The 54686-nt window shown below is 72.1% G+C and carries 54 protein-coding genes, 1 pseudogene and 1 riboswitch (2 of these 56 running past the window's edge); of the genes and pseudogenes, 26 read left to right on the top strand and 29 right to left on the bottom strand.

Annotated elements, in window-relative coordinates; genetic code table 11:
- Both gltX and ACIBST_RS16645 read right to left on the bottom strand, forming a co-directional pair.
- Window positions 1-276 carry the 5' end (the start) of a glutamate--tRNA ligase gene (gene gltX, locus ACIBST_RS16640; RefSeq protein ID WP_397172588.1) on the bottom strand. The gene continues 1056 nt to the left of window position 1, outside the view, so the window shows 276 of its 1332 coding nt (coding positions 1-276); the start codon lies at window positions 274-276; its stop codon lies off the left edge, out of view.
- Window positions 277-310: 34 nt separating this feature from the next.
- Window positions 311-1087 (bottom strand): fumarylacetoacetate hydrolase family protein, encoded by a 777-nt coding sequence (locus tag ACIBST_RS16645; RefSeq protein ID WP_352319059.1) that lies wholly within the window; start codon window positions 1085-1087, stop codon window positions 311-313.
- 165 nt (window positions 1088-1252) lie between these two features.
- On the opposite strand from ACIBST_RS16645, the gene ACIBST_RS16650 reads away from it, so the two are divergent.
- From ACIBST_RS16650 to ACIBST_RS16680, 7 genes are read left to right on the top strand one after another with little or no spacing between them, the layout of a single operon-like run.
- Window positions 1253-1738 carry an Asp23/Gls24 family envelope stress response protein gene (locus ACIBST_RS16650; protein ID WP_397172590.1) on the top strand — a complete coding sequence of 162 codons (486 nt, stop codon included), beginning with the start codon at window positions 1253-1255 and terminating at the stop codon, window positions 1736-1738.
- On the top strand, window positions 1735-2070 hold the full coding sequence (locus tag ACIBST_RS16655) for a hypothetical protein (protein ID WP_397172468.1): 336 nt from the start codon (window positions 1735-1737) through the stop codon (window positions 2068-2070). The genes ACIBST_RS16650 and ACIBST_RS16655 overlap by 4 nt, the downstream gene beginning before the upstream one ends.
- Window positions 2067-2255 carry a hypothetical protein gene (locus ACIBST_RS16660; protein ID WP_352352177.1) on the top strand — a complete coding sequence of 63 codons (189 nt, stop codon included), beginning with the start codon at window positions 2067-2069 and terminating at the stop codon, window positions 2253-2255. Before ACIBST_RS16655 ends, ACIBST_RS16660 begins: the two co-directional genes overlap by 4 nt.
- Entirely contained in the window at window positions 2252-2620 is a 369-nt protein-coding gene (locus ACIBST_RS16665) for an Asp23/Gls24 family envelope stress response protein (protein ID WP_397172470.1), read from the top strand. Before ACIBST_RS16660 ends, ACIBST_RS16665 begins: the two co-directional genes overlap by 4 nt.
- On the top strand, window positions 2617-3279 hold the full coding sequence (locus ACIBST_RS16670; RefSeq protein ID WP_397172472.1) for a DUF6286 domain-containing protein: 663 nt from the start codon (window positions 2617-2619) through the stop codon (window positions 3277-3279). The genes ACIBST_RS16665 and ACIBST_RS16670 overlap by 4 nt, the downstream gene beginning before the upstream one ends.
- Entirely contained in the window at window positions 3276-3842 is a 567-nt protein-coding gene (locus ACIBST_RS16675; RefSeq protein WP_397172474.1) for an alkaline shock response membrane anchor protein AmaP, read from the top strand. Before ACIBST_RS16670 ends, ACIBST_RS16675 begins: the two co-directional genes overlap by 4 nt.
- A gap of 24 nt (window positions 3843-3866) precedes the next feature.
- A complete protein-coding gene (locus tag ACIBST_RS16680; RefSeq protein ID WP_397172475.1) occupies window positions 3867-4208 on the top strand; it encodes an antibiotic biosynthesis monooxygenase family protein in 342 nt (113 codons plus the stop codon).
- Here the strand turns inward: ACIBST_RS16680 and ACIBST_RS16685 are convergent.
- On the bottom strand, window positions 4205-4801 hold the full coding sequence (locus tag ACIBST_RS16685) for an HD domain-containing protein (protein ID WP_397172477.1): 597 nt from the start codon (window positions 4799-4801) through the stop codon (window positions 4205-4207). The two genes, ACIBST_RS16680 and ACIBST_RS16685, sit on opposite strands and share 4 nt — an antisense overlap.
- A 139-nt stretch (window positions 4802-4940) precedes the next feature.
- On the opposite strand from ACIBST_RS16685, the gene ACIBST_RS16690 reads away from it, so the two are divergent.
- The gene (locus ACIBST_RS16690; protein ID WP_397172479.1) at window positions 4941-6572 is read left to right on the top strand and encodes a heparinase II/III family protein; all 1632 of its coding nucleotides are present in this window, start codon (window positions 4941-4943) and stop codon (window positions 6570-6572) included.
- A 5-nt stretch (window positions 6573-6577) separates the two neighbouring features.
- Here the strand turns inward: ACIBST_RS16690 and ACIBST_RS16695 are convergent, their stop codons facing one another.
- On the bottom strand, window positions 6578-7309 hold the full coding sequence (locus tag ACIBST_RS16695) for a PIG-L family deacetylase (RefSeq protein ID WP_397172481.1): 732 nt from the start codon (window positions 7307-7309) through the stop codon (window positions 6578-6580).
- 86 nt (window positions 7310-7395) lie between these two features.
- On the opposite strand from ACIBST_RS16695, the gene ACIBST_RS16700 reads away from it, so the two are divergent.
- Window positions 7396-8253, top strand: a complete 858-nt coding sequence (locus tag ACIBST_RS16700) for a phosphotransferase (protein ID WP_397172483.1) — start codon at window positions 7396-7398, stop codon at window positions 8251-8253.
- On the opposite strand, the gene ACIBST_RS16705 is transcribed toward ACIBST_RS16700, so the two are convergent.
- Window positions 8250-8891 (bottom strand): hypothetical protein, encoded by a 642-nt coding sequence (locus ACIBST_RS16705; protein ID WP_397172484.1) that lies wholly within the window; start codon window positions 8889-8891, stop codon window positions 8250-8252. The two genes, ACIBST_RS16700 and ACIBST_RS16705, sit on opposite strands and share 4 nt — an antisense overlap.
- Window positions 8892-9010: 119 nt before the next feature.
- Between ACIBST_RS16705 and ACIBST_RS16710 the strand changes: the two genes are divergently transcribed.
- Window positions 9011-10141, top strand: a complete 1131-nt coding sequence (locus tag ACIBST_RS16710) for a sensor histidine kinase (RefSeq protein ID WP_397172486.1) — start codon at window positions 9011-9013, stop codon at window positions 10139-10141.
- Window positions 10138-10866 carry a response regulator gene (locus ACIBST_RS16715; protein ID WP_397172488.1) on the top strand — a complete coding sequence of 243 codons (729 nt, stop codon included), beginning with the start codon at window positions 10138-10140 and terminating at the stop codon, window positions 10864-10866. Before ACIBST_RS16710 ends, ACIBST_RS16715 begins: the two co-directional genes overlap by 4 nt.
- A 141-nt stretch (window positions 10867-11007) precedes the next feature.
- Here the strand turns inward: ACIBST_RS16715 and cimA are convergent, their stop codons facing one another.
- Both cimA and ACIBST_RS16725 read right to left on the bottom strand, forming a co-directional pair.
- Entirely contained in the window at window positions 11008-12585 is a 1578-nt protein-coding gene (gene cimA, locus ACIBST_RS16720; protein WP_397172490.1) for a citramalate synthase, read from the bottom strand.
- Window positions 12586-12781: 196 nt separating this feature from the next.
- Window positions 12782-13426 carry a DsbA family protein gene (locus ACIBST_RS16725; protein ID WP_397172491.1) on the bottom strand — a complete coding sequence of 215 codons (645 nt, stop codon included), beginning with the start codon at window positions 13424-13426 and terminating at the stop codon, window positions 12782-12784.
- A 144-nt stretch (window positions 13427-13570) separates the two neighbouring features.
- Between ACIBST_RS16725 and ACIBST_RS16730 the strand changes: the two are divergent.
- Together ACIBST_RS16730 and ACIBST_RS16735 are read left to right on the top strand one after the other, a co-directional pair.
- Window positions 13571-14237, top strand: a pseudogene (locus ACIBST_RS16730) (O-methyltransferase).
- 72 nt (window positions 14238-14309) lie between these two features.
- Window positions 14310-14861, top strand: a complete 552-nt coding sequence (locus ACIBST_RS16735) for a Uma2 family endonuclease (RefSeq protein WP_397172492.1) — start codon at window positions 14310-14312, stop codon at window positions 14859-14861.
- A 21-nt stretch (window positions 14862-14882) separates the two neighbouring features.
- Here the strand turns inward: ACIBST_RS16735 and ACIBST_RS16740 are convergent, their stop codons facing one another.
- Together ACIBST_RS16740 and ACIBST_RS16745 are read right to left on the bottom strand one after the other, a co-directional pair.
- The gene (locus ACIBST_RS16740; RefSeq protein ID WP_397172493.1) at window positions 14883-15980 is read right to left on the bottom strand and encodes a branched-chain amino acid aminotransferase; all 1098 of its coding nucleotides are present in this window, start codon (window positions 15978-15980) and stop codon (window positions 14883-14885) included.
- Window positions 15981-16226: 246 nt separating this feature from the next.
- Entirely contained in the window at window positions 16227-17273 is a 1047-nt protein-coding gene (locus ACIBST_RS16745) for a 3-isopropylmalate dehydrogenase (RefSeq protein ID WP_397172495.1), read from the bottom strand.
- Window positions 17274-17372: 99 nt separating this feature from the next.
- Window positions 17373-17533, top strand: a riboswitch (cyclic di-AMP (ydaO/yuaA leader).
- 30 nt (window positions 17534-17563) lie between these two features.
- Between ACIBST_RS16745 and ACIBST_RS16750 the strand changes: the two genes are divergently transcribed.
- Window positions 17564-18154: a C40 family peptidase gene (locus ACIBST_RS16750; RefSeq protein ID WP_397172497.1), complete on the top strand. Its 591-nt coding sequence runs from the start codon at window positions 17564-17566 to the stop codon at window positions 18152-18154.
- Here ACIBST_RS16750 and ACIBST_RS16755 read toward each other — a convergent pair.
- Entirely contained in the window at window positions 18138-19130 is a 993-nt protein-coding gene (locus ACIBST_RS16755; protein ID WP_397172499.1) for an NAD(P)-dependent alcohol dehydrogenase, read from the bottom strand. The genes ACIBST_RS16750 and ACIBST_RS16755 overlap by 17 nt on opposite strands.
- A 185-nt stretch (window positions 19131-19315) precedes the next feature.
- Between ACIBST_RS16755 and ACIBST_RS16760 the strand changes: the two genes are divergently transcribed.
- A complete protein-coding gene (locus ACIBST_RS16760) occupies window positions 19316-20050 on the top strand; it encodes a DUF2306 domain-containing protein (RefSeq protein WP_397172500.1) in 735 nt (244 codons plus the stop codon).
- Here ACIBST_RS16760 and ACIBST_RS16765 read toward each other — a convergent pair.
- The 3 genes from ACIBST_RS16765 to ACIBST_RS16775 all read right to left on the bottom strand — a co-directional run bounded on the left by ACIBST_RS16765 (window position 20023) and on the right by ACIBST_RS16775 (window position 23116).
- Window positions 20023-20724: a response regulator gene (locus ACIBST_RS16765; protein WP_397172501.1), complete on the bottom strand. Its 702-nt coding sequence runs from the start codon at window positions 20722-20724 to the stop codon at window positions 20023-20025. The genes ACIBST_RS16760 and ACIBST_RS16765 overlap by 28 nt on opposite strands.
- Window positions 20721-21848 carry a sensor histidine kinase gene (locus tag ACIBST_RS16770; protein WP_397172503.1) on the bottom strand — a complete coding sequence of 376 codons (1128 nt, stop codon included), beginning with the start codon at window positions 21846-21848 and terminating at the stop codon, window positions 20721-20723. The genes ACIBST_RS16765 and ACIBST_RS16770 overlap by 4 nt, the downstream gene beginning before the upstream one ends.
- 86 nt (window positions 21849-21934) lie before the next feature.
- Entirely contained in the window at window positions 21935-23116 is a 1182-nt protein-coding gene (locus tag ACIBST_RS16775; RefSeq protein WP_397172505.1) for an ROK family protein, read from the bottom strand.
- A gap of 100 nt (window positions 23117-23216) precedes the next feature.
- On the opposite strand from ACIBST_RS16775, the gene ACIBST_RS16780 reads away from it, so the two are divergent.
- From ACIBST_RS16780 to ACIBST_RS16795, 4 genes are read left to right on the top strand one after another with little or no spacing between them, the layout of a single operon-like run.
- Window positions 23217-24311 (top strand): sugar ABC transporter substrate-binding protein, encoded by a 1095-nt coding sequence (locus ACIBST_RS16780; RefSeq protein ID WP_397172506.1) that lies wholly within the window; start codon window positions 23217-23219, stop codon window positions 24309-24311.
- Entirely contained in the window at window positions 24312-25031 is a 720-nt protein-coding gene (locus ACIBST_RS16785; protein WP_397172508.1) for an ATP-binding cassette domain-containing protein, read from the top strand.
- The gene (locus tag ACIBST_RS16790; protein ID WP_397172509.1) at window positions 25028-26191 is read left to right on the top strand and encodes a sugar ABC transporter permease; all 1164 of its coding nucleotides are present in this window, start codon (window positions 25028-25030) and stop codon (window positions 26189-26191) included. The genes ACIBST_RS16785 and ACIBST_RS16790 overlap by 4 nt, the downstream gene beginning before the upstream one ends.
- Window positions 26188-27048, top strand: coding sequence for an ROK family protein (locus ACIBST_RS16795; RefSeq protein ID WP_397172511.1), 861 nt, complete (start codon window positions 26188-26190; stop codon window positions 27046-27048). The genes ACIBST_RS16790 and ACIBST_RS16795 overlap by 4 nt, the downstream gene beginning before the upstream one ends.
- Before the next feature lie 8 nt (window positions 27049-27056).
- Here ACIBST_RS16795 and ACIBST_RS16800 read toward each other — a convergent pair whose 3' ends face one another.
- Both ACIBST_RS16800 and serA read right to left on the bottom strand, forming a co-directional pair.
- Window positions 27057-27185 carry a hypothetical protein gene (locus ACIBST_RS16800; protein ID WP_397172513.1) on the bottom strand — a complete coding sequence of 43 codons (129 nt, stop codon included), beginning with the start codon at window positions 27183-27185 and terminating at the stop codon, window positions 27057-27059.
- Between the two features lie 351 nt (window positions 27186-27536).
- Window positions 27537-29126, bottom strand: coding sequence for a phosphoglycerate dehydrogenase (gene serA / locus ACIBST_RS16805; RefSeq protein WP_397172515.1), 1590 nt, complete (start codon window positions 29124-29126; stop codon window positions 27537-27539).
- 295 nt (window positions 29127-29421) lie between these two features.
- Between serA and ACIBST_RS16810 the strand changes: the two genes are divergently transcribed.
- Window positions 29422-30246, top strand: a complete 825-nt coding sequence (locus ACIBST_RS16810) for a hypothetical protein (protein WP_397172516.1) — start codon at window positions 29422-29424, stop codon at window positions 30244-30246.
- A 79-nt stretch (window positions 30247-30325) separates the two neighbouring features.
- Complete coding sequence (locus tag ACIBST_RS16815; RefSeq protein ID WP_397172517.1) at window positions 30326-31687, top strand: MFS transporter; 1362 nt, start codon at window positions 30326-30328, stop codon at window positions 31685-31687.
- On the opposite strand, the gene ACIBST_RS16820 is transcribed toward ACIBST_RS16815, so the two are convergent.
- Genes ACIBST_RS16820 through ACIBST_RS16830 form a run of 3 tightly spaced genes read right to left on the bottom strand, consistent with a single transcriptional unit; the run spans window position 31647 to window position 35388 of the window.
- Window positions 31647-34202, bottom strand: coding sequence for an FtsX-like permease family protein (locus tag ACIBST_RS16820; RefSeq protein ID WP_397172519.1), 2556 nt, complete (start codon window positions 34200-34202; stop codon window positions 31647-31649). The two genes, ACIBST_RS16815 and ACIBST_RS16820, sit on opposite strands and share 41 nt — an antisense overlap.
- On the bottom strand, window positions 34199-34879 hold the full coding sequence (locus ACIBST_RS16825; RefSeq protein WP_397172521.1) for an ABC transporter ATP-binding protein: 681 nt from the start codon (window positions 34877-34879) through the stop codon (window positions 34199-34201). Before ACIBST_RS16825 ends, ACIBST_RS16820 begins: the two co-directional genes overlap by 4 nt.
- A complete protein-coding gene (locus ACIBST_RS16830) occupies window positions 34876-35388 on the bottom strand; it encodes a PadR family transcriptional regulator (RefSeq protein WP_397172523.1) in 513 nt (170 codons plus the stop codon). Before ACIBST_RS16830 ends, ACIBST_RS16825 begins: the two co-directional genes overlap by 4 nt.
- Window positions 35389-35476: 88 nt before the next feature.
- Here ACIBST_RS16830 and ACIBST_RS16835 point away from each other — a divergent pair, with 88 nt between their 5' ends.
- Together ACIBST_RS16835 and dacB are read left to right on the top strand one after the other, a co-directional pair.
- Window positions 35477-36028: an FHA domain-containing protein gene (locus ACIBST_RS16835; RefSeq protein WP_397172525.1), complete on the top strand. Its 552-nt coding sequence runs from the start codon at window positions 35477-35479 to the stop codon at window positions 36026-36028.
- Window positions 36029-36147: 119 nt separating this feature from the next.
- Window positions 36148-37692: a D-alanyl-D-alanine carboxypeptidase/D-alanyl-D-alanine-endopeptidase gene (gene dacB / locus ACIBST_RS16840; RefSeq protein ID WP_397172526.1), complete on the top strand. Its 1545-nt coding sequence runs from the start codon at window positions 36148-36150 to the stop codon at window positions 37690-37692.
- 449 nt (window positions 37693-38141) lie between these two features.
- On the opposite strand, the gene ACIBST_RS16845 is transcribed toward dacB, so the two are convergent.
- The gene (locus ACIBST_RS16845) at window positions 38142-38411 is read right to left on the bottom strand and encodes a hypothetical protein (RefSeq protein WP_352318980.1); all 270 of its coding nucleotides are present in this window, start codon (window positions 38409-38411) and stop codon (window positions 38142-38144) included.
- 214 nt (window positions 38412-38625) lie between these two features.
- Entirely contained in the window at window positions 38626-39393 is a 768-nt protein-coding gene (map, locus tag ACIBST_RS16850) for a type I methionyl aminopeptidase (RefSeq protein ID WP_397172528.1), read from the bottom strand.
- Window positions 39394-39517: 124 nt separating this feature from the next.
- On the opposite strand from map, the gene ACIBST_RS16855 reads away from it, so the two are divergent.
- Window positions 39518-40483, top strand: a complete 966-nt coding sequence (locus tag ACIBST_RS16855) for a DUF1275 family protein (protein ID WP_397172530.1) — start codon at window positions 39518-39520, stop codon at window positions 40481-40483.
- 163 nt (window positions 40484-40646) lie between these two features.
- Here ACIBST_RS16855 and ACIBST_RS16860 read toward each other — a convergent pair whose 3' ends face one another.
- The 6 genes from ACIBST_RS16860 to ACIBST_RS16885 form a co-directional block, all read right to left on the bottom strand.
- Window positions 40647-41264: a class I SAM-dependent methyltransferase gene (locus tag ACIBST_RS16860; RefSeq protein WP_397172532.1), complete on the bottom strand. Its 618-nt coding sequence runs from the start codon at window positions 41262-41264 to the stop codon at window positions 40647-40649.
- A gap of 103 nt (window positions 41265-41367) precedes the next feature.
- On the bottom strand, window positions 41368-42351 hold the full coding sequence (gene ilvC / locus ACIBST_RS16865) for a ketol-acid reductoisomerase (RefSeq protein WP_397172592.1): 984 nt from the start codon (window positions 42349-42351) through the stop codon (window positions 41368-41370).
- A gap of 23 nt (window positions 42352-42374) precedes the next feature.
- Window positions 42375-42899 (bottom strand): acetolactate synthase small subunit, encoded by a 525-nt coding sequence (gene ilvN, locus ACIBST_RS16870; protein WP_397172534.1) that lies wholly within the window; start codon window positions 42897-42899, stop codon window positions 42375-42377.
- Complete coding sequence (locus ACIBST_RS16875; protein WP_397172536.1) at window positions 42892-44631, bottom strand: acetolactate synthase large subunit; 1740 nt, start codon at window positions 44629-44631, stop codon at window positions 42892-42894. The genes ilvN and ACIBST_RS16875 overlap by 8 nt, the downstream gene beginning before the upstream one ends.
- 207 nt (window positions 44632-44838) lie before the next feature.
- Window positions 44839-47454, bottom strand: coding sequence for a putative bifunctional diguanylate cyclase/phosphodiesterase (locus ACIBST_RS16880; RefSeq protein WP_397172537.1), 2616 nt, complete (start codon window positions 47452-47454; stop codon window positions 44839-44841).
- A 235-nt stretch (window positions 47455-47689) separates the two neighbouring features.
- Window positions 47690-48508, bottom strand: coding sequence for a 2-hydroxyacid dehydrogenase (locus ACIBST_RS16885; RefSeq protein WP_397172538.1), 819 nt, complete (start codon window positions 48506-48508; stop codon window positions 47690-47692).
- Between the two features lie 116 nt (window positions 48509-48624).
- On the opposite strand from ACIBST_RS16885, the gene ACIBST_RS16890 reads away from it, so the two are divergent.
- A complete protein-coding gene (locus ACIBST_RS16890; RefSeq protein WP_397172540.1) occupies window positions 48625-49740 on the top strand; it encodes a PQQ-dependent sugar dehydrogenase in 1116 nt (371 codons plus the stop codon).
- 108 nt (window positions 49741-49848) lie between these two features.
- On the opposite strand, the gene ACIBST_RS16895 is transcribed toward ACIBST_RS16890, so the two are convergent.
- From ACIBST_RS16895 to ACIBST_RS16905, 3 genes are all read right to left on the bottom strand, one after another.
- The gene (locus tag ACIBST_RS16895) at window positions 49849-51735 is read right to left on the bottom strand and encodes a VanW family protein (protein ID WP_397172542.1); all 1887 of its coding nucleotides are present in this window, start codon (window positions 51733-51735) and stop codon (window positions 49849-49851) included.
- A 200-nt stretch (window positions 51736-51935) separates the two neighbouring features.
- Complete coding sequence (locus tag ACIBST_RS16900) at window positions 51936-52598, bottom strand: response regulator (RefSeq protein WP_397172544.1); 663 nt, start codon at window positions 52596-52598, stop codon at window positions 51936-51938.
- Window positions 52595-54160 carry an ATP-binding protein gene (locus ACIBST_RS16905; protein ID WP_397172546.1) on the bottom strand — a complete coding sequence of 522 codons (1566 nt, stop codon included), beginning with the start codon at window positions 54158-54160 and terminating at the stop codon, window positions 52595-52597. Before ACIBST_RS16905 ends, ACIBST_RS16900 begins: the two co-directional genes overlap by 4 nt.
- Window positions 54161-54305: 145 nt before the next feature.
- Between ACIBST_RS16905 and ACIBST_RS16910 the strand changes: the two genes are divergently transcribed.
- Window positions 54306-54686, top strand: partial view of a tripartite tricarboxylate transporter substrate binding protein gene (locus tag ACIBST_RS16910; RefSeq protein ID WP_397172548.1) — the 5' portion only. It continues 591 nt past the right edge of the window; only the first 381 of its 972 coding nucleotides appear in the window; it begins with the start codon at window positions 54306-54308; its stop codon lies beyond the right edge, outside the window.

The raw sequence follows: 54686 nt of genomic DNA on the forward strand, positions 1-54686 counted from the left end.
GGTGCAGTCGCAGTGGTACGCCTTGCCGTCGGCCAGCAGCTTGGCCACGGCCTCGCGGTGCTGCGGCTCGTAGGCCGACTGGAAGTAGGGGCCCTCGAACACCGGGTTGGTGCCGTTGATGCCGATCCAGTCGAGGGCCGAGATGATGCCCTCGGTCCACTCCGGACGGTTGCGCGTGGCGTCGGTGTCCTCGACGCGCAGGACGAAGCGGCCGCCGGACTGTTCGGCGAGGGCCCAGTTGAACAGCGCCGTGCGGGCGCCGCCGACGTGGAACATGCCGGTCGGGGACGGGGCGAAACGCACCCGTAGATCAGTCACGGGAGACCACCTTGTTCGTGAGAGTGCCGATGCCTTCGATGCCGACGCTGACCTCGTCGCCGATCTCCAGCGGGCCGATGCCCGCCGGGGTGCCGGTCAGGATGACGTCGCCGGGGATCAGCGTCATGACCGCGCTGACGTAGGCGACCAGCGCGGGGATGTCGTTGATGAGCTGGCTGGTGCGGCCGCTCTGCCGGATCTCGCCGTTGACCGTGGTGGTCAGCGCGAGGTCGCTCGCGTCGAGATCGGTCTGGATCCAGGGCCCGAGCGGGCAGAACGTGTCGAAACTCTTGGCCCGGGTGAACTGCACGTCCTTCTTCTGCAGGTCGCGGGCGGTGACGTCGTTGGCGCAGGTGTAGCCGAAGATGACGTCCTTGACCCGGTCGACGGGCACGTCGCGGCAGAGCCTGCCGATCACCACGGCCAGCTCGCCCTCGTAGTCGACCCGGTCGGACAGCGAGGTCGGGTAGGCGATGGCCTCGCCGTGGCCGATCACCGACGTGGACGGCTTCATGAAGATGAGCGGCTCGTCGGGCACCTCGTTGCCCATCTCGCGGGCGTGCTCGGCGTAGTTCCTGCCGATGGCGACGACCTTGCTCGGCAGCATCGGGGCCAGCAGCTTCACCTGGGACAGCGGGAAGCGCTCGCCGGTGAACTGCACCTGGCCGAACGGATGGCCGGAGACCGTGGAGACGAACTCCTCTCCAGGGCCGCCTTCGACCACGCCGAACGACACGCCTTCGCCTGTGGAGAACCTCGCTATACGCACCTGACAAGGCTATCGCCGCCGCCGGAGGGGTCCGCCCACCGCCAAAAAAGTCAGGAACTCTCCATAAATGCCCCCAGAGTCCGTTTTGTGGGGCATCGGTGGTGGTTAAGGGGATATCTCTGCTTATCAGAGACTTCTAGGGGGTGACGGAACGTGCCGGACACGATGGTCAACCAGACTTCTGCCGTACCGCGGGCCAGAACGCAGGAGGGCGGGCCGGCGACATCGCTGGTCACCGACAAGGGCACGACGAGCATCGACGACGTCGTCGTCGCCAAGATCGCCGGACTGGCCGCACGCGAGGTATCCGGCGTGCACGCCATGGGCGGCGGCGCGGCCAGGGCGCTCGGCAACGTGCGCGGGATGGTCGGCGGGGAGCGCAGCGTCGCCCAGGGCGTCTCGGTCGAGGTCGGCGAGCGCCAGGCGGCCGTGGACATGGACCTGGTCGCCGAATACGGCACCGCCATCCCCGACCTGGCCGCGGCCGTGCGCAGGAACGTCATCGCGGCGGTCGAGCGCATGTGCGGCCTGGAGGTGACCGAGGTCAACATCAGGGTCGACGACGTGCACCTGCCCGGCCAGGACCGCGACAAGGACAGGGGCGACGGTCGCCGCGACGTCATCGAGCAGCCGGAGCCACGGGTCCAATGACCGGGCCCGGCGCCACCGCCTACACGCGGGCCGACGCCGACGCGGACGCCAAGGCGGAGGCCGAGACGCTGGCCGAGCTCGTCCGGGCCTGCCCGGGGGTGGCGGGGCTCTCCGGCGGCCCGTTCGGGACGGTGGCGACGTACCTGCCCGGGACGCGGGTCATGGGCGTCTCGGCCGACGGGGACACGGTGGAGATCGCCATCGTGGCGACCCTGGAACGGCCGCTGCCCGAGACCGCCGAGGACGTCCGCCAGGCGGTGTGGCAGCCGGGCGGCGGGCGTCCCGTCAACGTACGCATCGACGACGTGATCGACGTGGTGGAGGAATCATGAGCAACGTCCCTTGGCTGCCGGTCATCGGCATGGCGGTCGGCATCATCCTCGGACTCGCGGGGGCCTTCGGCGGCCTCGGCGCGTTCCTGCTCGTCCTCGTGCTCGGCGCGGTCGGCTTCCTGGTCGGCAAGGTCGCCGAGACCGGCGAGCTGAACCTGTCGGGGCTGACCGCGAGGCGGCGATGACCACCACTGCCCACGTCACGGTTCCCCGGCAGCGGCTCGCGCCGTCGGCCGAACCCGAGCGGCGGGGCCGTACCGAGATCTCCGACCGGGTGGTCGCCAAGATCGCCTGCTGCGCGGCGCGGGAGGTGCCCGAGGTGCTCGACGTGCGGCTGGGCGGGGCGCCGTGGACCCACTCGTCCAGCGCCGAGGTGCGCGGCGAGCGGGCCACCCTGAAGCTGGACGTGACCGTCGCCTACCCGGCCCCGCTGCACGCCGTGGCCGCGCGGCTGCGGGAGCACGTGCGCAACCGGGTGGCCATGCAGACCGGCCTGGACGTCACCCGCCTCGACGTGATCATGACCGATCTGGCGGGAGGACCGGCATGACCCGCCCGCTCCCGTCCGAGGAGCCAGAGGAGAGGCGGGAGGCCGTCCCGCCGGGCGCGGCGGGGGCGCATCGGGGCGAGCCGGGGGCGGCGCCGCCGCGGGACAAGGACGCCGACCGGGCCGCGGTGCGCGCGTTCCGGCCGCAGCGCCGGGTGCCCGCCATCGTGGTCGCCGTCCTGCTCACGCTGCTGGGGCTGCTGGTGGCCGCCGAGACGGTGTCCGCGCTGCTCGGCAGCCCGTTGCGGTGGCTGCCCCACGACCGGATGCTGGCGTGGGCGGCCACGACGCCGTGGTCGGACCCGCTGGTCCTGACCGGGGCCGCGATCGTGGCGCTGGCCGGGCTGGCGCTGCTGGTCACCGCCCTGGTGCCGGGACGGCCGCGGATGGTCCCCGTGCGGACCGGCGACCCCGACCTGATCATCGGCGTGCGTCCCAAGAGCTTCACCAGGGCCCTGGAGCACGCCGCCGAGGAGGTGCCCGGGGTGCGCTCGGCGCACGCCAGCCTGCGCGGCCGTACGGTCGCCGTCACCCCGGCCACGTCCGGCTGGGACGACGAGGGCTTCGGCCGGGCCGTGCGCGACGCCGTCCTCACCAGGCTCGCCGGGCTGGACCCGGTGGAGCCGTACCGGGTGGCGGTCAACGTCAAGGAGCGCCGATGAACAGGAAGACCGGCCGCGGCAACCGGTGGGGGCTGGCCCTGGTCGGGCTGGTGCTGGCCGGGCTCGGCGGGCTGACGCTGGCCCGCGGGCTGCTGGGGCCGTCCACGCCGATCGTGGACGCGGGCGTCCGCGGGTTCTTCACCCGTAACAGCCCGGCCGTGTGGTGGGCCGTGGCCGCCGTGTCGGTCCTGGTCGCGCTGCTGGCCCTGCGCTGGCTGGTCGCCCAGGGCCGCAGGGACGCCCGTACCCGGCTGCGCCTGGAGGCCGGGCCGGACGGCGTCACCGAGATCGCGGCGGGCGGCATGGCCCACGCGGTCGCCGCCGACGTCGAGGCCAGCCCCGCCGTCCTGAACGCCGACGCCGACCTGGTCGGCCCGCGCGGCCACCCGGAGGTGCGGCTGCGCGTGGCCGCCGACGAGGCGGCCCCGATGAGCGAGCTGAGCGAGCACCTGTCCCGGGTCACCCTGCCGAACCTGCGGGACGCGCTGGACAGGGATCACGTACCGGCGGTGGCCCGCGTTAGCCTGGAGCCCTCACCTGCGACGCAGCGGGTCGTGCGCTAAGGCTTCGCCGAGAGGGGTCCTCCGTTGTCCATCGTGAAGATCAACGTCCTGACCGTGCCCGCCGAGATGCGGGAGGAGCTGGAGCGGCGGTTCTCCGGCCGGGCCGGGATGGTGGAGTCGGCCGACGGGTTCGAGTGGTTCGAGCTGCTGCGGCCGGTCGAGGGCACCGACCAGTACCTCGTCTACACGCGCTGGCGCAGCGAGGAGGACTTCCGGACCTGGCAGCAGGGCCAGGCGTTCCAGCGCGGCCACGCCCAGGCCGCCGCGGGTCAGGGCCAGGGCCACGGTCACGGGCAGGGCCCGGCGGCGACGGACTCCCAGGTGTGGAGCTTCGACGTCGTGCAGAGCGCCGGGCCCAAGGGCTAGGCGTCGAGGGGGTTGGCGGCGATGCGGTCGGCGATCCCGCCGCGCACGAACCGGCCGGCGTAGCTCGACGGCTTGCGCGCGCCCTGGTCGGCGATGCAGGCGGCGAACTCCTTGGCGATCTCCAGCCGCGGGTAGCGCTCCAGCACCTCGTGCCGCACGCCGTCGGGGATGTCCTCGGTGCGCCGGCCGGAGATGTCCATGCCGGTGGAGAGCTCCAGCAGGTGGCCCTCCGGGTCCTCCTCCACCGGCACCTCCTCCCACATGTGCCGGATGATCACCTCGGAGGCGCGCAGCCGGCGCTCGGGCGACCAGCCGGCACCCGCGCAGAAGGCCCAGGCCACGTGCCCGCCGGCCTCCTCGAACGGCACCGTCTGGCTGTCGAACTCGGCGACCAGGCCGATGTCGTGCAGCATGGACGACACGTAGAGCAGCTCGGCGTCGAAGTCGATCGCCCTGTTCTGCGCGTACGCGGCGGCCCAGAGGTACGCGCGGATCGAGTGGTTGAGCAGCGAGGGTGACTGGTAGCGGGTGGCCACCTCCAGCGCACCGCGGCAGGCGGGCGTGTCGGGCAGCACGATGTCGTCGAATCTCACGGCTCCAGCATGACATCCGGTGCGTCGCAGGCACCGGCGGGCATCGGGCCGTTAACGATCCGGTACGCGACTTGACCGGTTGATCGTGATTCCGAAAGCATGTCCCGCCCTCACTTTCTTGTCCGGAAGGAACCCTGGCGTGCGCCGGCTCGCGATACCTCTTGCCCTCACGCTCGCGCTCGGCGGGCTGACGAGCCCGGCGATGGCCGCCGACAAGGTGACCCGTACCGCACAGTGCCAAGGCGACTGGCTGCCGGGCACGCCGACGGCCGAGGACGTCATGAAGGGCGAGATCTCGCTGGTCGGGCTGCCGGCGTACAAGCTGGGCAAGGACATCGACTGGGGGGCGAGCCCGTACCGGAACCGGTCGTGGGAGTTCGTCTTCCAGTCGTTGCGCTGGATGGGCACGCTGGTCGTGGCCTACGAGAACACCGGCGAGCGGCGTTACCTGGATCGTGCCACCGAGATCACCAAGGACTGGGTGGCGAGCAACCGGCGCGGGGCCGCCGCCACCAAGCCGTACGTGTGGAAGGACCACCCGGTCTCGCTGCGCACGCAGCCGCTGCTGTGCCTGAGCATGCACGTCAAGGAGAGCTGGCTGAAGGACAGCCTGGCCGACCACGCCAGGCTGCTGTCGGACGCGCGGCTGTACAAGAAGGGCCACAACCACGGCATCGACCAGGACATCGCCCTCATGGGCATCGGCTGCCGGTACGGCCGCTCCGACTGGTCGAACCTGGCCTCCAGGCGGCTCACCGGCACGGTCAAGCTCGACGTCGACTCCCAGGGCGCGCTCATGGAGCAGGCCCCCCGCTACGCCGTCTACGTGTACGGCCGCCTCCAGGTCGCCATCACCAACATGAAGGCGTGCGACCGCAAGGTGCCGGCCGAGATCAGCCGGCGGGCCGAGGCGCTGAAGGACTTCATCGCCCACTCCACGATGCCCAACGGCTACATGGTCCCCATCGGCGACGGCAGCGCCGAGACCGAGCCGAAGATGGAGACCGGCACCCCGAAGCAGAAGGTCAAGGTCTACAAGGCCGGTTACGTCTACGGCCGGACGGCCTGGGGCAAGCCGGACTCGTCGTACTACTCGATCAGGTTCGGGCCCGGCATGAAGTTCCACGGGCACGAGGACCACCTGGGCGTGACGTACTACGCGCAGGGCCGCGACATCCTCATGGACGGCGGCTTCCACTCCTACGAGAAGAGCGCCTACCGCTACTGGACGCTCTCCCCCGAGGCACACAACGTGCCGGCGGTCGAGGGGGCCCGGTTCCGGCCGCGCACCTCGTCCCGGCTGACCAAGACCTCCTACGGCAAGGACCGGCAGGCCTTCCGCCTCACGGACAAGGCCTACGGCGTGAGCCGGACGCGTTCGGTGCTGGTGAACCACGGCCAGGACCTGATGGCGGTGCTCGACACGGCCTCCGGGGGCAAGAAGGTCAGCAACCTGTGGCGGTTCGCGCCCTCGTACAAGGTCGTCTCGAACAGCGGCGGCAAGGTGGTGCTGGCCGACGGCGCCTTCAAGGTGACGCTGATGCAGTTCTCCGCGTGCGAGCGGGTCGGCGGCCAGAAGGTGGAGCGCGGCGGCAGGCTGGGCTGGGTGTCGCCCACCTACCTGGCCAAGGACGCGACGAACGTGGTGGTGTCGCCGGCGGCGAAGTCGCTGCTGACGGTGATCGTGCCGGGCACCGACTCGCCCAAGGTGTCGTGCTCGGGCGGCAAGCTCAAGGTCGAGGGCGAGACCCTGTCGGCGGGCCTGCTCTAGCCGGTCTAGAAGGCGATCCGGCGGTACCACTCGTTGGCGAGCATCTGGGCGCGGGCCCGCTCCGGCAGCCCGGTCAGCATGGTCATCGACGCGCCGCGCTCCACCTCGGACTCGTGGGCGAGCATGGCCGCCCACTTGCGCTCCGACCAGCGCGACACGTCGATCGCGGCCGAGACCTGGTGGTCGGGGACCCCGGGCAGCGCCTGGCCGGGCTCCGGATCGGCGCCGAAGACCGCCCGCCAGTGGGCCGTCACGACCGAGCGCGGGACGGTCGCCAGGTAGAGCGCGTGCGGCCGCCAGGGGTCGCCCGTGCCGGGGTAGAGCTGGTCGTAGCCGGCCGCCTCGACCGCGGCCAGGGTGACCCGGTGCACGTGCACGTGGTCGGGGTGGCCGTAGCCGCCGAAGCCGTCGAAGGTGAGCACGACGTCGGGCCGGACGGCTCTGATGTGCTCGACCAGCAGGCCCACCGCCTCGTCGAAGGGCACGTCGAGGAAGCGCGGGCGGCCGGGGGCGGACTCGGGCTTGCCCGCGTCGGCGAGGCCGAGCAGCCGGGGCTTGCCCGCGCCGAGGATGTCGAGGGCGCGTTCCAGCTCCTGCGCCCGCTGGGTGCCCTCGGCCCAGGTGCAGGTGACGACGGCGGTCGTGGCGCCCTCGTCGGCGTATTTGGCGAGGGTGCCGCCGGTCCAGATCGCCTCGTCGTCCGGGTGGGCGTGCACGCCGAGCACACTGAAGCTCATGGGTCACCATCGTATGGAGGCCGGGCGCCGGTCGGGACCCGCGTAGGCTCTACGCGAACACCCGTCCCCCCGGAAGAGATGAGCCGATGAGCGAGCCTGTGCCCCCTGACCTGCTGGAGATCGCCGACGCGCTCGTGCCCGGCGCTCCCCTCGGCAGCGCGCGGCTCGCCCCCGGCGGGATGCACGACGTCGTGCTGCTTCCCGGGGTGGCGGCCGTGCGGGTCGGGCGGCGGCCGAGCGTGAGCGCGGCGCTGCCGCGGCGGACCGAGCTGCTGCGCGCGATCGCGGCCGCCGGGCTGCCGTTCGCGGTGCCCGAGCCGCTGACGCCGGTGACGACGTTCGGGGAGCGCGCCGCCGTGGCCGTCTCCTGGCTGGACGGCGCCGGGCTCGGCGCGGGGCAGGGCGACCCGGCCCTGATCGGCGAGCTGCTGGGCGCCCTCCGCGAGCTGCCCGTCACCCCGGAGCTGCGCGCCCTGCTGCCCGCCCCGCGCTCGTACGCCGGGCCCGCGAGCTGGAGCACGATCCTCGCCGAAGAGGTCGTCCCGCGCTTCCCGGCCAGGTGGCGGGAGGAGGGACGCAGGCGCCTCGACGACGCCCTGGCCCTGGAGCAGGTCCCCGACTCGCTGGTCCACGGCGACCTCGTCGGCGACAACGTCCACTGGGACGCGAACGGCAAGCTGGTCGGCGTCCTCGACTGGGACCGGGCCCACCTGTTCGACCCGGCGATCGACGCGGCCTTCATGGGCTGGCACGGCTGGGAGCACCTGCGCGACGCCGTCGACGCCGGCACCTATCGGCGGGCGGTCACGTGGGAGCGCGCGTTCGGCGTCAATCAGCTCGTCGCCCTCCTCGTGCTGGCCGGCGAGCCCCTGACCCTCGTGGACAGCTTCACCGCCCACGTGGTGGCCTGGCTGGACGAGGACGGCGGCCCCGACCGGCTCTAGGCCGCCCGTTCCGGCGTGCGCATGATCGACACGCCCACGGCGCCGAACGCGGCCAGCAGGATGACCGGGCCGCCGATCCCGAGGACCAGGTTCCACGCGCTCGCGCCGAACAGCCACACCACGATGCCCGCCAGCACGCCCGCCGGGAACCACCAGCCCGCCAGCCCCGCCCGCGCGTACGCGACCGCGACGAGTACCAGGCCCAGGAAGGACCCGATCATGCCGGGCAGCTGCCAGGCGGCGATGAGGGCGGGCTGCGCGGCGTCCTGCATGAGCTTCTCGGCCTGCGCGGCGGGCAGGGCGTCGAAGAGCACGATGTCGAAGAAGTCCGAGATCATCAGCGACGAGAAGTTGATCAGGCCGGGCACCGCGAGCGCGCCCGCGACGGTGGCCAGCGCCCTGCCCTTGCCCCGGACGAGCAGGACCATGCCGATCACCCCGGGCACGAACAGCACCCAGGTGTAGTGCAGGAGCGTCGCGCTGACGCCCACGGCGCCCGGGTTGTGCGCGTAGACCAGCGGGTCCTCGACCCCGGGCTCGGACGGGTCGGTGATCATGCCGAGGATCAGGCAGACCGGGGCCAGGACGAGGCTCGCGCCGGCCAGGAAGCGGCGGATGGAGAGTGCGTCGGTGAACATGCCGGGCACGGTAGGCGTCGCCCGCCGGGCCCGTCGTCAAGGCAGGCTTGGACTCGGCGTCCCCCTTACGGGTGATTCCGCTGCACATTGCGACATTCCGGGCGGGCTACTCTCGCCTCATGCTCCACCGCCGTTCCCCCTCCCCCGTCGACTGGCTCGTGGCGGCGGTCGTGGCCCTGTTCGCGGTCGCGGAGGAGGTCAGCGTGCGCTCGATGGCCTCTCCGCGCTCCTACCTGCTGCTGTGGATCGCCGCCGGGCTGGTCACCGCCGTCGCGGTGCTGTTCAGGACGCGCGCGCCGTTCGCGATCCTGGCCGGCTACTCGGCCGCCAACATCGCGACGTTCGCGCTGGCGCCCGGCTCCCCCGCGGCCTGGCAGTTCTACACCCAGCTCGTCCTGCTGTGCACGCTGCTGGCCGAGGTGCGGCCCGACAGCGCGCGGGCCGTGGCCGGGCTGACCGCGACGGGCGTGTTCGTGGCCGCCATGCTGTCCAGGACCTCCCCTCCGTCGGGCTGGGGGGACGTCGCCGTGGCGCTGGTGATGTGCGCCATCGCCGCCGGAGCCGGTCTGGCCGTACGCCGCCACCGCGTGCTGGCCGTGCAGGCGGCAGAGCGCGGCGCGCTGCTGGCCCGCGAGTCGGTGCAGGAGGAACGGGCCCGCATCGCCCGCGAGCTGCACGACATCGTCGCGCACAGCGTCAGCGTGATGACCATGCACACCGGGACCGTACGGCTGCTGCTGCGCGAGGACCAGGAGCCCGAGCGGCAGGCGCTCACCACGGTGGAGGCGGCCGGCCGGGAGGCCATGGAGGAGCTGCGGCGCATGCTCGGGCTGCTGCGCGGCACGCAGGCCGGCGATCTGCTCCCGCAGGCCGGCCTCGACCGGCTGGAGGAGCTGCTGGAGCAGTTCAGGTCGGCGGGGCTCGACGTCACGCTGGCGGTGGCGGGCGAGCGGGCGCCGTTGTCGGCCGGGCTGGATCTGTCGGCGTACCGGATCGTCCAGGAGGCGCTGACCAACACGCTCAAGCACGCGGGGCCGACGCGGGCGGCGGTGAGCGTCTCGTACCTGCCGGCGGAGCTCCGGCTGGAGATCACGGACCGGGGGCCGCGCGGCCCCCGGCCGCCGTCGGCCGGGGGCGGCGGCCACGGTTTGATCGGCATGCGCGAGCGGGCCGCCCTCTTCGAGGGCACGCTGACGGCCGCCCCTCTGCCTGAAGGCGGCTTCACGGTACGAGCGGAGCTCCCCCTGTGACCCCCTCCTCCCCGAACGCCCCCTCCACCCCCGACGAGCCGGGCGGCGGGAGGATCGGCGTGCTGATCGCCGACGACCAGGCGATGATCAGGGCCGGGCTGCGCCTGATGATCGGCACCCAGCCGGACCTGTCCGTGCTGGGCGAGGCGGCCGACGGCGAGCGGGCCGTGGAGCTGGCCCGCGGCCTGCGCCCCGACGTCGTGCTGCTCGACATCGCGATGCCCCGCCTGAACGGCCTGGAGGCCGCCCGCCGCATCCTGGCGACCCCGGCGCCCCCACGGGTGATCATGCTGACCACCTACGACACCGACGAGAACCTCGACCTCGCCCTGCACGCCGGGGTCAGCGGGTTCCTGCTCAAGGTGTCGCCGCCCGAGCACCTGTTCGCCGCCATCCGCAGCGCCGCGCGGGGCGACGTCCTGCTCGACCCGGCGGTGACCGGCCGCGTCGTGGCGGCCTACCGGCGTACGGCCCCCGCCCCGTCGCCGGCGGCCACGGGGGTGACCGCCCGGGAGGAGGAGGTGCTGCGGCTGGTGGCGCGGGGCCTGTCCAACACCGAGATCGCCGGCACGCTGTCCATCACGGAGGCGACCGTCAGCACCCACATCAACCGCCTGCTGACCAAACTCGCCCTCCGCGACCGCGCCCAGATGGTCCGCCACGCCTACGAATCGGGCCTCGTCCGCCCCGGCGACCCTGCGGACGACATCCCGTCGATCGGATGATCCGCTTCCATGAAGGTGATGACCGCCACCGAAGCGTCCGGAAGCTTCGCCGCCGTGATCGGACCGGCCCCCACGGCACCGCGCATCCTGGTCACCATGGACGCCTCCGCAGCCCGCTCGGAGCGGGCTCCGCCTCCAGGGTCAGCCGCAGTCGCGGCCCGCGCGCAGCAGGCCGTACGTGACCGCCTGCTCCAGCGCCTGCCACGAGGCGTCGATGATGTTCTCGGCCACCCCCACCGTCGCCCACTCGGCGGTGTCGTCGCTGGAGGTGATGAGGACGCGGGTGACGGCGTCCGTGCCGTGGGTGCCTTCGAGGATGCGGACCTTGTAGTCCACCAGCTCCAGCCGAGCCAGCTCGGGGTAGAGCTGCTCAAGCCCCTGCCGTACGGCCTTGTCCAGGGCGTTCACGGGGCCGTTGCCCTCGCCGGTGGCGACGATGCGCTCGCCCTTGGCGTGCAGCTTGACGGTGGCCTCGCTGACCAGCTCGCCGCCCTTCGTCCGCTCGACGATCACCCGCCACGACTCCACCTCGAAGTGCCGCCGCCGCGCCCCCTGGACGGTGTCGCGCAGCAGCAGCTCGAACGACGCGTCGGCGGCCTCGAAGGTGAAGCCCTGCGACTCCAGGTCCTTGACGCGCTCGACGAGCGTCTTGGTGTGCTCGGGGGTCAGCTCGTAGCCCAGCTCGCGGCCCTTGAGCTCGACGGAGGCGCGGCCGGCCATGTCGGAGACGAGCATGCGCATGTCGTTGCCCACGGCGGCCGGGTCGATGTGCTGGTAGAGGTTGGGGTCGACCTTGATGGCGCTGGCGTGCAGGCCGGCCTTGTGGGCGAAGGCCGACATGCCGACGTAGGGGGCGTGCGAGTTGGGGGTGACGTTGGTGACCTCGGTGATCGCGTGGGCGATGCGGGTCATGTCGGCCAGCGCCTCCCGCGGCACGAGGTCGAAGCCGCGCTTGAGCTGGAGGTTGGCGACGACGGTGAAGAGGTTGGCGTTGCCCGAGCGCTCGCCGTAGCCGTTGGCGCAGCCCTGGACGTGCGTGGCGCCCGCCTTGACCGCGGCGAGGGTGTTGGCGACGGCGCAGCCGGTGTCGTCGTGGCAGTGGATGCCGACGCGGGCCCCGGTCTGGACGGCCGCGTGCACGGTCTCGGCCAGCTCGTCGGGCAGCATGCCGCCGTTCGTGTCGCACAGGGCGATGACGTCGGCCCCGGCTTCGGCCGCGGTCCGCAGCACTTCGAGCGCGTAGGCTGGGTTGGACGTGTAGCCGTCGAAGAAGTGCTCGGCGTCGAGGAAGACTCGCTGTCCCTCCGCACGAAGGTGAGAAACCGTGTCGCGGATCATCGCGAGGTTCTCCTGGAGAGTCGTGCGGAGGGCCAGCTCCACGTGCCGGTCGTGGCTCTTGGCGACAAGGGTCACGACCGGCGCGCCGGATTCGCGCAATGCGGCTACCAATGGGTCGTCGGCGGCCTTCACACCGGCCCGGCGGGTCGCGCCGAACGCGGCGAGCTGCGCGTGCTTCAGGTCGAGCTCTGTTCGAGCGCGCCTGAAGAACTCTGTGTCCTTGGGGTTGGCGCCCGGCCAGCCCCCCTCGATGAAACCGACGCCCAGGCTGTCCAGCTGCCGTGCGATGGCGAGCTTGTCGACGACGGTGAGGTTGAGTCCTTCCTGCTGCGCGCCGTCGCGCAGGGTCGTGTCGTAGACGTGGAAGCGGTCGTCGGCCATGAAGTCTCTTCTTTCGGATCCGTGTTCTGGAAAACAAAAAGACCCCTCACGGACGTGAGAGGTCTGCGCGCTGGCGGTGTCCCTGTGTCAGCCAGCGCGCCTGCCGATAATGAGCAGACCGTAGAACATGGTGCCTGTCAGTCTGCCACAGGGATTCACCATCTGGCACATCGGTCTCAAGTTGTGGACACGACCTTTACACTTGCACGCCGGCGCCGCCGGTGACTGCGCGTTCGAGCGCCGCCGGGTCGAACACCTCGTTGCCGAGCTGCTGCCCGTCGAGCAGGACGGTCGGCGTGCCCTGGATGTGGATCTTCGAGGTCTCCGCCAGGTGGGTCTTGGCGTACGACTGCGAGGTCACGCACTCGTCCACCGAGGCGCCGGCCTTCCTGGCGGCGGCCACCAGCTCCTGCACGGTGAAGCCCGAGGCCGAGCCGTGCGGGGCGGGCTGCATGGCGTAGAGCTCGTCCCTGAAGGCCAGCCAGTTCTCCTCCGGCACGCATCGGGCGGCGGCCGCGGCCCTGATGGAGTTGGAGCGCATGGGCTCGTCCTGGAAGATCGTCACGGGGTGGAAGACGACCTTGAGCCTGCCCTCCCTGGCCAGCTTCTGGATCGTGCCGTCGACCTTGGAGTGCATCTCCTTGCAGATCGGGCAGTCGAAGTCTTCGTACACGTCGAGCACGGGCGCGTCGCTGGACCTGTCGGCCAGCACCATCGAACCGTCGAGCTGCCTGGTCAGGCGTACCGACCCGGCCGTCTCACCCGGCTCCGAGAAGGCCAGCACACCCAGCATCACCAGCGCCGCACACGCGACCGCGACCGCAACCAACCGCTTCATCATCCGCCCACTTCCCGCTCACCGATCGCGCAGACCCTACCAACGACAGAACCACTCTCCGGACGGCCACCCTGAACAGGACCGGCGCGGCTCCCTCATTGGTACCTGATGACGATGGGAGAACGCCGTGAGGGGAGAATGACCTTCATGAAGGCGAACCTCCTCGACCCCGCGGTGGGCCGGTACATCCTCGACCACTCCACCCCGCCCGACCCCCTGCTCGACGAGCTGGCACGGGAGACCGCCGAGGCGACGGGCGACGCCGCCAGGATGCAGATCTCCGCCGACCAGGGCCGGTTCCTGACCATGCTGACCCAGCTCGCGGCCCCGGCCGTGGCGGTCGAGGTGGGCACGTTCACCGGCTACTCGTCGGTGTGCATCGCGCGGGGATTGTCCGGCGGGCGGCTGCACTGCTTCGACGTGAGCGAGGAGTGGACGTCGATCGCCCGGCGCTACGTCGATCGCCCGGCGCTACTGGGAGCGGGCGGGCGTGAGCGACCGCGTCTCGCTGACGATCGGGCCCGCCCTGGAGACGCTGGCCGCCTTCGACGAGCGCATCGACCTGGCCTTCCTCGACGCCGACAAGGGCAACTACCCCGGTTACTACGAGTTGCTGGTCGAGCGGCTGCGGCCGGGCGGCCTGCTGCTGGCCGACAACACGCTGCGCAGCGGGCACGTGGCCGACCCGGCGCACTCCGAGCCGACGACGGTGCAGATCCGCGAGTTCAACGACCTGGTGATCGAGGACCCGCGGGTGAGCGTGGTCATGCTGCCGGTCGCCGACGGGATCACGATGATCAGGAAGAACCACTAGATCGCGGGACGCCGCCGCCGTTACTCTGAGTGATCCTTTGGAAACCCCCCGGGAAAGCATGAGGACGGCGGCATGGTCAGGCCCCTGGAAGAGCGCTACCGCACCGTGCGCGAACTGTTCCCCGAGTTCCGCATCGAGACGGTCCAGGGCCGGATCGTGGTGAACGAGCCGGGCACCTGGCAGCACAACACGATCCTGTCCCGGACGTTGTTCCAGCTCGCCGCCGCGGCGGCGGTCCGGGGCTGGGAGATCTGGCCGAACATCACCGTCTACCTGGGCCCCGGCCACGATCTCTACGTGCCCGACCTGGCCGTGGTCCCGCGCCGGCCGCGGCTGCACGAGGAGCACGCCGTCCACGGCGCCTCGACGATCCTGCTCGTGGACGTCGTCTCGGTGGCCACGACCTACGACGTGCACTTCGTCAAGACGGGCGGTTACGCGCGCGGCGGGGTGCCGCTCTACCTGGTGATCGACCCGTTCCAGCGGCTGGTGACGCTGTTCGGCGGGCCGGGCGGGCGGCGCTACCGCAGCGAGAGCGTCGTCTCCCTGGGCGAGCCGGTGTTCCTGCCCGACCCGTGGAACCTGCACGTCGACACCGCGGCCCTGACGGAGGCCGGCGCCTGAACGCCGGCCGTCCGCGCGGCTCTAGCCGATCTTGTGGATCCAGTTGCGGGTGTCGGGACGGGCGCCGTACTGGATGCCGACGAGCTCCTCGCGCACCCGCATCGTCACCGGGCCGGGGGTGCCGTCGGCGATGGTCCAGGAGCGGTCGTCGCCCCTGACCGAGCCCACCGGCGTGACCACGGCGGCGGTGCCGCACGCGAACACCTCGGTCAGCTCGCCGGAGGCGCAGGCGGACTCCCACTCGTCCACCGAGATCAGCCGCTCCTCGGTCTCCAGGCCGAGGTCGCCGGCCATCTCCAGGATCGACTCCCGGGTGATGCCGGGCAGCAGGGTGCCGGTGAGCGCCGGGGTGACGAGCTTGTTGCCGAAGACGAAGAACAGGTTCATCCCGCCCATCTCCTCGACGTACTCGTGCTTGTGGGCGTCGAGCCAGACGACCTGGTCGCAGCCGTTGTCGACGGCCTGGCGCTGGGCGACGAAGGCGGCGGCGTAGTTGCCGCCGCACTTGGCGAAGCCGGTGCCGCCGGGCGCGGCGCGCGTGTACTCGGTGGACAGCCAGACCGAGACGGGCTTGATGCCGCCGCTGAAGTACGAGGCCGCCGGCGAGGCGATCACCATGTACTTGTAGGTCTTCGACGGGTAGTTGACGCCGAGCCCGGCCTGCGTGGCGAACATGAACGGGCGCAGGTAGAGGCTGTGGCCCTCGGTGGTCGGCACCCACTCCTTGTCGGCCGAGACCAGCAGCTCCAGCGACTCCACGAACGCCTCCTCCGGCAGTTCGGGCATCGCCATGCGCTCGGCCGAGCGGTTGAAGCGGGCGGCGTTCGCGTACGGGCGGAAGGTCGCGATCGAGCCGGAGATCTGCCGGTACGCCTTCAGGCCCTCGAACAGCTCCTGCGCATAGTGGAAGACCGAGGTCGCGGGGTCGAGCGAGAGCGGCCCGTACGGCATGAGCCTGGCGTCGTGCCAGCCCTGGCCGTCGGTGTAGTCGATCGAGATCATGTGGTCGGTGAAGACCTGCCCGAACCCGGGGTTCGCCAGTACCTGCTCCCGCTCGGCCGCGGTGCGAGCGTGGTCGGAATGCTGCACGTCGAAGCTGAGCTTCTGAGCGATGGTCATGACGGCGGTCCTTCTCTCTACGAATCTGCGACTTCGAAAGCTGATTCTGGTAGCTACTGCCCGCGAGCAGTATTCGTACTTCCTAGTGTCTCGCGATTTGGGATAGCAAGAGGCAGTTGGGGTGGTTCGATCCGATGATCGCGAGAGAACGCCCCTGGTGATCGCCGGGAGGCGCCTTCCGCGAACGCGAAAAAGCGCCTGGCAGTCCGCGTTCGGACCGCCAGGCGCGTGCGGGGCTAGGCGGTCCTAGCCGGCTACTCGCGCGGCGATGTCGTCGCCGATCTCGCTGGTCGAGCGGCCGGCGCGGCCGCTCACCCGCTCGGCGATGTCGGCGGCCACGGCCTGCTCGACCTTGGCGGCCTCGGCGTGCAGGCCGAGGTGGTCGAGGAGCATGCCCACGGACAGGATGGTGGCGGTCGGGTCGGCCTTGCCCTGACCGGCGATGTCGGGCGCGCTGCCGTGCACCGGCTCGAACATGCTCGGCGAGGTGCGCTCGGGGTTGATGTTGCCGCTGGCCGCCAGGCCGATGCCGCCGGCGATCGCGGCGCCGAGGTCGGTGATGATGTCGCCGAACAGGTTGTCGGTGACGATCACGTCGAAGCGCTCGGGCTGGGTGACGAAGAACATCGAGGCCGCGTCGATGTGGCTGTAGTCGGTGGTGACGTCGGGGAACTCCGCGGCCACGCGGTTGACCGTGCGCTGCCAGAGGTCGCCGGCGAAGGTGAGCACGTTCGTCTTGTGGACGAGCGTGAGCTTCTTGCGGGGCCGCGACTGAGCCTTCTGGAAGGCGTACCGCACGACGCGCTCGACGCCGTGGGCGGTGTTCAGCGACTCCTGGGTGGCGATCTCGTGCGGCGTGCCGCGGCGCATGACGCCGCCGGTGCCCGCGTAGAGGCCCTCGGTGCCCTCGCGGACGACGACCATGTCGATGTGCTCGGCGGTGGCGCCGGCCAGCGCGGTCTCGACGCCGGGGAACAGCTTGACCGGCCGCAGGTTGACGTAGTGGTCGAACTCGAACCGGAGCTTGAGCAGCAGGTCGCGCTCCAGGATGCCGGGCGGCACGCTGGGGTCGCCCACGGCGCCGAGCAGGATCGCGTCGTAGCCGCGCAGCTCTTCGAGCACCGCGTCGGGCAGCGTCTCGCCGGTGCGGTGGTAGCGGGCTGCGCCCAGGTCGTAGTGGGTGGGCTCGATCTTCGTGCCCACGGCCTCCAGGACCTTGAGCCCTTCGGCTACGACCTCGGCGCCGATGCCATCCCCGGGGATGACGGCCAGGCGGATGTTACGCGACTCCATGGGCGGTACCTTACCGGCTCGTCTCGGCTGACGAACACATCATCTCAACAACCGGACAATCCGTTTTGGGGGGATTGCGACCTTTTGACCGTTTCGTTAGAGTCCGACGAGCCTAATCCACGCAGCCGCTGCGTGGAGCCGGGGACCCACCTTTCCCCCCGGGGCGAATCGGCCGCGCCTCCCCCCGAGGAGCACCGCCGTAGGGCTACTTCCAGGCCCGAGCCCGTCAGCTAACCCGGCCGGCCACGTGGAAGGACAGTCCCCTGTCTAGCATCGCCATCCTTGTGGCGGTGGCAGCGGGCGCCGCAGGTCTCGCGCCTGCCGCCCCCGCGGCTCCCGTCGCTCCCGCCGCCCCCGCGGCTCCCGCCGCTGCGGCCGCCCCCACCCCCTCCGTCACCCTCACCGGCCCCCAGGTGAAACAGGTCCAGCAACGGCACGTGCCGAAACCGGCCTGGAAGGTCGCCCTCGAATACGCCATGGACAAGCGCGGCACCCCGTATGTGTGGGGCGGCGCCAGCGAACGGGGCTACGACTGCTCGGGCCTCATGCTCCGGGCCTACGAGGACGCCGGCATCGAGCTCCCCAGAACCGCCGCGGAGCAGTACGGCGCCTTCTCCAGGAAGATCTCCTGGAAGGACCTCAAGCCAGGCGACCTGGTGTTCTTCAGCGGCCTCGGCCACGTCGGCATGATCTCCAAGCCCGGCTACATGGTCCACTCCCCCCACACCGGCGACGTGGTGAAGGAGGAACGCCTGTCGCAATGGCGCAGGCAGGCCTTCGTCGGCGCGGTACGCCCCGACCCCAAGGGCGTCAAGCGCTGGGCCGCCTACAAGCAGCTCCAGAAGGCCCCCGCCCCCGCCATGCTCACCGCGACCCTGTGACGACGACCTTCCCCGGGGCGTGCCCCTCCTCCTGGTAGCGGACGGCCGCCGGGAGCTCGCCGAAGGGGAAGGTCCTGTCGATGACCGGGGTGACCGCGCCCCGCTCGATCAGCCCGGTCAGCGTCAGCAGGTTCGCCCTGTTGCTCCCGCAGCGGACGACGTCCGCCCTGACGATCCGCTGCGGGACGAAGGGCCCCGACGCGAGCGCGGCGAACATGTGGCCGGCCGGCTGCACCCAGCGGCCGGCCGGCCCGCCGACCAGCACGTACGTGCCCTTCCTGGTCAGCACGCGGCGGCAGTCGGCCGGCCGGCGTCCGCCCGCCACGTCGAGCAGCAGGTCGAAGCGCCGCCCCGACGCCGCGAAGTCCTCCTTGGTGTGGTCGATGACGTCGTCCGCGCCGAGCGAGCGCACCAGGTCCGCGTTCCGCCCGCTGCACACGCCCGTGACGTGCGCCCCCAGCGCCTTGGCGAGCTGCACGGCGAACGTGCCCACGCCGCCGGACGCGCCGTTGACCAGCACTTTCTGGCCCGGCTGGAGGCGTCCCTCGTCGCGCAGCGCGATCAGCGCGGTGTTGGCCGCCATCGGCACCGCCGCCGCCTGCTCGAACGACAGGCCCGCCGGTTTGGCCGCCACCTCGCCCTGCCGCAGGCAGACGTACTCGCCGAAACCGCCCCCGAGCGACATCGCGTACACCTCGTCGCCGGGACGGAACAGCGTGACGTCCTTCCCAGCCGCCTCCACCTCCCCCGCCACGTCGGCCCCGAGGACGGCGATGCGAGGCCGGCGCAGCCCGACCCCGCCGCCCATGACCCGGGCCAGGTACGGCTCTCCCCGCATGTAGTGCCAGTCGTAGGGCTGCACGGACGTGGCCCGCACCCGGACCAGCACCTCGTCGTCGCGCGGCACGGGCCGCTCGACGTCGGTCAGGACGAGCTGGTCGGGCGAGCCGAACGAGCGCAGGACGTACGCCTTCATCGCTTTTCTCCCTTGTGCTGCCGCCGATGTGCCGCCAGTGTGGGCGCGACCTGCGCGGACGCTCAACGGTCGAAAGGCGACGGCTCGATGGCCGAAAGTACGACCGCCCTCCCGCCGATGGTGCGAATCAGGACCGGCCGTCCGCGCGATGACCGGGTGCGGGCGCGGGCGGCACGCTCTCAGGCATGAGATGGATCGCACCCGCCGGGCTGCTCGCGCTCAGCGTCGTCCCCCTGGTCGCCGGCGCGCTCCGGCTGACCGAACTGGCCGCGGGCGCCCCCGTCACGGCGGACAACGCGCGCTTCTTCGCCATGCCGGCGCCGGTGTTGCTGCACATCCCGGCGTCCCTGGTGTTCTGCGTCCTCGGCGCGTTCCAGTTTCAGGCCCGGTTCCGGGCCCGGCGGCCGGGGTGGCACCGCGCGGCGGGGCGGGTGCTGGTGGCGTGCGGGCTGGTCGCGGCGCTGTCGGGCTTGTGGCTGACGCTCTTCTCCGACCTGCCCGCCGGCGACGGGACGCTGCTGGCCGCCTTCCGCCTGCTGTTCGGGACGGCCATGGCCGCCTGCCTGCTGCTCGGCCTGGCCGCGATCCGGCGGCGCGACGTGGCCCGGCATCGCGCGTGGATGACCCGCGGGTACGCGATCGGGCTCGGCGCGGGCACGCAGGCGTTCACCCTGGCGTTCGGGCTGGCCGCCTTCGGGCCGCCCGGCGAGCTCGGCCGGGCGCTGCTCGTCGGCGCGGGCTGGGTGATCAACCTGGCGGTGGCCGAGTGGGCCGTCCGCCGGGGGCGCGGACCCCGGCGCGTCCGTGGCGGTCGCGGAGGCCCTGGCGGTCGCGGAGGCCCTGAGGGTCGCAGAGGCCCTGGGGGTCGCGGAGGCCCTGGCGGTGGCGGAGGTCAGGTGCGTACGCGGTCGGTCTCGTAGGCCCACATGGCGATCTCGACGCGGTTGCGCACGCCGAGCTTGGTCATCAGGCTCGCGACGTGGCTCTTGACCGTGCTGAGCGAGATGTGCAGCTCGCGGGCGATCTCGCTGTTGGTCCGCCCTCGGGCCACGGCGCGCAGAATGTCCTCCTCGCGGCCGGTGAGCGCCTCGACCGGCTGCGCGGGCGCCTCCGTACGCCCGGCTCCGGCGAACGCGGCCAGCAGGCGCGCGGTCACGCTCGGGGCGATGAGCGCCTCGCCGCCGGCCGCCGCGGTCACCGCCTGGGCCAGCAGCGCCGGGCCGGCGTCCTTGAGCAGGAAGCCCCTGGCCCCGGCGCGCAGGGCGGCGTAGACGTACTCGTCGAGGTCGAACGTGGTGATCACGACCACCGCCATGGGGTCGGCGACGTCGGGACCGGCCAGCTCGCGGGTGGCCGCGATGCCGTCGAGACCGGGCATGCGGATGTCGAACAGGCACACGTCGGGGCGCAGGCGGCGGGCCAGCTCGACGGCCCGCCTGCCGTCGCCGGCCTCGCCGACGACCTCGATGCCGGGCTGGGCGTCGAGGATCATCCTGAGCCCGGTGCGGGCGATCTCCTGGTCGTCGGCGACCAGCACCCGGATGGCCGCCACCCCCTCCGGGGCGACTCCCACGGCCTCCTGCCGGGCGTTCATGCGGTCTCCTTCGGCAGGACGGCGGTGACCGTCCAGCCCCGGTTGGGGTTGGGGCCCGCCTCGCAGGTGCCGCCGAGCAGGGCGGCGCGTTCGATCATGCCGATCAGGCCGTAGCCGGGCGCGGCGACCCCGCCGGCGCGGTCGCCGTCGTCGCTCACGGTCAGGCGTACGGCGGCGTCGTCGGCGGTGACCCGGACGGTGATGTGGGTGGCGTGGCGGGCGTGCCGCCGGGCGTTGGTGATCGACTCCTGGGCGATGCGGTAGAGCGCCGCGCCGGCCGAGGGCGGCAGGTCGCCGAGCCCGTCGGCGATCTCCACCTCGACGGCCGGGCCGACGCGCGGGCGTCCGGCGAGCCGCCGCAGGTCGTCGAGGTGGCGGCCCGGGGTCAGCTCCGCCGGCTCGTTCCTGCGCAGCACCCGGACCATGGCCCGCATCTCGGCGAGCGTGCGCGACGCCTCGGCCTCGATCACCCGCAGCGCGTCGGTGGCCGCGCCCGGCTCGGAGGCGGCGGTGGCCAGGCCCGCCTGGGCGCGGATGGCCATGGCCGAGACGTGGTGGGCGACGGTGTCGTGCAGGTCGCGGGCGAGCTGTTCGCGTTCGAGCAGTTTGACCTGGTCGAGCTCGCGCAGCCGCGCCCCGGCCCGGTAGCGGAAGGCGCCGCCCAGCCCGACGGTCGCGACCAGCACTCCGAGCGCCGGGACGACGTCGCCGGGCGCCATGCGTCCGGAGAGCAGCGACAGGCCGACCGCGACCAGCCCGGCCGCCATCCCGATCACGGCCTCGCGCCCCGATCCCCACCGGAACAGCGCGTAGAGCACGATCGTGACGAACGCCAGCGTGTACGTCTCCACCGGCTCGCCGCCGGTCAGCAGCGGGGCCAGGGTGGTGGCGCCGAACACGATCGCGACCATGAGCAGCGGCCTGGCCCTGCGCCACAGCAACGTGGGGATCAGCGCGACGGTGACCGCCGTCGAGACCACCGGCCAGCTCAGGTCGGGCCGCAGCACGCCCTCGATCACCGCGGCCGGAACGAGCACCGCGACGAGCGCCCAGTCGCGCCACACCCGCACCGGCGGGCCGGGAGGACGAGGCTCGCGCCACACGGAACGAAGGAGGCCGGCCACCCCCTCATCGTAGGCGCGCCCCCTCCTCCCCGCACCGCCCCGAACCCCGCCCGCAGGCGCGCTCCGGAGCCACCGGCCTGCGGGGGTCAGTGCTTGCGGGCGTCGAAGATGAGGTCCCAGGCGCGGGACTTGGCGTGCGCGACCGCCCCCAGCAGGACGCCGCTGTCGCCCAGCGCGCTGGCCACCACCCGCGGGCGCAGCGGCCCGAGCTCGGCGATGCGGCGCTCCACGGACGCGCCCAGCAGGTCGAGGTTGCGCCCCACTCCCCCGCTCAGCACGATCACCTCGGGATCGAGCACGGCGGCCACGGCCACCAGCAACCCGCCGATGCGCCGGCCCTCGGCCTCCACCACCGACCTGGCCGCCTCGTTCCCCTCGGCGGCGGCGGCGAAGACCTCCCTCGCCGTCTCCAGTTCCAGCCCCGCCGCCCGGGCGGCGCGCACCACACCGGGCGCGGAGGTGGCCGCCTCGGTGGCCCCGTGCGTGAAGGGGTCGGCGTCCTGCGCGGGAGGGCCGGTGAGGGGGTCGTCGGCGGCCGGGATGTAGGAGACCTCGCCCGCCGCCCCCCGCGCCCCGACGTAGAGCTCGCCGTTGATCACGATGCCCATGCCGACGCCGGTGCCGATGGACACCAGGGCGAAGTTGGCCTTGCCCCGCCCGGCCCCGTGGGCGTGCTCGCCGACGGCGGCCAGGTTGATGTCGTTCTCGATGACGAGGTCGACGCCCAGGGCGGCGTGCAACCGGTCGGCCAGGTCGGGCGGGCCGGGCAGGTTGGGGGCGAAGTCGAGGCCGCCGCGCACGGGGTCGTACACACCGGGCGAGCCGACCACCGCGCAGGTGATCGAGCGCCACTCGACCTCGGCCTCGCGGGCCGCCGCCCCGGCCAGCTCGCCGACCAGCGCGGCCAGCTCGGCGGAGGTGCGGGCCGTGTTGCGGCCGTCGGTACGCCCTGCGAACGCGCCGCGCAGGTCGGCCACGGCCACCCTGATCCAGTCGCGGCCGATGTCGATCCCGGCGACGTGGGTCGAGGCGGCGTTCACGTCGTAGAGCGAGGAGACCGGGCCGGGCCGTCCGGACACCTCGCCCACCAGGTGGACCAGGCCGTCCTCGGCCAGCCCCGCCAGGGCGGCCGAGACCGTGGGCTTGGACAGGCCGGTGCTCTTGGCCAGGTCGGCGCGCGAGGCGGGGCCGTGCTCGTGCAGCTGGTCGAGCAGACGGCGCTCGTTGAGCACCCGCAGCAGCCGTGGATTCGCCAGGTCGCGTCGCATGTCCGGCCTCCCTCCGAGGTGCACTCTAGCCAACACGCCTGATAGTAAACTACCTTTCTTACCAAGCGGGGGCGGGCATCTTCTGAGAGGACGAAGTGCGATGCACCGAGCTTGGCGACTCATCCCCGCGGCGGCGGTCCTGCTGGCCGCCGCCTGCGGGAACAGCACCACCGGCACGACCACGACCACCACTCAGGCCGAAGGAGCGCGCAAGGGCGGGACGATCGCCCTGTTCCTCCCCGAATCCAAGACCACCCGGTACGAAGCCTTCGACCGCCCCCTGTTCGAGGCCAAGGTCAAGGCGTTGTGCCCCGACTGCAAGGTGATCTACGGCAACGCCGAGCAGGACGCCGCCAAACAGCAACAACAGGTCGAGGCCGCGCTCACCCAGGACGCCGACGTGCTCGTCCTGGACGCCGTGGACGCCAACGCGGTGGCGCCCCTGGTCAACCAGGCCCGGCAGAAGAAGGTCCCGGTGGTCGCCTACGACCGGCTGATCTCGGGGATCGACTACGCCTACTACGTCTCGTTCAACAACGTACGGGTGGGCGAGATGCAGGGTCAGGCGCTGCTCGACGCCATGAACGCCAAGGGCACCACGGCCAAGGGCCAGATCGTGATGATCCACGGCTCGCCCACCGACCCCAGCTCGGCCGACTACAAGAAGGGCGCCAAGAGCGTCCTGGACGGCAAGGTCAAGGTGGGCAGGGAGTTCGACACCCCCGACTGGAGCCCCGACAAGGCGCAGCAGCAGATGGAGCAGGCGATCACCGCCATCGGCCGGGACCAGATCGTCGGCGTGCTGTCGGCCAACGACGGCATGGCGGGCGGCGCCATCGCGGCCATGAAGCGCGCCGGCTACAAGGAGCTGCCGCCCATCACCGGCCAGGACGCCGAGCTGGCCGCCGTGCAGCGCATCCTCACCGGCGAGCAGTACATGACCATCTACCTGGACATCAGGCGGGAGGCGGAGAAGGCCGCCGAGCTGGCCGTCGCCCTGACCAGGGGCGAGCAGCCCGCCGCCACCTCCAAGGTGAACAACGGCACGGCCGACATCCCGGCCTTCCTCCTCGACCCCATCGCGGTCACCGCCGACAAGATCAAGGACACCATCGTGAAGGACGGGTTCTACAAGGCCGACCAGATCTGCACGGCCGAGGTCAAGGCCGCCTGCGCGAAGGCGGGCATCGAGTAGATGATCGCGGCGACCGGGATCTCCAAACGGTACGGAGCGGTGCAGGCGCTCGACGGGGCAGGGCTGGAGCTGCGTCCCGGCGAGGTGGTGGCGCTCATGGGCGACAACGGCGCGGGCAAGTCGACGCTGGTCAAGACCATCTCCGGCGCGGTCGTGCCGGACGCGGGCCAGATCACGGCCGACGGCGTGCCGGTGCGCGTCGCCACCCCGCACGACGCGCAGGCGCTCGGCATCTCGACCGTCTACCAGGACCTCGCGCTCTGCGAGAACCTCGACGTCGTGGCCAACCTGTTCCTCGGCGCCGAACGCCGCCGCTGGTCGGTGCTGCGCCACCTGAGCATGGAACGCGCGACCCGCGACCTGCTCGCCCAGCTCGACGTGCGCATCGGCGACATCAGGGTGCCGGTCTCGACGCTGTCGGGCGGCCAGCGGCAGTCGGTGGCCATCGCCAGGGCGCTGCTCGGCGAGCCCCGCCTGGTCATCCTGGACGAGCCGACCGCCGCGCTCGGCGTCGAGCAGACGGCCCAGGTGCTGGCGCTGATCCGGCGGTTGCGCGAGCGCGGGCTCGCGGTGCTGGTCATCTCGCACAACCTCGCCGACGTGCACGAGGTGAGCGACCGGGTGGTGGTGCTGCGTCTCGGACGCAACGCCGGTGAGTTCCGTACGGCCGAGGCCTCCCGCGAGGAGATCGTGGCCGCGATCACAGGAGCGGGCGAATGACGGCGATGCCGATCACGGTGACCGGACGGCTGCGCCAGGGAGAGGCCGGCGCCTGGCCGGTGGTCGGCGGCCTGGTGGCGATCACGATCGTGTTCAGCACGCTCAACGAGCGGTTCCTGTCACCCGAGAACCTCACCAACCTGGCACTCCAGATGGCCGCCACGGGCACGATCGCGCTCGGCGTCATCATGGTGCTGCTGCTCGGCGAGATCGACCTGTCGGCCGGCTCGGTCAGCGGCCTGTGCGCCACGATCATGACGATCGCCCACGTCAAGCAGGGCTGGAACGCCCTGCTCGCCATCCTGCTGGCGCTGGCGGCCGGCGCCGCGATCGGGCTGCTGCACGGGCTCATGCTGACCAAGCTGCGGATGCCGTCGTTCGTGGTCACGCTGGCCGGGCTGATGGGCTGGCTCGGGCTGCTGCTCTACCTGCTGCGCCAGGGCGGGACGATCAACCTGCCGTTCAACGGGTTCATCTCGGGGCTGAGCGACACCTGGCTGCCGGGGTGGCTGTCCTGGGCGCTGGTGATCGTGCTGGCGGGCGGCCACGCCGGGATCGCCACGCTGGCCAGGCGGGCGCGGCTGGCCGCCGGGCTGCCCGTGGCGCCGGCCTGGCAGGTCCCCGTGACGGCGGGCGGGCTGGCGGTCGTGCTCGGCGCGGCGGTGGCGGTCATGTCGGCCGACCGCGGGGTGCCGCTGCTGCTGGTGCTCTTCGGCGCGCTGGTGGTGCTGCTCGACCTGGTCCTGCGGCACACGGCGTTCGGCCGTCACCTGTACGCCGTCGGCGGCAACGCCGAGGCCGCCAGGCGCGCGGGCATCAACGTGACCAGGATCAGGATCCTGGCGTTCGTGCTGGCCTCGACGCTGGCGGCGGCGGGCGGCGTGCTGGCCGCCAGCCGGCTGTCGGCGGTCAACCAGGGGTCGGGCGGCAGCGACATCCTGCTCATGGCCATCGCCACGGCGGTCATCGGCGGCACGTCCCTGTTCGGCGGACGGGGACGGGCCTACGCCGCGCTGCTCGGAGTGCTGGTCATCCAGTCGATCACCAACGGCATGTACCTGCTGAGCGTGGACTCCTCCGTCCGGTTCATGGTGACGGCCGGCGTGCTGGCCCTGGCGGTGGCGATCGACTCGCTGGCCCGCAGGGGCGCCGCCCGGTGAGCCGGGTCCTGGGCATCGACGTCGGCGGGACCAAGGTCGCGATCGGGGTCTCGGGCTCCGACGGGCCCGTGGTCGCCGGGCGCACCCGGCTGGAGACCGGCCCGGACACGCTCGTCCGGGCCCTGGCCGCCGCCCGCGCCCTGGACGCGCGGCCGGCCGCGGTCGGCTTCTCCACCTGCGGGGTGATCAGGGACGGCGTGGTGCGCCTGGCGCCGAACGTCCCCGGCTGGGAGGGGCTGGAGCTGCCCAGGCTGCTGGGCGAGGAGTTCGGCGCGACGCCGGTGGCCATCGACAACGACGTGAACGCGGCGGCGGCGGCCGAGCTGCGGTGGGGTGCGCTGCGCGGCGTCTCCACGGGCGTCTATCTCAACCTCGGCACCGGCCTGGCGGCGGCCCTGGTGGTCGGCGGCCGGGTGGTGCCGGGCGCGCACGGCGCGGCGGGCGAGATCGGCTACCTCCAGGTCACGCCGGGGCAGGCGGCCTTCGCCGACGGGCGGGCGCCGCTGGAGGAGCTGGTCTCCGGCGCGGGGCTGGCGGCCAGGGGCGGCGCGCTGCTCGGCCGCCCGACCACGGCGGAGGAGGTGCTCGCCGCACGTTCCGGGCCGCTGGCGGAGCTGGTGGCGCAGGCATTGTCGGTGCTGACCATGACCGTGGCGAACCTGTGCGTCACCCTCGACCCCGAGGTGCTGGTCGTGGGCGGCGGCATGATGGGCGCGGCCGAACTGATCGTGCCCAGGCTGGCCGGGGAGGTGCGGCGCGCCGTGCCGTTCCCGCCGGAGATCCGGCCCGGCCGGTTCACGGACGACGCGCCGCTGCTCGGCGCGCTCGCCCTGGCCCACGCCGCGGCGCGGGCCTGAGGGCGGCGCTACCGGGCGGAGTTCTGGGGGGCGCCGCCGTTGTCCCTGCGGTCGAGGGCGGTCTGCAGGGCCTCGGCGGCCTCGTTCTCGGTCTCTTCGGTACGGTTCCAGGCGTACATCTCGTACATGTCGCTCATCTCGTTTCGCTGGCGCGTTCCAGAAAAGGGGGCGTCGGACCCCGGTCGCGAATCCGACCGGGCCTGCTCTCGCGGGTCCGGGTCACGGACCGGGCGAAGGGAAGGGACTGACCGGCCGACGGCATCACCACTCACCGCGGCGGGTCGTCGGCCTGCCCTAACAGGCCCCGCCGCGGCAGGTAATGAGTACGAGAACCTGGCGCATTTCCACCCACGGTACCCGGCGACTGTTTCGCTGTCTCGTTGGATGTCCTACTATCTCGCATTCTGAGACAAGAAAAGGCCGCCACCCGGAACGGTCCAGGTGACGGCCTTCCCCCGCATCGGGGGCTCAGTCCTCAGATCGCGAGGTCAGTCCTCCAGGTCGACCGAACGGCCGCTCTCGGCGCCGATCTCGGCCGCGATCTGGTCGATCACGGCGGCCGGGATGGCCGAGTCGACGGTCAGCGCGATGAGCGCCTTGCCGCCCTTGACGTCGCGGGCCACCTGCATGGAGGCGATGTTCACGCCCGCCTCGCCGAGCAGCCGCCCGACCACGCCGACGACGCCGGGACGGTCGGTGTAGGCGAAGAACGACAGGTGGGCCGTCGGCTCGATCTCCATCTCGTAGCCGTTGACCTCGACGATCTTCGTGATCTGCCGGGGGCCGGACAGCGTGCCGGAGACCGAGATCTGGCGGCCGTCGGCGAGCACGCCGCGCACGGTCACCACGTTGCGCCAGTCGGGGCTCTCGGAGCTGGTCACCAGCTCCACGTTGATGCCCCGCTCCTTGGCCAGCAGCGGCGCGTTGACGTACGTGACCTGCTCCTCGATCACGTCGGCGAACACGCCCTTGAGCGCGGCCAGCTCGATGACCCGCACGTCCTGGGAGGCGATCTCGCCGCGGACCTCGACGTCGAGCTTGGTGGCGACCTCGCCGGCCAGGGCGGTGAACACCCGGCCCAGCTTCTCGGCCAGCGGCAGGCCCGGCTTGACGTCCTCGGCCACCGCGCCGCCCTGGACGTTGACCGCGTCGGGCACGAACTCGCCCGCCAGCGCCAGCTTCACGCTCCGCGCGACCTGCGTGCCGGCCTTCTCCTGGGCCTCGTGCGTGGAGGCGCCGAGGTGCGGCGTGGCGACGACCTGGTCCAGCTCGAACAGGGGGCTGTCGGTGCACGGCTCCTTGGCGAACACGTCGAGGCCGGCGCCCGCGACGCGGCCCTCCTTGATCGCCGAGTAGAGCGCGGCCTCGTCCACGATGCCGCCGCGGGCCACGTTGATGATCCGCACGGACGGCTTGACCTCGTGCAGCTCCTTGTCGCCGATGAGCCCGAGGGTCTCCTTGGACTTCGGCAGGTGCACGGTGATGAAGTCGGCCTGCTTGAGCACCTCTTCGAGGCTGAGCAGCTTGACGCCCATCTGCGCGGCGCGGGCCGGCGGCAGGTAGGGGTCGTAGGCGATCAGCTCGACGCCGAACGGCTGGAGCCGCTGGGCCACGAGCTGGCCGATCTTGCCGAGGCCGAGGATGCCGACGACCTTCTCGTCCAGCTCGACGCCGGTGTACTTGGAGCGCTTCCACTCGCCGTTCTTCAGCGCGGCGTGGGCCTGGGCGGTGTTGCGGGCGCTGGCCAGGATGAGCGCGATGGTCTGCTCGGCGGCGCTGGTGATGTTGGAGGTCGGCGCGTTGACGACCATGACACCGGCCTTGGTGGCCGCCTCGACGTCGACGTTGTCGAGGCCGACGCCGGCGCGGGCGACCACGCGCAGCTTCGGCGCGGCGGCGATGGCCTCGGCGTCGACCTGCGTGGCGGAGCGCACGATCAGGGCGTCAACGTCGGCGAGGGCGGGCAGAAGCTGGGAACGGTCCGCTCCGTCGGTGTGGCGGACCTCGAAATCGGCGCCGAGCACGGCGAGGCCGGCCTCGGACAGCTCCTCTGCGACCAGAACGACGGGCTTGTTCACAGGCGTGGATCCTTAGGGGCATGCGGCGGGCTGGAGGGACACGTCGCTGGGCCCCTCGGATCCCTCAGAGTCTATCCGCGCTTGTGAACGCGTTCACGAGGGACCCACGATTTGAGACGCCCGCTCGGCGTCGCGACGCCCTGGACGCGGCTCCGGTACCCAGGCGGCGGCAAAGTCATCCACTCTGCACACATCTTTGTCTTGATCGGGGGATTTATTGGCCATTAGCCTGATAAGCCGTGGCCGACTACCTATGGTTCGTCATATGAGCATCGGGAATCCTGCGCTTGCCGACGTGCTCGCACAGCATGGCACGCCCCATCGCCTGCTGGCGGCCCTCGCCGACGGTGGAGTCCTGGTGGCAGTGCGACCAGATCGATCGGTCGTCCTCGGGACGACCCAGGCGGGTGACCGGGTTCTGCTCGGGTACACCAGCCCTGCTACCTACGCCAGGCACCGCGGCAGCCATTCCCTCTCGGCGTGCGACGCCGACACCATCCTGGACATCCAGCGCGTCACCGGCGTGCCGGAGATCGTGATCGACGCCGCGGGCCCCGCAGCCGCGGCCGTGCCCATCGACGATCTCCAGCGCTTCCTCACCGGCACGCGTTCGGGGTCCACACCCGTGCTGTCGGGGGCGGCGCCCGCCGCCTACGCGACCGGCGCCATGGCCACCGTCTCGCGGGTGCCCGCGCTGGCGCAGGTGGCCCCGCCCGCCCCGCAGGCGCCCGCGCTGCCGTGGGTCCCCGCGCCCCGGCCCCACCTGTCGGGGCCGATGCAGCAGGTGGACCCCGGCTACCGCCGGTGCACGCACCCGATCCTGCCGGCGCTGCGGCAGGCCATCGCGCAACTGCTGGGCGACTTCCCGCTCGTGCACCACGTGTGGATCTCCGAGGCCGGCACCGCGTCCGGGGCGACCGGGATCATGCTGCACGTCAAGGTGCACATGTCGGCCGCCGAGGACGTCGTCCGCGACCTGCACCGCCTGGTGCGCGCCCGCCTGCCGCAGTTCGCGGCCAGCGGCGCGCCGATCCTCATGGCCAGGGTCGCCGACGCGCGCAGCGAACGCCGCATGATCGAGATCGGCGCGCACGTGGTCTGCGCCAACGTGCGCGAGTAGCCGTCGCGCGGGACGTATCGGCAGGGCCCGGGAAACTGGGCCCTACCGAACAAGCCCTCGCTCGGCTTGAATGGGCCTCATGATCACATCGCCGGTGAGCGCGCCCACGGTCTCCAGGGGCGTGCGCCTCGGCTACGGCGTGGGCTCCTTCTGCACGGCCACGGTCAGCGCCGTGCCCGGCCTGCTGCTGCTGTACTACATGACCAACTTCCTGGCCGTGCCCGCGTGGCTGGCCGGCGTGGTGGTCACCGCGCCCAAGGTCTGGGACCTGATCATCAACCCGCTGGTCGGCCGCTGGTCGGACCGGACCGTCTCGCGGATGGGGCCGCGCCGCCCCTGGCTGCTGGCCGGGGCGCTGACGCTGCCCGTCGCGTTCTTCCTCGTCTTCGCCGGGCCGCCGCTGACCGGGGTCCCGGCCGCCCTGTACGTCGGGCTGTGCTTCATGGCGACGGCGACCGCGTACGCGCTGTACGAGGTGCCGTACAAGGCCATGCCCGGCGAGATGACCGACGACTACCACGAGCGCACCTCGCTGCTGCAGTGGCGGATGGTCTTCATCGGCGCGGCCACCGCGATCAGCGGCGTGCTGGCCCCGATGATCGCCACCGGCCAGGGCGACGAGGGCACGCTCGGCAGCTACCGGCTGATGGGCCTGACGATCGCCCTCATCCTGCTGGCCTCGATGCTCGGCTCGTTCTTCGGCACCGCCCGCGCCCCCATGACCGGCGCGCCGGAGGCCGACCACGGCGGGTGGCGCGAGCAGTTCGCGGCGATCAGGGGCAACCGGGCGTTCCTGTGGCTGACCGTCATGGCCTGCCTGCAGATGCTCGCCGTCAGCATGATGCTGGCCGCGGCGCCGTACTTCGCGTCGTACACGCTGGGGTCGCCGAAGAGCACGCAGACGCTCTTCGCCGCGCTGGTCGGGCCGATGCTGCTGACCATGCCGCTGTGGGTGTGGCTGGCCCGGCGCTTCGACAAGCGCGGCGCGATGATCCTGGCCGCGCTGCTGTTCGGCGGCGGCACGGCGGCGGCCATGGCGACCCCGCTGTTCGGCCCCCTGTACGCCCACCTGACCATCCTGCTCGTCGGCATCGGCATCGCCGGGGTCGAGCTCATGCTGTTCTCGATGCTGGCCGACGTGGTCGCCCAGGACGCCGCCGAGTCGGGCAAGCGGCGGGCCGGCGTGCTGACCGGGCTGTGGACGGCCATCGAGAGCGGGGTCAGCTCGTTCGGGGCGCTGATCTTCGGGGTCATCCTGTCGATCGGCGGGTTCGTCGAGTCCGACGCGAGCACGCCCGTCCGGCAGCCGGACAGCGCCGTGACCGCGGTCCTCATCGGGCAGACCGCGGTCCCGGCGCTGATCATCTTCCTGTCCGTGCTTGTGACGCTGCGGTACCGGCTCAGGCCACCCGGCGGGCCAGCACCAGTCGCGTCCGAGTGAGCAGCCCGGCCACCACGGCCGCCACCAGCGGCAGCCCCAGCACGACCGCGGCCAGGAACGACCAGGGGACGTCGATCGTGCCCGGCCCATCCAGCAGCGTGCGCATGCCGCCGGCGCCCATCCTGGTCATCGGCCAGGTCAGCGCGACACCGGCCACCGCGCCGGCGACGAGGCCGGCCGCCGCGCCCAGGCCCGCGATGTAGGCGGCCTGGGCGGCCACCACCAGCCTGCGTACCCGGGGCGCCGCGCCGACCGCCGACAGGTTGTTCAGGTCGGGACGCATGTCCGCCGCCGCCAGCCCGGTGGCCGCGAACGTGCCCCCGAGCACCAGGACCAGCGCCGCGCCGAGCAGCACCAGCAGGGTGACGGCGCGGTCCTCCGCCCTCCCCCGCTCGACGTTCAGGAACAGGTTGCCGTTCACCTCACCCCGCAGGTCGGCCTCCATGCGCCGGTCGTCCTGCGGCAGGGACGCGGTGTAGAGCACCCGCTCGACTGTGCCGAGCCCGGCCTTGGCCAGCGCCTGCGGCGGGATCACGGCGCCTGTCTGCCGGGGGTCGGCGCCGCTGGACACCACGGCCGGGATCCGGATCCGCTTGCGCTCCTTGATGGTGTCGGAGTCCCAGTCGCTCACGGTCAGCTCGATCACGCCGTCGCTCACCACGTCCGCGCTGAACGCCACGGCCTTGCCCGCCGCCAGCGCGGCGGCCGCCTGCGGGTCGCGGCGCTTCTGGAGGAAGGCGAGCAGGTCCGCGCCGCCGATCGGGGGGCGGTCGTAGAACCGCTGCGCGCATGCCGGCTCGCACGTCCGCGGCACGGTCAACCAGAGGGTTCTGCCCTTGGCGTCCGTCGCCTCCTGACCGGCGACGACGTCGGTGCCGGGGAAGCGGGCGCGGACGGCGTCCTTCAGCCTGGCCCACGTCTGGCCGTCCATCCACGTGGCGCCGCCGATCACCGTGGTGCCCAGCGGGAACACCGTGACGCTCTGCTCCTCCTGCTGGGCGTACGCGCTGCTGCTGCCGATGCCGAGTGCGACCGCCCCCATGGTCGCCGCCATGACCGCGGCCGTGGCCGAGGCCGTACGGACGCGGTGGCGCGCGGCGTCGCGCACGGACAGGCGCAGCGGGAGCGGCAGCCGGGCGGCGATCCGCGAGGTGGCCTGGACCAGCCAGGGCATCAACGCCACCATGCCGAACACGAACGGCACGAAGGCCGCGATCATCGTCACCGTGCCCCTGGTCATGGCGTAGCCGATCGCGCCAAGCCCGGCCGCCACCAGCACGATCCCGAGCACCGGACGCCGGGCCCGCCCCCGGACCTGCGCGGCCCGGCCGGCCAGGACCTGCGCGGTGTTCTGCCGGCTCGCCTGCACCGCCGGCACGATCGCCGCGATCAGCCCGCTGACCAGGCCGAGCGCCGCCACGCCGAGCACCGGCAGCCACGGCACGTCGGCCGGCCCGTGCGACCAGTCCAGTTCCCTGGCCGCGATCGACTCGACGAGCAGGCCGGGGCCGATGCCCAGGGCGCCCCCGAGCACGGCCGCCGCGCCGCCGAGCACCAGGCCGTCGGCCAGCACGATCAGGCGCAGGTGCCAGGGCGAGCCGCCCTGCGCCGAGATCACCGCCAGCTCCCTGCGCCGCCGCCGCAGCCCCACGGCGAACGCCGGCCCGGCCAGCAGCACGGTCTCCATGACGACGAGCACGATGATCACGCCGAGCTGGACCAGGTCGCGGGTGTTGGTCGGGTTCCCGCGGGATTCGTCCTTCTGGGCGTCGAGCACCGCGCGGGAGGTGACGCCGAGGCCCGCCTCATTGAGCCGCGAAATCTTCGACCGCAGGACCGGACCGGCGGTGTCGACCAGCCAGCCGCTGCTGTTGCCGTCGTTCTGGTGGTTGAGCAGACCCTCGGGCAGGGCGGTCAGCTCCAGGTTGCCGGGCCGGTTGGGGTGCTCGGCGACGCCGACCACCTTCGCGGTCCGGTCCGGCCGCCGCACGGTGAGCGTGTCGCCCACCCGGACGCCCAGGCCGGCCATCTTCGGCGAGATGGTCACCTCGCCGGGCGCGGCGGCGTAGCGGCCCTGCTCCAGGGTGCGCATCCCGGCCGTCATGGGGTCGCGCAGATCGACCTCCACGACGTCCGCCTGGTTGAAGCCGTCGGGCAGCCGGACGCTGGCCAGGCCCGTCTGGTAGCGCAGCAGGCGGCCGGGGAGCAGCGTGTTGATCTCCGCGGGCGTCCACGGCCGCTGCGCGCCGCCGCTCTTCGGCTGGTACGCGGAGTCGCCGGTGTCGTCCTGCCGGACCGGGGTGCGGTACGCGAAGGTGAGCAGGCGAGCGTCGGCCGCTCCTAACCGCGTGACCGCCCGCTCCTTCGGAGTGACGCTGGTCGTGGCGGCGCCGGTGAGCACCGCCGTGATCACCAGCACGGGCAGGCCGATCATCACCATGATCAGGGCGCTGCGGCCCTTGAAGCGCAGCGCGTCCCTGCGGGAGATCCGCAGGGCGGCGAGGAAGGCGCTCATCGCGAGCTCTCCATCCGCACCGCCGACGCCTCGGCGACCAGGCCGTCCCGCAGGTAGACCACCCGGTCCGCCCAGGCGGCGTAGCGCGGCTCGTGGGTGACCAGCAGCACCGCCGCGCCCTCGTCGCAGCGGTTGCGCAGCAGGTGCAGGATCTCGTCGCCGGTGGCCGTGTCGAGCGCGCCGGTCGGCTCGTCGGCCAGCAGCAGCCGCCGCTCGCCGACCAGCGCCCTGGCGATGGCCACGCGCTGGCGCTGGCCGCCGGACATCTCCTCGGGGAACCGGTCGGCGATCTGGTCGACGCCCACGTCGGCCAGGACGGCCAGCGCCTCCCGGCGGGCCTGCCCGGCGCGGACGCCGTCCAGCTCCCTGGGCAGCATCACGTTCTCGGCGGCCGTCAGGGACGGGATCAGGTTGAGGTCCTGGAAGACGTACCCGACGCTGCCGCGGCGCAGCGCGGCCAGGTCGCGGACCCCGGCCAGGTCGCGGCCCTCGATCCGGACCGTGCCCGACGTGGGCCGGTCGAGGCCGCCGGCCAGGTTGAGCAGCGTCGACTTGCCCGAGCCCGACGGGCCCATGACCGCGACGAGCTCTCCTTGTGCCACCTCCAGGCTCACGCCGCGCAGGGCGTGCACCTGGCCGTGCTCGCGGGTCACGTCCCGCAGCTCCACCACAGTCATCGGTTCTTCTCCTTGACAACGGCCTCGCAGTGGTCGAGCCAGCGCTGCTCGGCCTCGGCCTTGAAGATCATTGATTCCAGGACGAGCCGCTGGGCGAGGCCGTCACCGGCGGCCCTCTTGGCCCTGGTCAGGTCCTGGAGCGTGCGCATGGTCGCCATTCGCTGGGCCAGGATGACCGCGCCCACGTCCACGTCGGTGGCGGCGACGGCCATCGCGATCTTGATGGCGAGTTCGTCCCGAGGCCGGTCGGAGTGGTCGACGGGGGTGCTGAACCATCGCTCCAGTTCCTCCCGACCGGCCTCGGTGATCGTGTAGACGGCTCTGCCCTGCTCGTCGGCTCCGCCCGGCGCCACCAGGCCGTCACGTTCCAGGCGGGCGAGCGTCGTGTAGACCTGGCCGATGTTGAGCGGCCAGGTCGCCCCCGTCGACGCCTCGAACTCCACCCGGAGCTGATAGCCGTAGCGCGGTGCACTGCTCAGCAGGGCGAGCAGTCCGTGTCTGATCGACATGGATACTGAGTATGCATACTGAGTATGGCCGCCGCAACTGATCCGCGTATTCTGGACACGGAACGCCGTTCAGGCCGATACTCGGGACATGAGCTCCACCCAACCGCCGTTCCGCGCCTCCGACGGGGAACGCGACCGCGCGATCGACGAGCTCAAGCACCGGGCCGTGGAGGGCCGGATCTCTCACGACACCTTCGTCGGCCGGGTCGACCAGGCGCTGCGGGCGCGCAACCAGCACGAGCTCGACGAGCTGGTCGCCGACCTGCCGCGCCGGCCCACGATCAGGCAGCGGCTGACGGACGCCGTCTCGTCAGTGTCGGAACTCACCACCCGGTTGCAGGCGGCCTGGCGGCGGCCCCGGCTGCCCCGGCTGGCGCTGCCGGACGACGACCGGCTGCGTTACGTCGTGGGCCGGGGGTCGGCCTGCGACCTCGTCCTGTCGGACCTGACGGTGTCGCGCGTGCACGCCGAGCTGCGGCGGGAGGGCGACGGCGGCTGGCTGCTGGTCGATCTCGGCTCGCTCAACGGCACCCGGCTCAACGGGTGGCGGCTGGTGGGGCCCGTCCGGGTCAAGTCGGGCGACGAGATCTCCTTCGGCGACTGCGGCTTCCTCCTCGCCTCGGGCCACCCCTCCTCCTGACCCCCTGGCCGGCCCCCGCGTCCCGCCGAGCCGACTCCAGAAATACGGATATTTGCGGATTACACGGCGACTGCGCTGATTCATGCTCACATGCGATCCCCCAGTCCCTTGGAGACCACATGCGGCGCACCTCAGCCTCCCTCCTCGCGGGCACGCTCGTCGCGGCACTCGCGTGGGCGTCCGGCCCCTCCACACCGGCGGTCGCCCTCGACCCCTCGCCCGGCGTGGCCGACCTGACCCAGGACATCAATCAGATCCTCGGCGACTCCCGGCTCACGATCGCCAGGGCGGGCGTCGTCGTGAAGAGCGCCGCGAACGGCGAGCAGCTCTACGCCACCGACGCCGGCAAGCTGCTGACCCCGGCGTCCAACACCAAGCTGTTCACCTCGGCGGCGGCGGTGGAGACGCTCGGCCTGGACTACCGCTTCCCGACCACCGTGCTGAACGCCGGCCGCAAGGTCGGCTCGGTGCTCACCGGCGACCTCGTGCTGCGCGGCACCGGCGACCCGACCATGCTCGCCGAGGACTACGACGCGCTGGCGGCCAAGGTCGCGGCGGCCGGCGTCAAGGTCGTCACGGGCAAGCTGATCGCCGACGACACCTGGTTCGACGGCCAGCGGCTCGGCACCGACTGGGCCTGGGACGACGAGACCGCCTACTACGCGGCCCCGATCTCCGCGCTGACCGCCTCCCCCGACCGCGACTACGACGCCGGCTCGGTGATCGTCTCGGTCGCGGCCGACGGCGGCCAGGTCAAGGTCTCGACGACCCCCGCGACCGACTACCTGAAGATCGTCAACAAGGCGACCGTGGGCGCCGAGACCGACGTCCTCATCGAGCGGCAGCACGGCACGCGGACGGTCGTGATCACCGGCACGGTCGCCGACCCGTACCAGGAGTGGGTCGCGGTGGACGACCCCACGGCGTACGTGTCCTCGCTGTTCCGCAAGGCGCTGGCCGCGCACGGCGTACGCGTGCTCGGCCCGACGGCGACGGGCGCGGCTCCCGCCGGGGCGGCCGAGCTGGCCAGGCACGACTCGATGCCCCTGAGCGAGCTGCTGGTGCCGTTCCTGAAGCTGAGCAACAACATGCACGCCGAGATCCTCACCAAGGCCATGGGCCGTAAGGCCGCGAACCAGGGCACCTGGTCGGCCGGGCTGAAGGTCGCCACGGACTTCGCGAAGGCCAACGGCGTCCAGGTGATCAACATGCGGGACGGGTCGGGCCTGTCGCGCCGCGACGGCTTCTCGCCGGACTCGATCGTCCGGCTCCTGACCGCCGTACGGACCAAGCCGTGGTTCGGCACCTGGTACGAGGCCCTGCCCATCGCCGGCAACGCCGACCGTCTCACCGGCGGCACGCTGCGCAGCCGGATGCGGAACACACCCGCGGCGAACAACGTGCACGCCAAGACGGGCTCGCTGACCGGGGTGACCTCGCTGTCCGGCTACGTGACCAGCGCCGAGGGCGAGCCGCTGGTCTTCTCGATCATGCTGAACCAGTACCTGTCCGGCTCGCCGAAGGACATCGAGGACAAGATCGCCGTACGGCTCGCCCAGTTCTCGCGGGCGACGGCGACCGACGTCACCGCCCAGCTCAAGGCCGCCGACCAGGGCCCGGCGGGCGACCTGGAGTGCTCGTGGCTGAAGCCGGCCCAGTGCTAGCGGACCGGTGGACGACCCCGGCGGCCTCTGCGCTCCTGGGCAGCCATGCCCCTCCGACGCGCGGCGGCCTCCGGGCGCCCGGAGGGCCGCCGCGGTTCACCCGGCTCGACAGGATGGTCATCACGATCCGATCACCTGGAGCTCCAGATATAGTTCGCATTTTCACTACATAGCCGACATGGGCGCGCCAGAATTCGGATTCAACGCCGTGGCGAACCCCTGATCCCGGGAGCACCGGGCCGTCGCCGGCCCCACCCCCAAGCCGGTCGTCCCACCACAGGCCCGGCACGCTCCCCTCCCGGCGGGCCCGCGCCGCACGTCCCCCCGCACACCGGACCGCGGCCGGGCCCGCCCCCCTTTTTTTTGCGGGACCCGAAAAGACACGACAAAGGGGCCTGCCCCAGTGGGCAGGCCCCTTAGTCGCGCAGTTCAGCCGCTGAGGAATGACTTCAGCTGACGGCGCACTTCGTGTCTTTGCTCTTGATGCCGAGGATCTGGCTCAGGATGTCGCCGGTCTCGAGGACGAGCACGCCGCTGGTGCTGTTGTCGACCTCGCCACGGGCGAAGATGTTCTCGTCACCGCAGACGAAGAGAACCCGGCCCGGGTCCTCGTCGGAGTGAGGGACGAAGGCCATGTGAGGGGTCGCCGCTAGAGCGGAGCCGCCGACCATGACCATCCCGCCGACGAGCCCGGCCAGGATGAGCCCTTGTCTGAACATATCGATTCTCCTTGATACCTATCGACTACTCTCCGTAGCTATCGGGAGGAGATTTGCCCTAGGCCCTCTTTCAACAAACGCCGGTATTTCTGTCTTTACCAGCGAAAATACGCCGCTTGAGCGAAGGGGTGACACAGCGCGCCGTTCTTGACCGATCGGTGTACGCGGCAGAGGAATATCCGGGCCAGCCGTGACCGCGCACTGACGGGAGGCGTCAGGGAAGGGTGAGAACCACCGGACCGTCAGCGGTGATGGCCACCGTGTGCTCGACGTGGGCGCTCCTGCTGCCGTCGGCCGAGCACACCGACCAGCCGTCCTCGGCCATGACGTACTCGTCGTCGCCGCCCGCCATCAGGCTCGGCTCGATGGCGATCACCAGTCCGGGGCGAAGTCGCAGGCCGCGACCGGGACGGGCCTCGTTGGGCACGAACGGCGACTCGTGCATGGCCCGGCCGATGCCGTGACCGCCGAAGTCGTTCTGCATGCCGTAGCCGGCGCCGCGGCCGACCAGCGACATCGCGTGGCCGATGTCGCCCATCCGGCCCCCCGGCACGGCGGCCGCGATGCCCGCCGCCAGCGTCTCCTCGGCCACCCGGATGAGCTTGAGGTCGTCGGCCCGGCCGGGACCGACGGTGAAGGTGACCGCGCCGTCGGCGTGCCAGCCGTCGATGTGCGCGCCGAAGTCCACGCTCAGCACGTCGCCCTCGCGCAGCCGGTACGGCGTCGGCAACCCGTGCAGCATGACCCCGTTCACGGACGTGCACACCACCCCCGGGTACGGCATCGCCCCGAACGACGGGTGGTAGCCGAGGAACGACGACCGCGCCCCGGCCTCGTGCATGACCTCGCGGGCCACCTCGTCGAGCTGCAGCAGCGACACCCCGGCGGCGGCCCGCTCCCGGACGGCGGCGTGCACGTTGGCCACGACGCGGCCGGCCTCCCGCATGGCGTCGATCTCCCCGGCGGTCTTGAGCGTGATCACAGCGGCCTCCCAGCCTTCGGCGCGATAACTATACCGGTATTATTATCACGCTTCCCGGGAGCTCGCAGCCATCCCGCCGGCCGGTTGACTAATCACCCAGAGTAATCGTTATAGTGCTCAGAGTATGCGTTTCGGACGGTTCTCCATGCTCGCTCTGGCGCTCGCGGCTGGGGCCGTCGACGCGCTGAGCTTTCTCGCGCTCGGACAGGTGTTCACCGCGAACATGACCGGCAACGTCGTCCTGCTCGGCCTGGCGCTCGGCACCGGCGACACCTCGCACGTCATCCGCTCGGGAATCGCCCTGACCACGTTCTGCCTCGGCCTGGCGATCGGCTTCATCCTGCTACGCGGCACCACCCCCGCAGGCCGCGCTCCCCCATCCCCACAAACCACCACCCCACCCGCCCGCGCCCCGGCAAACCCCCAGCCCCACGAGCCCACGCCGCCCCCGGACCTGGCGCAGCCCCAGGCTCAGGAACCCGCGACGGCCCCGGACAACGACCGGGCGCAGGAGCCCGCGAGGGCCCGGAGCAGGGAACCGGCGGAAGGGCCGGACCGGGGACGCGCGGAGGCGCAGGCCCGCGAGCCCGCGGAGGGACCCGACGGGGAACACGCGGAGGCGCAGGGCCGGGATCCTGCGGCGGGGCCGGTGGGGGCGCCGGTGGGGGTGCCTGTGCGTCCGCTGGTGGTGCTGCTGGCGGAGTTGGCGCTGCTGGTGATGGTGGCGGCCGGATGGACGGCGCGCGTGCTGCCGCATCCGGCGCTGATCGCCGCCTCGGGAACGGCGATGGGCCTGCAGAGCGCGGTCACGCGCTGGGCGGGCGGTCCCGGGCTGTCCACGACCTACGTCACGGGCACGCTGACCAGCCTGGCGGGCCGGGCGGTCGGCCCGCGCTCGGGGATGCTGCGCCCGCTGGGGGTGGTGCTCTGCGTGGCCTCTGGCGCCGTCGCCGCGGCCGCGGCGCTGCGCGTGCACGCCGCCGTCACCCCGTTCATCGCCCCGGCCACGGTCGCGGCGGCCACCGCCGCCTGGGCCCTCACCACGACCCACCGCACAGAATCGCCCCCCAACGGCGGGCCGCCCCGGTAGCGGGGAGGCGGCCCTCCTGCGGCAACCCAGCACCGCACCCCGGACAGGGCGCGCCTTGCGACAGGTCAGCCCCCAGGCAGCACGCCTCGGCAGCTCAGCCCAGGAACGGCACGCCTTGAGACAGCTCAGCCCAGGAACCCCAGGCGGCGCACCTTCAGGCATGTCAGCCCGATGGGTCGGTGGGTTTGCGGTAGGTGAGGAGGTAGCGCCAGAAGAGCAGCCTGCGTAGGGAGAAGCCGGGCAGCAGGGACGCCGCTTCCCGCCGTACCTCTTCGAAGGACATGTCCGGCGGCCGCACCGGCGCGGGCACGGACCCGGCACGCGCCCCGCCCGCGCGCTCCCCCGCCGCCACCACCACCCGGGCCGCCGCGTTCACCGGTATGGCGGCCAGGCTCCACGCGAAGTCGGCGGCCGTCCGCTCGGCGTAGCAGCCGAGGACGGCCAGCACCCCGCCGGGCGCCAGCGCGTCCCGGAAGGCGGCCACGGTCCCGAACGGCATGTGGTGCAGGCTGGCCAGGCAGGAGATGTAGTCGTAGCGCCCCGCGGGCAGCTCCATGCGCGTGACGTCGGCGCACAGGAACCGGACCCCGCTCACCGGCGCCGACGAGGCGGCCTCGATCACCTCGGGCGCCGGATCGACCGCGTCGACCTCGATCCCGAGGCCCGCCAGCCGCCGCGCGAACCGGCCGGTGCCGCAGCCGACGTCGAGCGCCGTCCGGGCCCCGTCGGGCACGAGCCGCGCCATCGCCGGGTGGTAGTGATCGTTGTGATCGAAAGGCATCCTGGCATCATGCCATCGCCTCGCCGGAGAACCCCCCGAAAACGGGCGAAAAGCATCGCCCGCCCGCTGACCGTGCAGCGGACGGGCGACGTACGGCGAAAGGTCAGCCCTTCAGCCAGCTCATCATCGGACGCAGCTTCGCACCCGTCTTCTCGATCGGGTTCTCGACCAGCTCCTCGCGGTGACGCGTGAACTCCTTCTGGCCGCCGTCGAACTCCTCGACGAGCTGACGGGCGAAGGTGCCGTCCTGGATCTCGCCGAGGATGCGGCGCATCTCCTGACGGGTCTCGTCGGTGATGACGCGCGGGCCGCGGGTGTAACCGCCGTACTCGGCGGTGTCGGAGACCGACCAGTACATCTTGGAGATGCCGCCCTCGTACATGAGGTCGACGATGAGCTTCATCTCGTGGAGGCACTCGAAGTAGGCGACCTCGGGCTGGTAGCCGGCCTCGATGAGGGTCTCGAAGCCCGCCTTGATCAGCTCGGAGACGCCGCCGCACAGCACGGCCTGCTCGCCGAACAGGTCGGTCTCGGTCTCCTCGGTGAAGGTGGTGCGCAGCGCGCCGGCGCGGGTGCCGCCGATGCCCTTGGCGTACGACAGCGCCAGGTCGAGGGCCTTGCCGGAGGCGTCCTTCTCGACCGCGACGAGACACGGGACGCCGCGGCCGGCCTCGAACTGGCGGCGGACCAGGTGGCCCGGGCCCTTCGGGGCGACCATGCAGACGTCGACGCCCTCGGGCGCCTCGATGAGGCCGTAGCGGATGTTGAGGCCGTGGCCGAAGAAGAGCGCGTCCCCCTCGACGAGGTTGGGGGCGACGTGCTCGGCGTACAGGTGGCGCTGGATGTGGTCCGGCGCGAGGATCATGGTGAGGTTGGCCTCCTCCACCGCCTCGGCCGGGGTGACGACCCGCAGCCCGTCGTTCTCCGCCTTCTCGCGGCTCTTGGAGCCCTCGGGAAGGCCGACGCGCACGTCGACGCCGGAGTCACGCAGGGAGAGCGCGTGGGCGTGGCCCTGGCTGCCGTACCCCAGCACGGCCACGTGACGCCCCTGGATGATCGACAGGTCGGCCTGGTCGTCGTAGTAGATCTCGGTCACTTGAATAAAACCTTTCAGGCGGTACGGTCCAGTGCCCTGAGGGACCGGTCTGTGATGGAACGGGCGCCGCGGCCGATGGCCACCATGCCCGACTGGACGAGTTCTTTGATCCCGAACGGCTCAAGGACCTTGACGAACGCCTCAAGCTTGTCGGGAGTGCCGGTGACCTCGATGGTCACCGCGTCCGCCGCGACGTCCACGCAGCGGGCGCGGAAGAGGTTGACCAGTTCAAGAACGTGCGACCGGTTCTCGGCGTCGGCCTTGACCTTGATCAGCATGAGCTCGCGCTGAACCGACTGCGTGGGGTCCAGTTCGACGATCTTCAGGACGTTGACCAGCTTGTTGAGCTGCTTGGTGACCTGCTCAAGGGGCAGTTCCTCGACGCTCACCACGATCGTGATGCGCGAGATGTCGTCGTGCTCGGTGGGCCCGACGGCGAGCGAGTCGATGTTGAACCCCCGCCTGCTGAACAGTGCGGAGACACGCGCGAGAACACCCGGCTTGTTCTCGACAAGCACGGACAACGTGTGTCTACTCATCCTCGTTCTCCCACTTCGGCGCCATGTCACGGGCGATCTTGATGTCGTCGTTGCTGGTGCCGGCGGCGACCATGGGCCAGACCATGGCGTCCTGGTGGACGACGAAGTCGATCACGACCGGCACGTCGTTGATCTCCATGGCCTTCCTGATGGTCGCGTCGACGTCCTCGGCGCGCTCGCACCTCAGGCCCACACAACCATAGGCCTCCGCCAGCTTGACGAAGTCGGGGATGCGACGCGCGGTCTGCAGGTCGGTGTTGGAGTACCGCTCCTCGTAGAAGAGCGTCTGCCACTGGCGGACCATGCCGAGGTTGCCGTTGTTGATGACGGCGATCTTGACCGGCACGCCCTCCAGGGCGCAGGTGGCCAGCTCCTGGTTGGTCATCTGGAAGCAGCCGTCGCCGTCGATGGCCCACACCGTGGCCTCCGGCCGGCCCATCTTCGCCCCCATGGCGGCCGGGACGGCGAAGCCCATCGTGCCGAGGCCGCCGGAGTTGATGAACGTCCCGGGGTTCTCGTAGTCGATGAACTGCGCGGCCCACATCTGGTGCTGGCCGACCCCGGACACGTAGTAGGCGTCGGGCCCGGCGATGGCGCTCAGCCGCTCCATCACGTACTGGGGGGCCAGCGTGCCGTCCTCGAAGGTCTCGTAGCCCAGCGGGTAGGTCTCCTTGTAGCCGTTCAGGACGGTCCACCAGTCGGTGTAGTCGCCCTTCTGGCCGGCGGCCTGGATCGCGCCGACGAGGTCGCTGATGACCTCCTTGCAGTCGCCGACGATGGGCACGTCGGCGTGCCGGTTCTTGGAGATCTCGGCGGGGTCGATGTCGGCGTGCACGACCTTGGCGTGCGGCGCGAACGAGGCCAGGTTGCCGGTCACCCGGTCGTCGAAGCGCACGCCCAGCCCGATGATCAGGTCGGATCTCTGCAGCGCGCCCACGGCCGAGACGCTACCGTGCATGCCCGGCATGCCCATGTGCTGGGGGTGGCTGTCCGGGAACGTGCCACGGGCCATCAGGGTGGTGACGACCGGGATGCCGGTCAGCTCGGCGAGCTGCAGCAGCTCGGCCGACGCGCCGGCCTTGTGCACGCCGCCGCCGACGTACAGGACGGGCCGCTGGGACTCGGCGATCAGCTTGGCGGCCTCGCGGATCTGCTTGGAGTGCGGCCTGGTGACCGGGCGGTAGCCCGGCAGCTGCATGACGGGCGGCCAGCTGAAGGTGGTCTGGGCCTGCAACGCGTCCTTGGAGATGTCCACCAGCACCGGCCCCGGACGGCCGGTCGAGGCGATGTGGAACGCCTCCATGATCGTGCGCGGGATGTCCGCGGGATCGGTGATCAGGAAGTTGTGCTTCGTGATCGGCATGGTGATGCCGGAGATGTCGGCTTCCTGGAACGCGTCCGTGCCGATCATCGGCGCGGCGACCTGGCCGGTGATCGCCACGATCGGCACCGAGTCCATGAAGGCGTCGGCGATCGGCGTCACCAGGTTGGTGGCCCCGGGGCCGCTGGTCGCCATGCAGACCCCGACCTTGCCGGTGGCCTGCGCGTAACCCTCGGCCGCGTGGCCGGCGCCCTGCTCGTGCCGTACAAGCACGTGCCGGACCTTGGTCGAGTCGTAGAGGGGATCGTAGGCGGGCAGAATCGCGCCGCCCGGGATCCCGAACACGGTGTCGACTCCCACGTGCTCCAGCGCCCTCACCAGGGCCTGTGCACCTGTCATCCGTTCGGTCATCGGCTCGTTCCTTGCGTGGCTACTCACTTAAGGACATAAAAAATGCCCCTTCCCACCGGCGGGGGTGGGTCTGGGGCGGCGCGCAGGTCGGAGTGCTTCGCTATCGGCCTGCGCGCCGGCGAAGTACTACGAGAATCTCACTGCGAAGCATGGCTTACACCATAGCCGCTCAGAACGCCCCGATGTCAACTTGGCGGGACGCGAGTCTCAAACGGTGAGACTCGTCCGCATCAGACTGTCCACTCCGCGGGCCGCCATGGGACGCGCGACCAGGAAACCCTGCCCCCTGGTGCAGCCCATCTCGCGCAGCAGCTCAAGCTGCTCGGGCCGTTCGATGCCCTCGGCCACCACGGTGAGCCCGAGGTCGTGGCCCAGTCGCACGATCGTACGGGTGAGCAGGGTCAGCGTGTCGTCCCGGCCGAGCCCCGACACGAACGACGGGTCGATCTTGATCATGTCGACCGGGAGCTGCCGGAGGAAGGCCAGCGAGGCGTAGCCGGTGCCGAAGTCGTCGATCGCCAGCCGCACGCCCAGCGCGCGCAGCTCCGACAGCCGCCTGATGGTCTCCTCGGCGTCCTCGACGAGCATCTCCTCGATCACCTCAAGGGTGAGCGCGGAGGCGGGCAGGCCGCTCTCGGCCAGCGCCTGCTCGACGGTCTCGACGAAGCGGGGCGCGGTGATCTGCCGGGCCGACAGGTTGAGCGACAGGCCGATGTCCCAGGACGAGGCCCGCCAGGACGCCACCTCGCGGCACGCCTCGCGCAGGATCCACTCGCTCAGCGGCACGATCAGCCCGGTGTCCTCGGCCGGGCCGAGGAACTGCTCGGGCGGCACGAACACCGAGCCGCGCCACCACCGCACCAGCGCCTCGACCGCGGTCACCCGGGACGTGGCCAGGTCGACCACGGGCTGGTACTCGATGGCGAACTGCTGCTCGATGAGCGCCCGCTGCAGGTCGGCGGCCAGCTCCAGGCGGCGCACCACGTCGGCGTGCATCTGGGCGGCGAACACCTCGACCCGCCGCCCGCCCAGCTCCTTGGAACGCGCCATCGCCACATCGGCGTTGCGCATGAGGTCGCCGGCGGGCAGGCCGTCCTCGGTGAAGGCCACGCCCACGCTCGCGGTCAGCGCCACGTCGCGGTCGGCCACCCGGAACGGCTCCTGGGAGACCGCGCGCACCAGGCGCTCGGCCATGTCCACGGCCATCTGGGCGTCGCCGCCGGTCTCCACGAGCACGGCGAACTCGTCGCCGCCCCACCGGGCCAGCGTGTCGTCGGCGCGGACGGCCCCGCGCAGCCGCCGGGCGGCCTGGCCGAGCAGGTAGTCGCCGCTGGCGTGCCCCACCGAGTCGTTGACGGAGGTGAACCCGTCGAGGTCGAGGAAGATCACCGCGACGTTGCCGGACGTGCGGCCGGACAGCACCTCGCGGGTGCGCTCCTCGAAGTAGGCGCGGTTGGGCAGCCCGGTGACGCCGTCGTGGAAGGTCAGGTGGGCGACCTGGTTGCGCAGGGCCTCCTCGTCGCTGACGTCGCGGGTGGTGACGAGCATGAGGTCGTCGCCGCCGATGTGGCGGGTGGCGACGGACTCGGTGGGCCGCCAGGTGCCGTCGGCGGCGCGCACCCGGCAGGCGATCATGCAGGCGCCCGGCGCGGCGCCCTCCTCGTCGGTGGTCATGGCCCGCATCGCGGCCTGGATGCCCGGGACGTCCTCGGGGTGGATGTAGTCGAAGATCGAGCCGCCGACCAGCTCCTCGGGCGGGTAGCCGTACGTGACCTCGACGCCGGCGCCGATCTCGTGGACGACGCCCTCGTAGTCGCACAGCAGCACCACGTCGCCGGTGCTCTCGGCCAGCTCCCTGAGCTGCCGCTCGCCCAGCGAGACCAGGCCGCGCAGCCGGATGGACGCCGCCGAGAGCACGAACAGGCGTACGAGCAGGAGCAGCACCACGGAGACCGCGACCACCACGACGCCGGTCACCGGCTGCGCGGCCCGGGATCCCGCCAGGTGGGCCAGCAGCGTGCAGGCGGCCACGGCGACGAGCGCGAGCGGCATCATCGCGACCACGTTGCGCACGACCGGACCGCCGACCGGCCGCGCCCGCGGCCCCCAGGGCACGGCGGCCAGCAGCAGCAGCGCGACGGGCACGAGCATGACGGTCCACATGGGCGGCGCGTCGCCGGCCAGGCGGGCCATGGCGGCCGACAGGCCGCCGACGGTCATGGTGGCCAGCACGCCCACCCCGGCCAGGCCGAGCAGCCAGGAGCCGGCCCGGCTGGTGAGCACCGAGGGGATCACCCCGCAGGTGACGAGCAACGCGATCATCGGCGGCACCATGGCGAACGTGAACGTGGGCGCGTCGCCGGCGTCCTCGTAGTAGTGGCGCAGCGCCACCACCCAGCCGATGAGGAAGAGCGAGGCCGCGCACAGGTACGCGTCCGTGAGATGCCTCAACACGACCTTGGCCGGGAACCTGCGGTCGGCGGCGATCAGCGCGCCGCCCGCGATGATCACGGTGCCGAGCAGGACGAACAGGTCGGCGAAGCTGACGACGAAGCTGGTGGCGACCGCGCGGAGCGCCACGCCTGCGAGCCACACGACGGCGCCGCCGCCCATCCAGCGCGCGGCCATCGCCGTCGAGCGGTGTTCGGCCGACCTGACCGAGGCCACCAGCAGCGAGGCTGCGGCGACCAGGGCCGCCACACCGCCCGCCACGGCACCGGTCAGCACGGCCGGCCCGCCCGCGAGGAGCGCGGCGGCGAACGCCACCACTCCGGCCGCCCCTGCGGCGGCCAGCGGCGCCCGTGGATCACGCCAGCGGATCACAGTCGTTGCCCATCCTGTCTTGAACCCTGCACCAGTGACCGCCGAAGCCCGGCGGTCACATCGCCAGTGTGTGCGGTCGCGGATGCGCGGGTGGTGACAACGCCGATGTCGTCACCGATCTGATAACCACACAGACCAATTTCCGCCAAGAGTTCCTTGACAGCGAGTCAGGAACTCCCTGCAGACGCCACCGTACGCACGAAAGGTCACGGACCAGCCACGTTCCGGGATCCTCTCAATACGAGTCGGTAATGACGTTGATCAACTCTTCACCTGCGAGGTAGCGCCCGAGCTGCTCGCGGATCAGCCGGAGCGTGCGCCGCACGGAGGCGGGGGTGCTGCCCGCGATGTGCGGCGTGATCAGCACGCCCGGAGCGCTCCAAAGGGGGTGGCCCTCCGGCAGCGGCTCGGGCGCGGTGACGTCGAGCGCGGCGCGTAGCCTACCGGTTTTGAGCTCGGCGATCAGGGCTTCGGTGTCGACCACGCCGCCCCTGGCCGCGTTGACCAGGACGGCGCCGTCCTTCATGCGGGCCAGGAAGGCGGCGTCGACCATGCCCGCGGTGTCGGGCGTGGCGGGCACGAGCAGGACCACGACGTCGGCCGACGGCAGCAGCGCGGGCAGCTCCTCCATCGCGTGCACGCCCTCGCGCGCGCTCCTGGCCACCCGGACGACCTCGACCTCGAAGCCGCTCAGCCGCCGCTCGACCGCCGCGCCGATGGACCCGTGGCCGACGATGAGCACGGTGGAGTCGGCCAGCACGCCGGTGTGGTGGTAGGTCCACTCGCCGCGGCGCTGGGCGTCGGTGAACCCGGGGAACTCCCTGAGCACCGCGATCATCGCGCCGACCGCCCACTCGGCGGTGCCGGCGTCGTGCACGCCGCGGGCGTTGCACAGCACCACCCCTGCGGGCAGGTGCGGCCGGTACGGCTCCACCCCCGCGGTGACGGTCTGCACCAGCCGCAGCGAGCGCATCCGCGCCAGCGTCCCCGGCACGTCGGGCACCACGACCAGCGGCGGGATCCAGACCTCGACGTCCTCGACGCCGTCCGGCATGGCCGAGCCATCGTAGACAGTGCATTCGACGCCTGGAATGTCAGACAGGACATCCGCCGCCGCTTCGGACGGAACCCAGATCTTCATGCCGAGAACCTTACGACCCGCGGGGAAGTATGGAACACATGAGGAAGCTCTGGACGATCGTGCTCCTGGCCGCGCTCCCCGCCTGCTCGGCCGGCGGCCAGGCGCCGACGGCCGCGGACCCGACGGCCCCCGCCCCGGCGGCCTCCACCCCGGCGGCCCCGACGGCCTCGGTACCGACGGCCAGGGCGCCCCGCGCGCCCAAGGACGTGGCGACCGGCCTGGCCGTGCCGTGGGCGATCGCGTTCCTGCCCGGCGGGGACGCCCTGGTCACCGAGCGGGACACCGCCAGGCTGCTGCGCGTCACCCCGGCGGGCAGGGTCACCGAGGTCGCCCGGATCGCCGACGCGCGGCCCGGCGGCGAGGGCGGCCTGCTGGGCGTGGCGGTCAAGGACCGGCAGGTCTTCCTGTACTACACCGCCGAGCAGGACAACCGGATCGTCCGCTACCGGCTCGGCGGCGACGGCTCCGGCGGTCTGTCCGACGAGCGGCTCCTCGTGCAGGGCATCCCCAAGGGCGGCATCCACAACGGCGGCCGGCTCGCCGTCGGCCCCGACGGCTACCTGTACGCCACCACCGGCGAGACCGGCGACCGCGGCCTGGCCCAGCGGCGCGACTCGCTCGGCGGCAAGATCCTGCGCATGACCGTGGACGGCGCCCCCGCCCCCGGCAACCCGTTCGGCACGCTCGTCTACAGCTACGGCCACCGCAACGTCCAGGGCCTGGCCTGGGACACCGCGGGCCGCCTGTACGCCTCCGAGTTCGGCGCCGACACCTACGACGAGATCAACCTGGTCCGGCCGGGCGCCAACTACGGCTGGCCGGTGGTCGAGGGCAAGGGGAAGGACGCCAGGTTCGTCAACCCCATCGTCACCTGGTCCACCGGCGAGGCGTCCCCGTCCGGCATGGCGTACGCGGACGGCGCCCTGTGGGTGGGCACGCTGCGCGGCCAGCGGCTGTGGCAGGTGCCGCTGGCCCGGGACGGCTCGCCGGGCGCGCCCGTGGCCCACTACGCCGGCCGCTACGGCAGGCTGCGCGCGGTCACCGCGGCGCCCGGCGGCGGCCTGTGGGTGAGCACCAGCAACAAGGACGGCCGCGGCTCACCGCGCCCCGGCGACGACCGGATCCTGGCGGTCGCCACGTCCTAGCCGCACTGGCCTGGGCGTGCCGGCCTGGGCGTGCCGGCCTGGGCGTGCCGGCCTGGGCGTGCCGGCCTGGGCGTGCCGGCCTGGGCGTGCCGGCCTGGGCGTACTGGCCTAGCCGGCCGTGCCACAGGTGAGTGCGGTCTGCGGCCGGTACTTGGTGACCAGTTTCTTGTCCTTCTTCACGATCTCGCCGTCCTTGTGGAACACGCGGGTGACGTCGATCGTGAAGCCCTGCTGGCCGGTGGCGGGCACGCAGCCCGGCTCGGCGCTGGTCGCCCGGCCGAACGGCTTGAAGTCGCGCCGCTCGGACTCGACCGCCTCGACCTTGTCGTACCGCTTGGTGCTCCACAGGGTGACGCTGACCGTCGTGGCGGTGGTGGCGGTCTTGATCAGCACGCCGTACTCGGAGTCGTTGCGCCACTTGAGGTCGCGGTCGGGGTAGAGCAGCGCCACGTCGCGCCCGGCCGGGTAGGAGGGCGCGTAGTAGTCCATGGGCTCGTGCTCGACCAGGTCGAAGCCGCCGAGGAAGGCCGCGTTGTACATGGTGGTGGCGAACTGGGAGACGCCGCCGCCGACGATGTCCACCATCCGGCCGCCGACGATCTGGCCGGCCCGGACGTAGCCGTCCTCGATCGTGCGCTCGCCGGTCACCTCGTTGAGCGAGAGCGTCTCGCCCGGCTTGACCAGCCTGCCGTCGAGCTCCTGGGCCATGCGGCGGATGTTGGTGACGCGCGGCGGGCAGCAGTCGAAGGTCGTGCTGAAGGTGCCGACGTTCTCCTTGATGCCGAGGCCGCGGATCTGGCTCGTGGTGACCTCCGGGGTGACCACGCCCAGCTTGACCTCGACGGTCCGCGGGCCCGTGGAGGCGAGCAGCTTCTCGACGTCGCGGGCCAGCAGCTTGGCGTTCACGCCGCGGCCCTTGCGCGCGGGCACCAGCACCGGCTTGTCGCCGACGATCTGGTACGTCGCGTCGCGCGGCTGCTGGGTGGCGTCCACGAGGCTGTTCTCCACCGGCGCGAGCGCGGCCTCGGCGTCGAACTCGGGGACGAGCCCGCCGTCGCCGTCCGGCACGTAGGTCAGGTGGGCGGCGATCATGGCGGGGGTGAGCTGGGCCTGCTTGCCGGCAAGGGTCAGCGTGACGGGCGCGGAGACGGCCTTCCTGGCCGCGGCCAGGGCCGACTCTACGCTCTCGGCCGAGGTGGCGGGCTTGGCCGGGCGCATGGAGAGCACCACGGCGCCGCCGCCGCGCAGGAACGCCTCGCCGATCCGGCGCACGGCGTCGTCGCGGTCGAGGAGCACGCCCTCCTCGGGCATGCGGGCCTTGGGCTCCAGCCCCGAGAAGGTCACCCTGCCCTCGCGGGCCTGCTTGTCCACGCCTTCCGCCAGGCCCTCGACGGTCCTGGTGAGCTGGGAGGAGTCGATGGTGATCTTGGGCGGGACGTCGGTCGTGCCGGTCAGGCCGCGCCAGACCTCGACCGGGCCGGGGAAGCCGCTGGGGGCCTGGCCGATGGTGCCGACCACGTCGAGTTCGAGGCCGGCCTCGTCGGGCTGGACGGTGTCCTTCTTGCCGTTGATGTTCACCGTGACCGGCCGGCTGAGCCTGGGGCCCAGCTCGGTGCGCAGCTTGTCGGCCGCCTGGGTGACGGTCAGGCCGCCGATCTCCACGCCGCCCACCCGGGTGCCGCGCAGCACGGCTCCCGACATCATCACGGCCGGCACCACGTACGCCAGCGTGGCCAGGACGAGCACCAGCACCAGCACCCCGGGCAGCAGGCGGCGCCGGCGGACGGGCTCCGGCTCGAAGGCGGGCGACCGGTCGCCGCCGCTCCCCCCGAACACGGGGGCGGGTCCGGCGGGGTCCTTGTCCTTCATCGGCCACGGCTGCGCGGGCGGCGCCTTCGGTGGCAGCGCGCCCCCGGTCTGACCGCCGGGCGCGCTCGGTCCTGGGGCCGGCCGGGGCTCCTGCTGGTCCTGCGGGCCGAAGATGTCACGGGACACGCCCGGAGGTAATCCTTCGATCCGCGGCTTCTTGGAGACACCCGACGTGGGCATCGGCACCGAGGCGAACGGGTCCGTCGGTGATTCGATCGGTCCGGCGTTTCGCACGCCTCAATCTCCTCCCGGTCCGCAGCCAAGTCTCAGGCAACAGTAAGGCACGAGTATCCGACTATGTCACCAGAAACGAATACGGAAGTGTGTCAACCTAGCCACCGGTAGCGATGTTCCGGCCGTCCGGCGGTGCCGTACCTGGGGTGGAGCTCGGCCCGGCCGGACGCGCACAGGTGCTCCAGGTACCGCCGCGCGCTCACCCTCGACAGGCCCGTGAGCTCGGCCGTCTCGGCGGCCGACAGGTCGCGCCCGGCCTCGCGCAGCGCCTGCGCCACCAGCGCGCAGGTGGCCGGCGACAGGCCCTTGGGCACCGGGACGGGCTGCTGGGGCGCGCCGAACAGGCGGTCCACGTCGTCCTGGCGGGCCTGGGGGCCGATGGCGGTGAGCCGCCTGCGGGTGTCGGCGTACTGGCGCAGGCGTTCGGTGAGCGCGGCGGCGGTGAACGGCTTGATCAGGTAGTTGACCGCGCCGCCGCGCATGGCCTCCCTGACCGTGGCGACGTCGCGGGCGGCGCTGATCATCAGGACGTCCACGTCGTCGATGGCCTTGAGCACCTCCAGGCCGGACAGGTCGGGCAGGTAGATGTCGAGCAGCACCAGGTCGGGCCGGAGCTCGGCCACGGCGGCGAGCGCGTCGGCCCCGGTGTGCGCCACGGCGACGACCTCGAAGCCGGGCACGCGGGCGACGTACCCGCTGTGGATCCGGGCGACCATGAAGTCGTCGTCCACCACCAGGACCCGTACGTCGTTCACGCCCGGGCCTCGGCGGGCAGCAGGGCGGTGAAGACGGCGCCGCCGGCGTTGCGCACCCGGACCCAGCCGCCGCGGCGCAGGCACGCCTGCCGGGTCAGCGCCAGGCCCAGGCCGCGCGGCCCCGACAGGGCGGCCTTCGTCGTGAACCCCTCCCTGAAGACCTCCTCCACCAGCTCGGGGGTGATGCCGGGCCCCGAGTCGCCGACGCGGACGTGCAGGCCCTCGGCGTCGGCCACGACCGAGACCTCGATCGTGCCGCCCGCGCCGTCGAGCGCGTCGATCGCGTTGGCGACCAGGTTCCCGACCACCAGGACGGCGTCCTGCGGGTCGCCGAGCGCGCCCTCCGGCACGGCGGAGTCCTCGGCCAGCACCAGCCGCGCCCCGCGCTCGGCCGCCTCCGCCGACTTGGCCAGCAGCAGCGCGGCCAGCGTGGGGTCCTGGACGCGTTCGCGCAGGCCGGTGGCGTACGCGCCGGCCGTGGTGCGGGTGATGAAGCCGATCGCGGCCTCGTGCTCGCCGAGCTCCAGCAGGCCGACGACGGTGTGCATGCGGTTGGCGAACTCGTGGGCCTGGGCGCGCAGGGCCTCGGTGGCGCTGCTGGTGTCGTCCAGCTCGCGGGCCAGGCGGACCAGCTCGGTGCGGTCGCGCAGGGTGACGACCCAGCCGCGGTGCCGGCCGCGTACCGCGACCGGGGTCCTGTTGAGCACCAGCACGCGCTCGCCGTGCAGCACCACGCGGTCCTCGCCCGGGTCGGCGCCGGTCAGCACGTCGCGCATGCGCTCGGAGACCGGCATGCTCGTCACGTCGGTCCCGAGGTCGCCGAGCAGGTCGCGGGCCGCGTCGTTGACCAGCGTGACCCGTCCGGCCAGGTCGAGGGCGAGCACGCCCTCCTTCACGCCGTGCAGCACGCCCTCGCGCTGCTCCAGCAGCGCGGCGATCTCGCGCGGCTCCAGCCCGAACGTCTGCCTGCGCACCCGGGCGGTGATCAGTGCGGCCAGCGCCAGGCCGGCCAGCAGCACGGCCAGCGCGGTCCAGATCAGCGGCGGCAGCGCGCCCCCGAGCTGGCCGGTGACCGTGGTCTGGAGCACGCCGACCGACACCAGGCCGATGACGTTGCCGTATTCGTCGCGGATGGGGGTCTTGCCCCGGACCGTGGTGCCGATCGTGCCCGTCTCGGTGCCGACCCAGCTCCGGCCCGTACGCAGGACCGCGGTGCCGTCGGTGGACAGCCGCTTGCCGATCAGGGCGGCGTTGGGATGGGCGTAGCGCTTCTGCTCGGCGTTGGCGATGGCCACGTAGTCGGCTCCGGTCTCGTGCTGGACGCTGAGCGCCAGCGGTTGCAGCACCGACTCCGGGTTCTCCAGCCGGAAGGCGTCGCGCACCTGCGGAAGGGCGGCCACCGACTGGGCGATGGCCAGGGCGCGCTGCTGGTGCAGCGCGTCGAGCTGCTCCCTCGTGTGCCCCGCCCACACGCCTGCCGTGCCGCCGACGGCGAGCAGCACGATCACCATCTGGAGCACGAACAACTGGGTGCCGAGGGGGGCGTCGGTAACCCTGCGCACGCCCACATGGAAACAAAGCCAGGTCACGGCCAGGTCGCGACCAATACGACCACTATGACGGCAATCGCCCAAAGCCTCGACCAGGCGGGGAACGGGCATCACCATCGCAGGCCAACGACTGTGCGAATCCCCCCTTGGAGTGATCATGCGCTTGCGCGTATTCGCCGCCGCCCTGGCGGCACTCTCCGTCGCCGCCCTGTCCGGCTGCGGCGAGACCGGCGCCTCCGGCGGCGACGGCTCCCTGCGGATCATGGCCCCCGCGGCGGCCGGCGGCGGCTGGGACCAGACCGCCCGCACGGCCGAGCAGGCGCTCAAGACGGCCGACCCCAAGCGCAAGGTCGAGGTCTACAACGTGCCGGGCGCGGGCGGCACGATCGGCCTGGCCCAGCTCGCCGGCGAGAAGGGCAACGGCAACCTGCTGATGACCATGGGCCTGGTCATGGTGGGCGCGATAGAGCAGAACAAGTCGAAGGTCACCCTGGCCGAGACCACCCCCATCGCCAAGCTGACCGAGGAGTACGAGATC

The organism is Nonomuraea sp. NPDC049684, from assembly GCF_044465345.1.
GTDB lineage: Bacteria > Actinomycetota > Actinomycetes > Streptosporangiales > Streptosporangiaceae > Nonomuraea.

What these genes read in the sequence shown, in the direction of transcription:
- ACIBST_RS16650 (WP_397172590.1), top strand. Translation starts at nt 1,253, where the DNA reads ATGGTCAACCAGACTTCTGCCGTACCGCGGGCCAGAACGCAGGAGGGC.
- ACIBST_RS16655 (WP_397172468.1), top strand. Translation starts at nt 1,735, where the DNA reads ATGACCGGGCCCGGCGCCACCGCCTACACGCGGGCCGACGCCGACGCG.
- ACIBST_RS16660 (WP_352352177.1), top strand. Translation starts at nt 2,067, where the DNA reads ATGAGCAACGTCCCTTGGCTGCCGGTCATCGGCATGGCGGTCGGCATC.
- ACIBST_RS16665 (WP_397172470.1), top strand. Translation starts at nt 2,252, where the DNA reads ATGACCACCACTGCCCACGTCACGGTTCCCCGGCAGCGGCTCGCGCCG.
- ACIBST_RS16670 (WP_397172472.1), top strand. Translation starts at nt 2,617, where the DNA reads ATGACCCGCCCGCTCCCGTCCGAGGAGCCAGAGGAGAGGCGGGAGGCC.
- ACIBST_RS16675 (WP_397172474.1), top strand. Translation starts at nt 3,276, where the DNA reads ATGAACAGGAAGACCGGCCGCGGCAACCGGTGGGGGCTGGCCCTGGTC.
- ACIBST_RS16695 (WP_397172481.1), bottom strand. Translation starts at nt 7,309, where the DNA reads ATGAGCTTCAGTGTGCTCGGCGTGCACGCCCACCCGGACGACGAGGCG.
- ACIBST_RS16700 (WP_397172483.1), top strand. Translation starts at nt 7,396, where the DNA reads ATGAGCGAGCCTGTGCCCCCTGACCTGCTGGAGATCGCCGACGCGCTC.
- ACIBST_RS16705 (WP_397172484.1), bottom strand. Translation starts at nt 8,891, where the DNA reads ATGTTCACCGACGCACTCTCCATCCGCCGCTTCCTGGCCGGCGCGAGC.
- ACIBST_RS16710 (WP_397172486.1), top strand. Translation starts at nt 9,011, where the DNA reads ATGCTCCACCGCCGTTCCCCCTCCCCCGTCGACTGGCTCGTGGCGGCG.
- cimA (WP_397172490.1), bottom strand. Translation starts at nt 12,585, where the DNA reads ATGGCCGACGACCGCTTCCACGTCTACGACACGACCCTGCGCGACGGC.
- ACIBST_RS16725 (WP_397172491.1), bottom strand. Translation starts at nt 13,426, where the DNA reads ATGATGAAGCGGTTGGTTGCGGTCGCGGTCGCGTGTGCGGCGCTGGTG.
- ACIBST_RS16735 (WP_397172492.1), top strand. Translation starts at nt 14,310, where the DNA reads ATGGTCAGGCCCCTGGAAGAGCGCTACCGCACCGTGCGCGAACTGTTC.
- ACIBST_RS16740 (WP_397172493.1), bottom strand. Translation starts at nt 15,980, where the DNA reads ATGACCATCGCTCAGAAGCTCAGCTTCGACGTGCAGCATTCCGACCAC.
- ACIBST_RS16745 (WP_397172495.1), bottom strand. Translation starts at nt 17,273, where the DNA reads ATGGAGTCGCGTAACATCCGCCTGGCCGTCATCCCCGGGGATGGCATC.
- ACIBST_RS16755 (WP_397172499.1), bottom strand. Translation starts at nt 19,130, where the DNA reads ATGAAGGCGTACGTCCTGCGCTCGTTCGGCTCGCCCGACCAGCTCGTC.
- ACIBST_RS16760 (WP_397172500.1), top strand. Translation starts at nt 19,316, where the DNA reads ATGAGATGGATCGCACCCGCCGGGCTGCTCGCGCTCAGCGTCGTCCCC.
- ACIBST_RS16765 (WP_397172501.1), bottom strand. Translation starts at nt 20,724, where the DNA reads ATGAACGCCCGGCAGGAGGCCGTGGGAGTCGCCCCGGAGGGGGTGGCG.
- ACIBST_RS16775 (WP_397172505.1), bottom strand. Translation starts at nt 23,116, where the DNA reads ATGCGACGCGACCTGGCGAATCCACGGCTGCTGCGGGTGCTCAACGAG.
- ACIBST_RS16780 (WP_397172506.1), top strand. Translation starts at nt 23,217, where the DNA reads ATGCACCGAGCTTGGCGACTCATCCCCGCGGCGGCGGTCCTGCTGGCC.
- ACIBST_RS16785 (WP_397172508.1), top strand. Translation starts at nt 24,312, where the DNA reads ATGATCGCGGCGACCGGGATCTCCAAACGGTACGGAGCGGTGCAGGCG.
- ACIBST_RS16790 (WP_397172509.1), top strand. Translation starts at nt 25,028, where the DNA reads ATGACGGCGATGCCGATCACGGTGACCGGACGGCTGCGCCAGGGAGAG.
- ACIBST_RS16800 (WP_397172513.1), bottom strand. Translation starts at nt 27,185, where the DNA reads ATGAGCGACATGTACGAGATGTACGCCTGGAACCGTACCGAAGAGACC.
- ACIBST_RS16815 (WP_397172517.1), top strand. Translation starts at nt 30,326, where the DNA reads ATGATCACATCGCCGGTGAGCGCGCCCACGGTCTCCAGGGGCGTGCGC.
- ACIBST_RS16820 (WP_397172519.1), bottom strand. Translation starts at nt 34,202, where the DNA reads ATGAGCGCCTTCCTCGCCGCCCTGCGGATCTCCCGCAGGGACGCGCTG.
- ACIBST_RS16825 (WP_397172521.1), bottom strand. Translation starts at nt 34,879, where the DNA reads ATGACTGTGGTGGAGCTGCGGGACGTGACCCGCGAGCACGGCCAGGTG.
- ACIBST_RS16830 (WP_397172523.1), bottom strand. Translation starts at nt 35,388, where the DNA reads ATGTCGATCAGACACGGACTGCTCGCCCTGCTGAGCAGTGCACCGCGC.
- ACIBST_RS16835 (WP_397172525.1), top strand. Translation starts at nt 35,477, where the DNA reads ATGAGCTCCACCCAACCGCCGTTCCGCGCCTCCGACGGGGAACGCGAC.
- dacB (WP_397172526.1), top strand. Translation starts at nt 36,148, where the DNA reads ATGCGGCGCACCTCAGCCTCCCTCCTCGCGGGCACGCTCGTCGCGGCA.
- ACIBST_RS16845 (WP_352318980.1), bottom strand. Translation starts at nt 38,411, where the DNA reads ATGTTCAGACAAGGGCTCATCCTGGCCGGGCTCGTCGGCGGGATGGTC.
- ACIBST_RS16855 (WP_397172530.1), top strand. Translation starts at nt 39,518, where the DNA reads ATGCGTTTCGGACGGTTCTCCATGCTCGCTCTGGCGCTCGCGGCTGGG.
- ACIBST_RS16860 (WP_397172532.1), bottom strand. Translation starts at nt 41,264, where the DNA reads ATGCCTTTCGATCACAACGATCACTACCACCCGGCGATGGCGCGGCTC.
- ilvN (WP_397172534.1), bottom strand. Translation starts at nt 42,899, where the DNA reads ATGAGTAGACACACGTTGTCCGTGCTTGTCGAGAACAAGCCGGGTGTT.
- ACIBST_RS16875 (WP_397172536.1), bottom strand. Translation starts at nt 44,631, where the DNA reads ATGACCGAACGGATGACAGGTGCACAGGCCCTGGTGAGGGCGCTGGAG.
- ACIBST_RS16885 (WP_397172538.1), bottom strand. Translation starts at nt 48,508, where the DNA reads ATGCCGGACGGCGTCGAGGACGTCGAGGTCTGGATCCCGCCGCTGGTC.
- ACIBST_RS16890 (WP_397172540.1), top strand. Translation starts at nt 48,625, where the DNA reads ATGGAACACATGAGGAAGCTCTGGACGATCGTGCTCCTGGCCGCGCTC.